Raw genomic sequence first — 57,671 nt, 5'->3', positions numbered from 1 at the left:
GTAATAAAACGGAAGTAACTGAGAGAATCCTCATCAAACTCCATTTTGAAATGATACTTGGCGATATTAATAATCTGCTGGATAAACTTCGTAATATTCATCGTTGTAATGACTTCTTCGTTCATTTCAGCATTCACCAAATGCAGCGCAATAAACGCGGCTTCATCCGGAGGAAGTTCAATGTTCATCCGGCTGTTGATCTGCTCCAGCGTACGCAGTCCCAGCCCGAATTCAACTTTGTATAGCTGCTTGATCTCCCACATCAATGCGTTTTTAATCTCAATCCCCTCATGGTAACGCTCGATGGCAAAATGAATATGATCTGTAAGCGAGACATAAATGTTCTCGTTCAATTTACGCCCCAGATTATCGCGGGCATGGGCAATCATTTCCTCCACAATTTCAACAAGTTCCATTGGAACTTCGCGCAGCAATGTTTTGAAATTATCGGAGGTCTGTTTGTTTTTCAAGGCAAATACTTTCTGAATCCGGGTCTCATCTACTTTATCTCCCGGCTTTTTCTTAAAGGCAATCCCACGTCCCATCACCACAAGCTCTGCCCCGTCGGCCTGATAGATGCTAATGACGTTATTGTTGATAACCTTTGCTATTTTCACTTCAATCCCCCCGGTCACGTTCCACTCTCTAGTCGCAGTGATATATCCAATTATGGGCATACAAAAAAAACCTGGAGCATCACAAAATAAACGAGACGTGGCAGTCTGCTTTTTGAGTGCTCAGGTTTTGCCTACGTGTGATGTAGTAACAATCCCAGAAATGATATATTTGCGTCAAGTATAGCGTGAACTGCGTTAGATGTCAACGCTTTCAAGGAGCAGACATCAGGAAGTTACATGAATTCATGCAACTTCTGATGTTTGGAAGCAGGTATTTTCGAATAAACCCTGAAACTACTTGTCTCCCAGATCTGTTCCGCCGGATGCGATAACATTTTTATACCATTCGAAGCTTTTCTTTTTGATACGAGTCAATTCGCCCTTGCCTTCATTGTCACGATCCACATAGATATAACCGTAACGCTTTCTCATCTCGCCCGAAGATGCACTAACGATGTCGATCGGCCCCCAGCTGGTATAACCAATGATGTTGCAACCATCCTGAATGGCTTCGCCCATCTCCGCCACATGGCGTTTCAGATAATCAATTCGGTACGAATCATCCACTTCACCCTCAGGAGTAACTTCATCGTGTGCACCAAAGCCATTCTCGACCACAAACAGCGGTTTCTGATAACGGTCATGTAGCTGGTTTGCCGTAATCCGGAAACCTTTGGGATCAACCGTCCATCCCCACTCCGATTTGGCCAGGTATGGATTGGCTATGGAGCCAAACACGTTGCCGCTTGTCATATTTTTGTTTACTTCAGGGTCTGTACTGGTTGTCCGACTGGAATAATAGCTAAATCCGATATAGTCTACCGTGTGATTTCGCAAAATGTCTTCATCCTGCGGCTCCATCACAATGTTCAAGTTGTGATCCTTGAAGAAACGTTTGGCATAACCCGGGTACTCCCCGCGTGATTGCACGTCGATGAAGAAATAGGACTCTCTGTCCTTCTCCATGCCCTGGAATACATCTTCCGGGTTACACGTGTAAGGGTAGAAGCTACCTGCTGCGAGCATGCAGCCAATCATGGCATCAGGGATAATCTTATGGCAAGCTTTAACGGCAAGCGCACTTGCAACGAGTTGGTGGTGTGCCGCTTGATATTGAATTTCTTTGATATTGTCGCCTTCGTTAAACGCCAGTCCGGCTCCAAGGAAAGGTAGATGAAGAAGCATATTAATCTCGTTGAACGTCATCCAGTATTTCACTTTATCTTTATAACGGGTAAATACCGTTATAGCGTAGGTTTCAAACAATTCCACCAGCTTGCGGCTTCTCCAGCTTCCATATTGCTCGATCAGATGTACAGGTACATCGAAGTGAGCTAGCGTTACCACCGGCTCGATGCCATGTTTCAAGAGTTCATCGAACAAATCATCGTAAAATTGCAAGCCCGCTTCATTCGGCTCTGCATCTTCACCGGTTGGGAAAATGCGTGCCCAAGCGATCGACACACGTAACGCTTTGAACCCCATTTCGGCAAAAAGAGCGATATCTTGCGGGTATCTATGGTAGAAGTCAATTGCTTCATGTGATGGATAAAACTCACTGGCTAGTGGTGTGAACGCCGGAACGTTCCCTTTCATAATGCTTCTCCGGTTTTCTCCTGTTGGCAGCAGGTCAACAATGCTCAGTCCTTTGCCACCTTCAAGATATGCTCCTTCTGCCTGGTTGGCTGCAATCGCTCCACCCCACAGAAAGTTTTCAGGAAATTTAAATGTTGTCATTCGTATTCTCCTTTCAAATATGTAGTTCAAATGATCCGCCCCTGTAAGGCCTTCCAGGTCTGCGACTAAGAAAATAGAAAAAACCCGAACCAGCCTGTACACACCTAGTGTGTGTCACAAGCCAGCTCAGGTTATGCCCTTATTCGGTAACATTCCCAGAAAACATTATGCGGATTAGGTAAAACATTACCAAGAAACAGGAAATATGTCAACGAGAACGAGTCATTAACATATCCCTTATGGATTATTTACGGCCAATTACAGGTCATTTTTGAATTATACAAACGCTAATTCCCAGATCATCACAAGTTATAAAATGCCGCACAGTTATCACCCAAAATCAGCTTTTGCTCCGCTTCTGGCAAGCTTTGAACATGTGTTTGCAACAGATTAAACACCTCAGCATATGTACCCGCTACGGTGCATACAGGCCAGTCCGAGCCATACATCACTCGCTCTGATCCAAACGCTCGAAGTACCGTATCCAGATAAGGGGCGAAATCTTCCTGTGTCCACTTATTCCAATCTGCTTCGGTGACCATACCAGACAATTTGCAATAGACATTAGAACAGGATGCCATCGCTTCCATTGCATCCTTCCAAGGAGATACAACACCTGCTTTAATATCAGGTTTAGCCAGATGATCAATGACAAAACGCTGCTGTGGAAACTTTTGAACCAACTCAACAGCATACGGAAGTTGCTCCTTCGATACGAGCAAATCATAGGCCAGATTATACTGCTCCAGCAGGGCAATGCCTTGTTGAAAGTCTTCACGCAGCACAAACTTAACATCCGGCTCGTCTTGTATGACATGACGAACTCCCTTCAGCCAAGGGTTAGCCGCAACCTTTTCCAGTTGAGATGAAGCTTCCTCAGAGCACAGATCTACCCAGCCCACAACGCCTTTAATAAATTCGTGCTTGTCCGCAAGTTCGAGTAACCAATTCGTTTCTTCAAGACTTTGCCGGGCCTGCACAGCTACACAGCCTGATACGCCGGATTCCTTGAGGATTGGCTGCAAGTCTTCCGGCAAAAAGGAACGCTGAATCACGCTCATCTCTTCACCGATCCATCCATAATCACGGATGTTATAATTCCAGAAATGTTGATGTGCATCGAGTTTCATGTGATGTGCCCTCCTATGTTATCCACGTTAGTTCTTAGTTTCAAGTGTAATACCAGTCAATTAAATATAAATCAAATGCAGCAGATAAGCACTAGGGCGTGTCTTGAAATCCTACTGAAGTGCATCTTTTACCGCCTTTTCGCCCCCTGCTGCGTCAGTTTCCCTTGACTAGCCCCGGCACGCCTGCAGAAAACTCCCTTCTTGGAACGAAAATTCAGCAAAATCTGCTTTCTTCAGCGTTTTCAGACACACCCTAATTTCCGAATGAATTTTATTCTAATTGTGATGGTATTTCCTTCCTGTATCCTGTGATATATTTACTGTTCAGAAAACGCTTTCAACATTTGAGCACAATCAATCCAATTCAAAAAGGAGATGTTATTGATGCGAAAAAAACGAAAGTCCATCCTCTCATTCACGGTGGCGGCCGCCTTGGTTCTGTCATTGTTCTCCGCCGCTATGGCTTCTGCCGCTACAGACAGCCTCGAATCAGCCAGTAAAGAAGCCCCTGTAACTGTAAGTAAAATGCAAACCTATGTTAACGCGATGCAACCCGGCTGGAACCTCGGCAACTCGCTGGATGCTGTCGGGGATGATGAGACCGCTTGGGGTAATCCACGCATTACGAAAGAACTGATACAATCCATTGCCGATCAAGGATACAAAAGCATCCGTATCCCCGTTACCTGGGAAGCACACATTGGTGACAAACCTGAATACACCATCAATACCGCTTACATAAATCGAGTTCAGGAAGTTGTCGGCTGGGCACTTGATGCAGACCTCTACGTCATGATTAATCTCCACCATGATTCCTGGCGCTGGATCAGTACCATGGAGAAAGACTATGATCATGTTCTTGCGCGCTACAATGCCATATGGACTCAGATTGCAAACAAGTTCAAAGATGCTCCCGATAAGCTGATGTTTGAAAGTGTCAATGAACCCCGCTTCACCGAAGGCGGCACAACCGATGCAGCTACTGGATACCGCATGCTGGATACGTTGAACACTTCTTTTCATCATATCGTAAGATCGTCTGGCGGAAACAACGAGACTCGCCCACTTGTACTGCCTACCATGCATACTTCATCCGCTCAACCCGACCTGGATGCGTTGAATCAGACGATCCAGAAACTAGATGATCCCAATCTCATTGCTACCGTACATTATTACGGCTTCTGGCCTTTCAGCGTGAACATCGCGGGATTCACCAAATTCAACGCCGAAGTGCAAATGGATGTTACCGATACGTTCGACCGCGTATATGACGCCTTCACAGCCAAAGGCATTCCAGTCATCATCGGTGAGTATGGTTTGCTCGGGTTTGATCAGCATACAGGTGTGATTGAACAAGGTGAAAAATTAAAGTTTTTTGAATTCGTTGGACATTACTCGCGTCAAAAAGAAATGACAACCATGCTCTGGGACAATGGACAACACTTTGGACGTACCAGCTTTACCTGGTCGGATCAACAGCTGTTTGATATGATCCGGGCTAGCTGGAATGGCCGTTCCTCCACGGCAGAAACCGATCAAGTTTATCTTAAACAACATGAACTCGTTAAGGATGTGAAAATAGCTCTGCAATTCAATGGAAATCGGTTCTATTCGTTGAAAAACGGCACGACTCCACTGGTTAGAGGGAAAGATTACACGATTCGAAAAGGTGTCCTCACGTTAAAATCCGGTCTTCTCTACCGGTTAACTGCTGAAGATAAGCTCGGCGTAAATGCCACACTTACAGCCGGGTTCAGCGAAGGTGCAGACTGGAAGCTGAATATTATCCAATACAACACACCTGTGCCCATTGATGCGAAGGGTACAACCAGTGCTTTTTCTATTCCAGTCGATTTTAATGGCGATCAACTCGCCACTATGGAGGCAACCTATGAGAACGGAGAAAATGCCGGCCCTCAGAACTGGACATCTTATAAAGAATTTGCCTATACGTTCAGCCCGGATTATGAACGCAACATTATTGAGCTGAAGCCTAACTTTTTTAACGAAACGAAAGATGGCAAAATCCATCTCAAGTTCCACTTTTGGAGTGGTGCTGTGATTGACTATACTATTACAAAGAATGGAACTCAGGTTACAGGTAGCTCCTCCTGATCTGCTCTTTATCCACAAACGTTCTGTCCAGAGCATGTGCTCTGACAGAACGTTTTTTTATTCGTCTTTCTTCTCACTCTCTTAGATACGACAAAAGGTTGCATAACGTACAAGTCAACCTTCATACCTTTACGGTAATGAGGATTGAGGAGGAATTGATATGTTTAAACGTGTAGATCGTCTTGCTATTGAACTGCCTATATCGAATAATCCGGACCCGAATGGCGCCAGTGCGGTACAGGAATTACTCGGTGGAAAATATGGCGAGATGTCAACGCTGAACAATTACATGTATCAGTCGTTTAACTTCAGAGGCAGATCCAAGCTACGTCCCTTCTATGACATCGTCGCCAGTATTACGGCTGAAGAATTCGGTCATGTCGAACTTGTCGCAAACACGATTAATTTGATGCTCGAAGGCTCGACGTCACCTGGCGAACCAGACTCCACACCGCTTCGCATAGCCAAGGATTTACGTATGACTTCACATTTTATAGAATCCGCGCAGACGGCACTGCCCTATGATTCCATGGGAAGACCCTGGAATGGCTCGTATGTCTTTAGTAGTGGTAACCTGATTTTAGATCTGCTGCATAACTTCTTTCTGGAATGTGGAGCAAGAACACATAAGATGAGAGTTTATGAAATGACCGACAACAATACGGCTCGTGAAATGACAGGTTACCTGCTTGTACGGGGCGGTGTGCATATTCTGGCTTATGCCAAAGCGCTGGAGATAGCAACAGGTGTAGATGTAACCAAGCTGATCCCCATCCCCTCTCTCGATAACAAAGCGTTTGAGACCACCCGCAAATGGGAAGCGATCGGTGAACAGCGGCGATTGTACACGTTCAGTGACAAGGATTATCAGCAGATTGCCCAGATTTGGAAAGGAGTACACCCAGACGGCGGCAAACTGGAGGCCTATGCGGGCTTGCCTGGATATGGCGGGCCCATTCCCGAACTTCCCGACCTGCCCGAGGAGTTCGCTCCAGGTATATCCCCAGAGGACTTTCTACAGATTGCAGAACGGCTCAAACGAAACGCTGGATTATAATAATCAAAGAAAAGGGAAACCCATGGGTATATCTCCACCCGGTTTCCCTTATTTTTGTAGTTTCCTCTTATTTTTTTATATTGAACGGATTGAAATTGTTATTTTAAATTCTGCTTAGAATGTTCTCATGCTGATGTAACGGTTACATTGTTTTACGTGACATTTACTTATTGTGGCTCCGTAAACTCTACCGTCAGCACTTTTTTCCCGTTTGCTTGCACAATACCCCTTGATATCGTTCTCACAGAAGCAATCGCTTCGTTACCGCTTGGGATTAGTACAGGAGTAATCAGCGGTAGTCCCGCCTCCTCGAGGGTATCCATATCAAATTCAATGAGTAGTTGCCCGGCAACTACAGCATCCCCACTTTTTACATGGGTTACAAAACCTTTGCCTTTCAATCCAACCGTATTGATACCAATATGAACTAGAAGCTGAACTCCTGTCTCGTGCTCCAAAATGACAGCATGTTTACTCTTATCCATTACATGGGCAACAACACCATCAAACGGAGCATATACTTTGCCTTCGGAAGGTTCAATCGCGATGCCTTCGCCCATATGTTTTTCCGCAAATGCCGGATCAGGTACCTGCTCCAGTTCAACGACTGTACCATGGATCGGGGATGCGATCTCCAGAAGTTTCACTTTTGAGCGAGATGTTGCGCTAACTGATGCGGATGCTGTTGACGCAGTCGTTACCTGTGTCGACGCTGCTTCCGATACTGATGACGCAGAAGCCGCAGTTGTTGTATCAACAGAGGAACTATTGCCGGAAGTCGCCTCAGCGGGTTGATCTTTATAACCGAAGAACCAGGTCAGTGCAAAAGCGATCCCCATTGCCGTTACGTTGGACAAGATGTACAAAGGCAATTGACTATTCAGATACAGAAGTGTTCCCGGAATGACCGTCACAGCCATCCCCGTACCTTGCAGATGAAAGAGCGAAGCGATGAAACCACCAACTGCACCCCCAACCAGACCCATCACAAACGGTTTCATGTAACGCAGGTTCACACCAAAGATCGCTGGTTCCGTGATACCAAGGAATGCGGATAACGATGAAGGAAGCGCAAGTGCTTTGAGCTTCATATTTTTGGTTTTCAAACCCACGGCAAGACATGCCGCTCCCTGTGCAGCCATCGCACATGTAATAATCGCATTAAACGGATTAAAACCCGTTTTCTCCAGTAATTGAATCTCCAGAAAGTTGAAAATATGATGTACACCCGTAACCACGATGATCTGATGGAAGAAACCAATAATAACGCCCGCGATTCCGTAAGGCAGATCGAGTACAGCCGTTGTGCCGTGCAGCACCCATTCTTCAAGCGAGTGAAATACTGGGCCAATGGCGAATAGTCCTAGCGTAATCATAACCGTTAACGTAATAAATGGAGTCAGAATCAGATCCAGTGCCTCAGGCACACGTCTGCGCAGTACCTTTTCAAACTTTGCACCGAGTAAACCTACAAAAAAGGCAGGCAGTACCGAACCCTGATACCCTACGACGGGGATAAACCCGAACATATGCAAGGGTTGCGCCGAGCCATCAGCTACAGCATAAGCATTCGGTAGCGCTGGATTCACCAGCATCAGACCAAGTACAATCCCGAGCACCGGGCTCCCGCCGAATACGCGGAATGCGGACCAGGCGACAAGCGCAGGCAGGAACGCAAAAGCCGTATCCGTTAAAATCTGCGTGAACAACAGAAAGTTTGGCGAAATATCATCAGGCGTTGCACCGAACCATGCCAAAATTTCATTTTGCGTAAGCAGTCCGCGCAGCCCCATGAACAGGCCTGTTGCCACGAGCACAGGAATAATCGGAACGAAGACATCACCAAACGTACGAACTGCCCGCTGAAATGCATTGCCTTCCTTTTTCCCCTGACTCTTTACTTCTTCTTTCGATGTGCCTTCAATCCCCAGCTTCTCAACTTCTTCAAAGATTCGGTTGACGGTACCTGTGCCGAAAATAATTTGATATTGTCCCGAGTTGAAAAAGGCACCCTTCACCTTGTCGATGTTTTCGACTTGTTTCTGATCAATCTGTTCTTTATCCTTCACCATAATGCGAAGACGTGTTGCACAGTGTGCAAAGGAGGCGATATTGTCTTTTCCCCCAACGGCCTGAATGACCTCTTGGGCGATACGTTGATTATCCGACATGCTGTCTCATTCCTCTCTCATTCCATTTCATACTTCCAAATGACCATTTTGAAGTTTGCCTTGCCACCGTGTGCAAAAAAACGAATACCTGCACTGTCCCGACTTGGGAAGATCCGGCTGGTGAAGACTTCCTGCCCATCGTTGACAAATATCTCGACCGAGGATGAATCCACGAACATACGCAATTTGATTACATTGTGCACTTCTATTTCTGAATCCACATCCAAATTACAGGAGCGAATCGTACCATTGGCTTCCGACAGTGCTGCACCAGAAAGACTGCGATCCAGTATTAGTTTGCGATCCAGTCGATGATACTGAACGATCGTTTTCTCCGCATCACTCGCCCGAAACTCAATGCCAACAAGGTTTGCATCGTTCTGACTTATCTCACATTCGAGTTCGTAAGCGATGCCATTAAATCCTGCAAAAGATCGGTTCTCATTGTTAATCGTACTCTGAGCTTGGATACCTTGTTGTCCCCCGCGTAGCTGCGCCATTTCCGGAACCGGCTGCTGAATAAGCTTGCCACCTTGAGTTGATAGTTGACGCGGAATCGTTAAACAATGAGCCCATCCGCTGTCATCTGTGGGATACGCCAGATCAGGAAGTCCCATCCACGCGACTAAAATGCGTCTTCCGTCCGGTGAATCCATCGTCTGCGGCGCATAAAAATCAAAGCCTCGATCCAATTCGTGAAACTCCCCATGTTTGAATTCTCTCGTCTCCAGATTCAGAGGTTCGCCGATGAGATAACCGGATTGATAAATGTTGTGGTATCGTTCTGCTTCCGCCTGAATGCCTTGCGGTGAGAAGATCAATATACCCTGACCCTCCATCTCCAGATAGTCTGGGCATTCCCACATGTAACCAAAAGAAGGCAGTGTTGTCATGATCTCACCAAGAAACTGCCAATGTTTCAAATCTGCCGAGCGATACAGCACCGTGCATCCTGTCTCATCCGTTCGCTGGGCTCCAATGACACAATAATAAACATCATCGTACTGCCACACCTTGGGATCTCGGAAATGCTCGGTATATCCGGCCGGTACATCAGAAATAACAGGATGATCGAATTTGGTGACTACATTCTCCTCATCCATGATCGCCAAACACTGATAGGGGTGTCTGATCCAGTTCTCATCCCGTGTATTGCCTGTGTAGATCAGGTTTAATTTACCGTCTTTTTCAATCGCACTTCCGGAATACGCTCCATGGGAGTCATAAGCACTTCCGGGTTCAATGGCGATGCCAACATTCTCCCAGTTCACCAAATTGTTCGAGCGGGTATGAAACCAATATTTCATGCCATGCTCTGTTCCAAGAGGAAACCACTGATAGAACAGATGATAATAACCTTGATAATAGGAAAAGCCGTTAGGGTCATTGAGCAGACCCGTCACCGGCTGAATATGATAACTTTGTCTCCAGGAGCATGTAGCGATCTGAGCTTCCAGCTTGGCAATCTCTCCAGGCTCAGCTTGCTCAATCCGTCGGTAGAGCTGCTCTCTTGTCATTTTCATACGTCATATCAATCTCCAATCATGATGCAAAAATCAGAAGTCTTGCAGAAGAGGAACCGGTTCCAAACCAAACAAAAAAATAATTCCATACAACAATCGTTGCTTGCCCAAGTCCTCATTCTCAAATTAAAAACAAGAGTGGAACCGGTTCGATGGAATTATCATAAAGGATCAATTTATATTTTGTCAACGCTTTCTCGGAGAATAAGTTCAACATCCAGAATGGTCTGCTTCCTCACACGCTCCCCTTCTACCAGCTGGCTAATGTGGCTCGCGGCAAGCTTGCCTGCTTGTAAATAATCATATTTTACCGTCGTCAGCGTTGGATGAATCATCTCCGTAATATCATACCCACCAAACCCTGTCACTGATAATTGCTTGGGAATTCGAACTTTTTGGAAGGAAGCTGTTTTCATCACACCCATCGCAATATTATCTGTCGCTGCAACGATCACGGTTGGTCTGTTTTGTTGCAGAATCTCCTCGGCTGTAATCACGGCTTCAGACATTTTGAAGCTTGTTTCATAATATCTGACATTACAATCGCTACACTCATCAATCGCGCGTTTAAACCCTTGTTTACGATGAATACCTACAGCCTGATCCTTCTCACTCACACCCATGAACACGATATCTCGGTGCCCCTGATCAACCACATATTTTCCCATGATATAGCCAGCTTGGTCGTCATTATGAATCAGACAATGCAGTGACTCATGTTGCTGTCCCACTAGTAATACCGGAATCCGGATGTCCTCGATAGCTTTCAAGTGTGCCTCCGTTATTTCAGCAGCGAGCAGAATGATCCCGGACACCTTTTGTCTGGCAAAATCATAAATTGCATCGATCTCACGCTGCATATCCTGGCTCGTATTCGCTATGAGCATCTGATATTGAAGCCCTCGCAACTCCTCGTCAATACCGATCAACGTTTGGGAGGTCGCATAAGAATCCAGCCGTGGAACAACTGTGCCAATAATGCTCGTCTTTTTCGCTTTGAGACTCTGTGCGAAGGTATTTGGAACATAATTATATTGTTTAATAATACGCTCAATCTTCTGACGGGTATCCTCGCTGACCGAGCCGCCATTCAAATAACGGGACACGGTACTCTTCGCCACGCCTGCCATTTGAGCGATATCCGAAATATTTTTGTTCATAAAAAACTCCTCTGTCCTCTCCGTTTCTGTGTAAATAATTAGCCTAAGTTATTTATAAATCATTCATTTATGTATTATACCGCGAATCGCGAACCTCAGCGAATACGAGCAAGAATGACACAGAAAAAAAAGCCCGGTTCACGCAGAAGCTCACAGCGCCGTGTGCTACTAAGCAATTGAACCGAACTTGGCAAAGTCGTTTTGTAAACACATAAGTCTAAATACATGAGGCAAGAATGGTCTTCTGTTTTGCTTGCAGACATTCCGTTCAAACCTCGATAATAATCGGTAAAATCATCGGACGCCGCTTCGTTTGTGCATAAATGTAATGACCAATCTCGTCCTTTAGCTTACGTTTCATCACATTCCACTGATTTACACCAGCGCCCGTTAATTCATCCATTCGCTTGACCACCCGTTCATGAATTTCACTCATGAATTGTTCCGAATCCTTCACAAAGACAAAACCTCGGGAGATAATCTCCGGGGAGGCAACCATTTGTTTTTCTGTTTTGCTTAGCGTGGTTACAATAACCAGCATACCATCCGACGACAGTTGCCTGCGATCTCGAAGCACGATATTGCCTACATCACCGATAATCAATCCGTCAACCAAGCTGTTGCCCGAAGGAATTTTGGGACCTAATGAAGCAATGCCTTCTTTGTATTCCACCATATCTCCGTTATTGACGATAAACACATGACTCTGCTCAATGCCGACTGATTCAGCAAGCAATCTGTGCTGATACAACATCCGGAATTCACCGTGAATCGGAACCAGATAATCCGGTTTCATCAGAGTAAGCATCAGCTTCAACTCTTCCTGACTACCGTGACCTGATACATGCATACCTGCTGCTCCGCTGGAGCCATAGATGACTCGTGCACCCAGCACATACAGGTTGTCGATGACATGAGCAAGATTTCTTTCGTTACCGGGTATAGCTCCTGCTGCAATGATGACGGTATCTCCCGATTCAATACTAACTTGAGGATGTTTGCCTGCAGCAAGCCGGGACAAGGCAGCCATCGCCTCCCCCTGGCTTCCGGTACATAACACAACCACCTGCTCGCGCGGAAACTGACCTGAATCAGCGGCCTCAATTAACAATCCGTCGGGAACGTCAAGATACCCGAGTTCACTTGCCACATTTACAACGTTAATCATGCTTCGTCCAAGCAGTGCAAGCTTACGTCCGGTCTGAAAAGCGGCGTTAACGATCTGTTGCACTCTGCTGATATTGGATGCGAAGGTAGAGATAAACACTTTTTGCTTCGCACGAATAAAAGCATCCAGAATATGATCGCCGACAACACGTTCCGAAGGTGTAAACCCTGGTCTTTCAGCATTCGTACTCTCCGAAAGCAGCATATGCACCCCCTGTTTTCCGATTTCGGCCATGCGATGTAAGTCAGGGAAAGGACCATTTACAGGGGACATGTCAAATTTAAAGTCTCCCGTATGCACCACGTTGCCTGCTGGCGTTTGAAAGAAAATCCCCAGACAGTCCGGGATGCTGTGACTCGTTGCAAAAAAAGAAACGTCAATACTTCCCAGCGTGATCTGAGAGTTTGCGTCAATCGTGTGCAGATCGGACTGGCGCAGCAAGTTGTGCTCCCTCAATTTTAGCTCGATCAGTCCACGAGTCAGCCTGGAAGCATAGACTGGAATGTTGATTTGTTTTAAAAGATACGGAATTCCGCCAATATGATCTTCATGACCATGGGTAACAACAAGAGCCTTCACCTTATCCTGATTTTCGAGCAGGTATGTTATATCCGGCACGATAAGATCAATTCCTGGCATCGTTTCATCAGGGAACTTGGAACCACAATCAATCACAATGATGTCTTGATTGTACTGGATCAAATACATATTTTTCCCGATTTCATTCACGCCGCCAAGTGCAGCAATATACAATCTGTTATGAGCAAACTTCAAAATCCCTTCATCCTCCTCAACATAGTGCTTCACTGTATTTCTTCTGTATCCCTAGTATGGAAGGAATCGCCTTGGTTATGCACTAAAGTGGCTATACGTCAAAAAACCACGTGCGGAACTTTCATTCCGACGTGGCTCATTCACAGAATCACCATCTTTTAAAATACCAATATATTACTTTTTTATCCCATAAATGATATAATAATTACAAAATAAGGGGGTGAAAATATAAAAAAGAAATTGTCTCTACTTGGATTGATTGCTGTCTTAACTCTATCTATGTCCTCGCTGATCTCAGCTGCACCTTCTGAACCAGTAGGTCCTCAATGGACTTGCCCGCTTCCGCATAAGGCTTGCCCAGAACCTTATTAATACATTTTTGAATTTAGCTGGCTAGGATTACTAGCCAGCTATTCTATTTCAGCTTTCATCTTGATTTTTGCTGCCATCTTTCAAAAAGGCTTTTACTTCAATCGTATAACCGAGTTTCCTAGTATTTTACCTTGATTGAATTATATTTTGCTCATAGGATTTAACTTCCTTGATCCACTGCTCACGAACAGGAACACCTTGCTGGGAACAATAATAGTCCCACACTGCCCCAAACGGATAGGATTTGAATTCCTCCGTCAAAGCCAGGCGTGTCGTATAATCTCCCTCCAACTCCGCCTGCTTCAACATATCCAACGGTTCAAGCATAGCTCGCAGAAGGGCTTTGATTGTATTGCGTGTACCAACAACCCATGCCGCTACACGGTTGATGCTGGCGTCAAAGAAGTCCAGTCCGATATGTGTTGTGTCCAGCAGCTCATGCCGCACCAATTCACGGGCAATTTCAAGCAATTCATCATCCATAATAACGACATGGTCGCTATCCCAGCGCATCGGGCGGCTGACGTGAAGCAAGATACCGCTCGTGAATAACGCCAAGGAAGACAGTTTTCCCGAAATCACTTCCGTTGGATGAAAATGGCCGGCATCCAGGCAGATTAAAGTATCATTTTGCAAACCATATCCCATATAAAACTCATGTGACCCTACAACGTATGCTTCTGAGCCAAGGCCAAACAGCTTGCTCTCAACCGCATCCAGATTATGCTTTGGATTGAGCGGTTCCGCAAACACTTCGTCCAGTGATTCCTTCAGACGTTTGCGGGGAGACATCCGATCTACTGGGTTATCCTTAAATCCATCGGGTACCCATACATTGGTTACACAGGTTTGACCCAATTGTTCGCCGAAATACGCACCAATTCGCCGTGAAGCTTTACAGTGATCAATCCAGAACTTTCGGATCTCCGGATCAGGATGACTGAGTGTGAACCCGTCACTTGATTTTTCATGGGAGAAACACGTTGGGTTGAAGTCCAGTCCCAGTCCGTGCTCTTTCGCCCAAGTCACCCAATTTTCGTAATGCCTCGGTTCGATCTGATCCAGTTCTACTTGTTCGTCTGTATCCGCATAGATCGCGTGCAAATTGACTTTATGTTTACCGGGAATAAGTGCAAAAGCCTGCTCCAAGTCGGCACGAAGCTCGGCAGGAGTCGTTGCTGCCCCAGGATATTGACCCGTAACGGATATGCCGCCCGTCAGTTCACCTTCCTGGTTCAAAAAACCTTTGACATCGTCTCCTTGCCAGCAATGCACGGATACTTTAATGTTCGCCAGCTTACTCAGCACATCATCTGTATCGATGCCATGTTGTGCATATAAAGCCTTCGCTGCTTCATATGCCTGTTCTACCTGATTTTGCATCCGTCAAACCTCCTTTAACGTGTGAATGCTGCCGGTACACCACCATCAATGGTCAGCATACAACCTGTCGTTTTCTCTGATTTGGATGAAGCAAAGAAGGCGATGCCTTCTGCGATATCTCTCGGATAGATATTCACAAGCAGTGTTGTGCGTTTACGGTAATATTCTTCCAGCTGATCCGGCTCAATACCATATGCTGCCGCACGTTCGTTTCTCCATGACCCGTTCCAAATGGCTGAACCTTGCAGAATAGCATCAGGCAAAATGGTGTTGACACGAATACCATATTCGCCACCTTCCGCTGCTATGCAGCGAGCCAGATGGGCTTCGAGTGCCTTCGCCGAGCTGTAAGCAGAAGCACTTTTACCCGCATATACCGAGTTTTTCGATCCGATGAAGACCATACTTCCGCCGATGGCCTGCTCTTTCATTAATTTGAATGCTTCTCGAGCAACCAGGAAATAACCGGTGCCCAGCACGCTCATATTCAGATTCCATTCCTTCAATGAAGTTTCGTCAAATGGACTGGATGTAGCTAGACCGGCATTGTTAACGATGATATCCACACCACCGTATTGCAGAGCCGTTTCCGCATAGGCCGCCTGTACCGCGTCTTCGTCTGTCACATCCATCTTGAGTGCAAATGCACGATTGGCACCGTATTGATCGTTAATTTCCAGTGCAACCTTCTGTGCGCCTTCCAAATTCAAATCTGCAAGCACAACATGTGCGCCTTCCGAAACGAGTCTGCGTGCTGTTTCACTACCGATACCGCCTGCACCGCCGGTAATAAAGGCTACTTTGCGAGAAAACTCCGTTTCTGCAGGGGCCAGCGACAATTTATATAACTCCAGCGGCCAGTATTCCACATTGTAAGATTCATTCGCACTGAGCGAAACGAATTTACCGAGGCTTGTCGCTCCGCGCATAACTGCAATCGCCCGATGGTACAACGCTCCGCTGACTTGTGACAACGCCCAGCTTTTGCCTGTATTGATCATACCTACGCCAGGAATGAGGATAACGCGAGGAGCTGCTTCGAACATCACATCGCCTTCGTTTTTGTTGTCTTCAAAATATTGCTTGTATTGCTCTTTGTACGCGGCGATCCCTTCCGCAAGCTTCGCTTTCAGTCCGTCAATATCATCCGCATTCGGCGTCCAGTCAATAAACAGAGGCACCACTTTGGTATGTACCAGATGATCTGGACAAGCCGCACCAACCTGTGACAACTGAGGAGAATCTGCTCCACCTGCAAATGCAAGTACATCCTCCTGATCGTCAAAGGACAAAATCATTTTTTTACTATCCGACACGGCCCCGCGAATAACAGGCATCACACGAGCAGCAATCTGACGACGAACTTCAGCAGGAAGTGCTTGGTGTTTTACACCGCCAAAGAGATTAGCTTCATTAACACGTGCCTCGATGAATGCTTCCGCTTCATTAATGATCTTGATCGTCTGCGCGTAACATTCCTCGGAGGTTTCTCCCCAAGTCACCAGACCGTGCTTCTCCATGAGCACTAGCTCGGCATTCGGATTCGCGGATACGCTTTCAGCAATCATTTTGGAGAGTGTAAAACCCGGGCGCACATAAGGAACCCATACAAAACGATCCCCGTATATTTCACGCGCCAACTCTTTCCCGTTATCTGCGCAGCAGAGGCTGATAATCGCATCCGGGTGAGTATGATCCACATGTTTGTACGGAAGAAATGCATGTAACAACGTTTCAATCGAAGCTCGCGGATGTTTCGCATCAATCATGCAATGCCCGAGGTACTCCACCATCTCTTCATCTGACATGGAAGCACGTTCCATCAATGGGCCGATATCCTCCAGCGCCAGTCCGGTAAAATGCCTCGCTTCCATGGAGCCGAGATCCGAGCCGCTCCCCTTCACATACATCACTTCGACATCACGACCACGGAAATCCTTTACTGTTGTTTTGGTAGACGTATTGCCGCCATAAATATTGCATACCCGGCGATCCGTTCCGATCAGATTGGAGCGATAAACTAACTGGTCAAGCCCTGTTGTTTTCTCTGATGCCTGCGCTGCATTCCATAAACTCTGTACCATTTGTTCCCCTCCGATAATGTTTGTTTTCTTCCTAATTCGAGTTTATCATCTTTGTTTTGTTTTGAAAACAAAAACTTTATCAAAGAAAACAGAAATATACAAAGAATGAAAATGACTTCAACTTTAGCTGCATTCCATTCATGAAATCTTTAGCGGACTGTATGCACGTCTTCGGATTATGAACAGGATGCCATAGCAAAAAAAAGAGTACCCGATCACATCTGACTACAGTGATTGGATACTCTTTACTTGTTGACTGACCTGAAACCTACTTACTTGCGCCTTGCAAAGTCTACAAATGTAAACTTGTCAGGTCGATGCCGGGACTCCGTAAACTGGAACTGGCTGGTATCTTCAAGATACACCTGGCTTCTCACAACAACAACATTGTGAAAACCTTCAAGATCCAGCAGTTCCCGATCCTCAACCGTCGGCTCCTCTACCAAAATTTCTTTTTTGGCATACGATATCGACAGTCCAAGTGTCTGTTCAATATACTCATAGATGGAGTCATTACAGATGTCCTCGTTCAACCCTGGAACTAAACGCTGGCTGATGTAATCTTTATCCAGAATAACCTGTTCGCCGTCTACTTTGCGAACACGATTGATCTGCCAGACTTGTTCATTGAGACTAAATCTGGTCTTTTGGCTAAGCGCCTGATCTACCATTTGTTCCTCAAACAGCTTAACAACCGTTTGGGCGCGGTGTCCCATCTTTTGCGCCAGTTCCTTGAAGCTAACCAGACCTGAAACGGGGAAATCTATTTTGCGTATGTCCAGCACAATCGAACCCTTACCTTGAATCTTCTGGATAAAACCTTCTTCATACAGCATTTTCAGTGCTTTCCGTATGGTTTCTCTGGATGTTTGATACCGTTCCGATAAATCCAGTTCTGATTGAAGCAATGTGCCTGCCTCAATGTCTCCATTCCGAATACGCTCAGCAATATCTTCATATATTCGGATAAATTTATTATTCATTTTTCATCACCATAGTTCATTACCCTTTTTTGTCTTATTGGCAACTTATATAAGTTGAACAAAGATATTTAGTGTAATTATTAATCCAACTTATATATAGTAACATTAAAACAATAATAGCATTAAAACGGATTCAAAGGGAATCTGTACTACTGGCAATGACCTGCATCATCTTGTTCAAGCGGAAAATTAACGCAGCAGCTTCAGCTCTGTTTAAAGCTTGTAATGGCCGAAAGCTGCCGTCCTCGTATCCATTAATCATATAGATGCCCGCCAGTTCCTCGACCTCTGCTTTGGCCCAGTCGGAAACATCGACTTGATCGGTAAATGTCTTATGTGAGGTCATCGGCTCACTTCTAATCTGACGAACCACATTGGCGATAATTTTGGAGGCTTGCTCCCGTGTTACCAGAGCATGTGGAGCAAACTTTCCGTTTCCCATGCCTTGTACGACATCGTACTCAACCGCTGTACTGATCTCCGGTGCAAACCAATCTGTATCTTGCACATCTTGAAAACCATGTGCTCTTTTTAACGAGATATCCAGATTCATTAAGCGCACAATAAGAGCTGTAAATTCAGCACGTGTTATGGGGCGGCGTGGTTCGTAGCGCGTTGGGCTCACTCCCTGTATGATGTTGTGCTCCGCAAGCCAAGTAATCTGATCTTTATTAAACGTTTGGCTTATATCTACAAAAGCAACATGGTGATTTTTCGTTTCCCCCTGTTGAATATGGGATACATCCTTATCTTCGTCCTTAACCCTAGGGTCTCCATCCTGATCCTGTTGACGATCCTTTACGTGACTTGTGTTGGTGACATTACCGGCACTTCCACCACTTGACGAAACTGCTGGATATGATGCAGTCACAGCTACTGCCGTTTTCTTCTCACTAGCCTCCCCAGCCTTATTTTCCGTCCACGCTGAAACCTCGTAATGTTGTTGTGCGTTCAACCCGTTCCAGACATAACGCCGTTCTTTGCCACGATAAATTTCCTGACCGTTATACGCAATGACAACCATCTCATTTTTGGTATCTAAAGTCCACGCAAGCAAGATTTGATCAGGCCCTTGCGAAATAGCTGAAATGGATTCAAGTACCGAAGGCAGCGTTTCAAACTCCGGAACCTTCATGCCCTCTCCTTCGCCAGCCTCATTATAAGGAACAATACTAAACTCATCATATTTTGCAGAGCTGATCAATCCGGTAACTTGCATTGAAGTTTCTGATGTTGTTCCGACTACTTCTTCATTTCGATAAATAAGGTAACCTTCTGCACCGGACGCAGGCTCCCAAACCAACGTAGCCCCTGAAACCGAACGATCCTGTACAACTGGAGATGCAGCTAACTTACTAGGCAAAGTCACCGCTTGTAGAGCATATCCGTCATCACTTGTACCCGAAGCGTTGATGGTTCTTATAAAATAACTGTATCGGGTTCCTGGCTTAAGCCCCGTATCTTCATACCTTGTCTCATCGGCATTGATCCGGGCGATTTCCACACCATCCCTTTCGATCAAAAACTGATCCGCACCAGTTGCACGCGCTTCTTCCAATAGAATATGCACCTTATTCTCGGTAGCTTCATAACCTGCTTTTACAGGGACAGCCGGTTTGGTTAAAAGAGAGTAGTTTCTTGTATTGGATGCTGTCTGCTCGCCATTTTCCGTATACACTTCAAGCTGGTATTGCTTACCCGCTTCCAGTCCATCGAGCACATACTCTTGATTCCGTCCCCGATATCGTTCGGCCCCATCCATTACCACAATAAACGTTTCATTAGGATAAGCGAAGTTCCACTCCAGCTTGATATGGTCAGACTCTGGAAAAACATTCATTTCAAGCGAATAAATGCAAGGTAATGTATAAAATGGGGCAACCGAAATCGCGGCACCTTTTCCCGCTGTATTAAATGGAATGACTTTGATCTTGTCGTACAAGCCCGCACTTCCCAGATCCGTTAACTGGACCTCTGTACTATTCGCATCCTCAATTCTTGTGAATTCCTGATCATCTATCAGAACACTATAACCTTCTGCACCTTGTACTCTCGGCCAGACCAGTAACGCATTCTCTTCCCCAATCTCTTGTGCTATTAGAACTTCATCCATCGTTGCCGGCAAGGTCCTGACATCAAGCTTAAACCCGATTTCGCTCTCGCCTGCTAAATTCAATGTGTGAATCGAGTAGGTATAACGTTCTCCAGGTACGAGTTCGAGGTCTTCAAACTGCTTCTGATCTGCGGAAATTCTGGCAATCTCAACCCCATCTCGCTGAATGATAAATTGCTCCACACCTCGAACTGAAATTTCAGATAAATCCAGCTTGACTTGCTTATCTGTGAACTGATCCACGCTCGCAGTCTGTGGCGCTGCTGGTTTCGTTAACGTTTCAATCTCAACAGGTTTGGAGCGCTGCCCCTGCTCATTTACCGCCACAATTTCTAATCGATACACCGTGCCATCTTCCATACTTACGAGATGCGCATAAGGTTCAGAAACACTTGTAATCTCACCTGTATTCTGGTTTCGAATCTCATAGACAACGGCTCCCGTGACTGCTTCCCAGCTTATGCTCTGTGAATAGGTTCCAGGGACCACTTCTATTGTGTCAGCTGTTAGCGGTTGCGTTTGTGTCATCGTTCTGATCGTTAAAGGATCACCTGCACCACTCGCATTCACTGCTCGAATAGCGTAAGTGTACGCTGTGCCCGGTTTCAAATGTTCGTCTACAAACTGAGTTTCGCTTGCATCCAAACGTGTTACTTCTCGCCCATTACGTTCAATAATATATTGATCGGCTCCATGTACACCCGTATGTGTAAAATCCAGAGAAAGTCCTGTCTCGGTGATGTCACGTACATCCACCATCTTTGGTTTTACTGGCAAAGTTAGAAACGATATTTCCGCTGCCTCAGAATGGGAGGACTGCCTGTTGACCGCATATAAACTATATTGATGCCCGAGCCCAGCTTCAAGCCCCGTAATTACGACATCTGTATCCATGCCTCTGTATACTTCCTTATCCTCTTGTAATATGACATATTCAGAAGCTCCCGGTACAGCAGACCATGACAAGCGGGTAGCATGAACTTCAGGTTGCGTTACAATGCCCGTTGGCCGAGAAGGCTTTGATAATCGCACAAGCTCGGCTATTGCACCAGCTCCCGCAGAGTTTACTGCTTGTACCTGCAACGTGTATTCTTGACCCGGTAACAATCCCTGGGCTCTGTACTCCAGTTCAGCAGTTCTGCCTACCTCTGCACCATTTATCATAATAATGTACATCTCTGCTGTCGAAACAACTTGCCAACTTATACCAATCTCCGTTTCTTCCGTTAAACTGACCTGTAATCCTTCCGGCTTGCCAGGAAGAGTTAGGAGAGAACTCGTTGCCGCTTCACTGTACCCCGCGGCATTTCCTGCTTGCACTTCATACGTATACTGACTACTGCTCGACAGGTGGTTCACCGTAAGTTGAGTGTCCGAAATCTCGTACATTTTTCCATGAATGGTCACACGGTATTTGTCTGCTCCAGCCACACCATCCCAGCGTAACATGGCTCCATGTTCCGAGATCTGTTCAATGTGAAGTCCTATTGGGCTTTCAGGAATAGTTAGTCCGGTTACTGAACTACGAGCGCCATGTCCACTTCTGTTCACCGCCCGCACTTCCAGTTGGTACATCGATCCCGGATTCAGATTCGTCAGCGTCCATGCATTTTTGTCAGCAGCAATATCACTGACTTTTTCTCCATTACTCCATATTTCATAAGTTTCTGCTCCTCGGACGGCTTCCCAGTTCAGATGCAGACTTGTATTAGAAGCGTCCGTGACATGAAGACCCGTCACTTGCGCAGGCAACGTTCTCAGTGATGGTAAGCTTGCGTAAGGACCAGGGCCTGTCTCGTTTTCTGCCACAATGGTATAACTGTAATCTGTTCCACTTTCAAGTCCAACATCCTGATAAGAGATTTCTTCTCCCTCGTAGATTACATTCCCATCACGCGCAAGAGCATAATACGTGGCTGATGTTACGGACTCCCACGTCATGGAGATGTCCTGCTCACGAATCTGTACCGCTGTAAACTCACCTGGAGCAGCTGGCAGAGTCAAAAATGCGGCCGCTCGACTTGTACCAGTGCCACTTGCATTCAATGGTGTAACCGATATCGTATGAACTATTCCGGGAGTAAGATTGCTAATGTATGAAAGACTTTCCGGGTCAGAAATCGTTTGTTCAAATATTATTCTTCCGTCAGAATCAGCAGCCGTCACCTGATACGCTGAGGCTCCTTGCACAGTATCGAAATACACTTTAGCGAGAGTCGGCTCTGCATCCACTTTTTGAATGCGTAATTCACCAGGAGATGGCGGTAAGGTTAAGACACTCACAATTCTCGGCTCACTAACACCCGTGTGATTTCTCACCCTCACTTCATAATCATAGCTTTGACCTCCATTTAGGGAGTCATCAACAATACTATTATTTGGATAGTCCAATGTCCAAGATTGTCCGGTTGTTCTATTTTGGATTTCATATTGATAACCTGCTGTATAGGTATCACCTGTTGGTAAATCTGCTGTGAGTGTTACCGAAGTTTCACCTAGATCAGTAACTCGAACTTGAGCCGGTGGATTCGGTTTCCGTTGAATTCGATAGGGAGATGATGTCGTCTGAACCGCATTGCCTGCTCTGTCTGTCGTCTTGGCATGGATGTACCATGTGCCCTCAGATGTTATAGATACATTCTGTTGATCGGACTGAGCATCGAACCAATCGGCTGGTGCTTCTGCCTGACTTGTGATCCGATAGAAACGCTGCGATTCGTCTATTCCCGAATGGCTATCCGTAAATTGAATTGTGGCTGTAACATTATCATCGGTCCATGGTCCTCCATCAGGAGTAAAGCTAATATTCGGTAGAGTCTTATCCACATAAACCGTCCTGCTGACCTCGCTGCTCACATTACCAACTGCGTCCTTGGCCCGAGCATAGATTACAGTGGCTCCATCTGAATTGACCGTACCTTTATTCCCGGTCATATAGGCGTCATTATTCAGTCGATATTCATATGTAATGGCTAGATCATCCACACTTCCAGCAATCGTAAACTGCACAGCCTCTTTACTCCATCCTGCTTCGCTTAGCGAAATCTCCGGTTCTGAAGGAGCCGTTTTGTCAATACGAGTCGTCGCTTGAGCCAAGGTACTCACGTTTCCCACGCGATCAAATGTACGGGCATAGACTACTGTTTCTCCTTCATATTGAATGGTGACTTCGCCTAAATAATCTAACCACGGTCCATGTTCCGTTAATCGGTACTGTGTTTTGCTTGCCCCGCTACCTTCATCCGCACCACTTGTAATGACAAAAGATACATCCTCTCTGGTCCAGTCGGCTTCACTTAAGTGAATCACAGGTTTTTCAGGTGCCGTTTTATCAATTCGGGCAACAGTTGACGTTAACGCACTTACATTCGAAGCCCGATCTATACTCCGTGCGTAAATTTCGGTTACTCCCTCTTCATTCAGGATGAACGGTGTTTTGTAATCAATCCATGGTGTACTCTCGCCAATTCTATATTGCGTTAATGCGATACCACTTGCTTCATCCGTGCCTTCCGTCAAGGTAACGACAACCGATTCTTTTGTCCATTCCGAAGGATTTAAGGCTATCATCGGCGGCTTCGGAGCTGTCCTGTCAATTTTTGTAGTCACATTACTTTCCTGACCCAAGTTGCCGAATGCATCTACGCTTCTTGCCCTGATCGTTATACTTCCCTCGTCTTCCATCGTGAATGGCTCGTTATATTCCTTCCATTCACCTGTAAGCCCGATCTTTACTTCCGTCTTCTGTATACCACTTAATTGATCCACCCCAGCTTCAACCGTAACAAGAACCTCATCTTTCGTCCATGTTGAAGGGCTGATGTTAATGGATGGAGCGGATGGTCCGGTTGTATCTTTAATAATCTGTCCTGCCGAGACTGAGGTTGTCTGAATGTCTTCAGCATTCAAAGCTGCCACATGCAGTTCATAACGTCCATCCTCTAGTCCTGTTAAAGCGGTAGTCATCTCCGTAGAAGTCGTTGTTGATGATTGAAGTACTTGTCCATTCGCATTGCGGATTTCAATTCTGTATCTGGTTCCGACAGGGTTGCCGCTTGTGTTCCAGCTGGCTGTTACATGATTACCGATTTGTGATGCAACTGCCCCGGTAGGTGGATTCGCAAGGGTGTACTTGGAAGATACCGAAGAGTACCCCGTATAAGTACCGCTTGAATTTTTCGCACGCACGGCAAAGGAATAACTTGTATTTGGTGTTAAACCCGTCAACTGTCTATTGTTCAATGTACCTGTATCGTAGGTCTGATTGGTTGTCATGTTTTTCAGTTCATAGGTTACGGAAGCATCATTAACTCTTTTGTCCCAGTTCACGGTCAGGTTATTATTATTCACAAGGGTATACGTCGGAGTTCCGGGTACAACAAAACTTCTGACCAAGAAGTTAACGGTTCCCGCGGAAGATACGCCGCCCTTATCGTCCATAACCCATACTTGTAAGTAGTGAGGCCCATCAGGTAGCGTGTCAGGCAATGTATACATGGTGTTAAAAGGCTGGTTCGAACCAGATGCAGTCAATTGTGTCAGAACGTTCTCAGGGCCTCCATCAATCGACCACTTTACCGTTAACAGATCACCTATGTCGTTATCCCTTGTTGTACCTGAAATCTGTAACTGTTCTCCTTTGTAATACGTTTGACCCGGAGCAGGTGCTGTTAATGTAAAAGAAGGCGGAACGTTTTGCGGGCCAATGCCCACAATTGTTGAAAATTTTCGGGACGTCTGATTGCCTGTTGATTTGGCATCCCACCAGAATTGAGCAGCAGTATCACTTGCATTTACGATCTGTCCGGGTGTATAGGCTGAAGGCGCTGATCCTCCTGTAAGCTGAGCGCTGTCCGGGCTTTGATACTGTCCCATGAATATGCGGTCAGCATTCACGACATTGTATGTGTTGGCATAAAAAGCAGTTACCTGGACGCCACCGCTATAATTTCGCCATCCATTCTGAATAACCTCAAAAGGAGAAGCGTCATTTCCATTCACCATTGTATCCCAATAAAAGGTTCCCCCCAGATTCAGTGCTGCTCCACTTCGATTGATCGCCTCCAGTTCCACCTTCATGTAACCACCTTGGGATGTCGCATTGACGATGGATACTCGCAAAATGTACTCTACATTATCTTTTAACCTGGACATCTCGATCACATTGTTGTTAATTCGATAATAATTCAGCGGCAGAGATTTGAAATTAATTGCGGTGCCGTTATGGTCAATAATCGTAGACACGTTGCCGGTGTCGCCCCCGTAAAATACATTCGTTCCTGGTAATAGTACAATTCGGTATTTCCCATCGCTGTTCATCTCGACTTTCACTTTGGAGGATTGAACGGCCTTCAATGTCGATGTATCAGACACTACCGCGATATTCTCGACTGTTGCAGCCGTTACTGTGGCGGTATGGCTCCAGTCCGACATCCATGCCTGAGGAGATAACAACGCAAACGCAAGCATCACTTTTGACATCTGCTCCGCTTGTTTTTTCAATCGTCTTCTTGAATTTTTCAATACCTGCTCTCCTTTTTGTGAACACAAAAAAAGGAGGCACCCCAACCAAGGAACAATGTCCTGAGTTGGGGTGCCTCCCCTAAAGTGTCAATTTTTTATTGATTATGATTATAGCGATTCGGATACCGAATGTAAATACCTGGAGTGAGAATGCATATAAAATTAAAATATTACTCTCTTTCGAATCTTAGTTTCCCTCTCTGATTTTAAGCAACGCCTCGTCCAATACGCTTACAACTCGATCACACCATTGATCAAATTCGCGATCTTCCTTCTGTAAGTCCGGATGCTCCAGAATGTACTCAATCGTGCTGCGAATTCCCTGATCCGCTCTTGTCGTTGCCACAAAATCCGGAACTAGCCGTTTCAACTTGCTATTGTCAAAAACAACCGTATTGGCTTTATCTCCAAGCAAACCGCCTCGCAGATCCAGATCACTACTGGCCGCTAAAAAGTCAGATGGCACATGAACTGCATGTAACTTGACCCCAAGCACATCAGCAATGATTTCATGAATCTGGTTCCATGTGACTGACTCATCCGAGGTGATATGGACGGCTTCACCGATCGCATGAATATTACCCATTAAGCCGATAAAACCTTTGGCAAAATCAGTATTGTGTGTAATTGTCCATAACGAGGTGCCGTCACCATGAATGATAACCGGTTTGTTTTCGATCATACGTTTCAGAACCTGCCAGCTTCCTTGCTCACCGTGCACACCCAGTGGAACGGATTTATCGCCATAGGTATGACTTGGACGAACAATGGTCACAGGAAAACCTTCGTCCCGATATAATTTCATAAGATAGTCTTCACACGCAATTTTGTTACGGGAGTATTCCCAGAATGGATTCGATAAGGGTGTTCCTTCGGTGATTCTGTAATCCGCTAGTGGCGTCTGATATGCAGATGCCGAACTTATAAAAATGAACTGCTTGGTCTTGCCTTTGAACAGACGATAATCTCTCTCCAGTTGAGCCGGCACAAAAGCAATAAAGTCTGCCACCACATCAAATTGCAAATCGGCAATTAATTCGGCTACCCGGTTTTCGTCATTGATGTCGGCTTGAAGAACGTGAACTTCTGCAGGTAAATCATTATTATGGTTACCTCGATTAATCAAGTACAGTTCACAGCCTTGCTTGGCAAGCATTTCAGTGATTGCAGTACTTATTGTGCCTGTCCCTCCGATAAATAGCGCTTTCATTGCTGCACCTCCAGATCGATTATGCTATCCTGTTCATGATATCACGCAGCCGAAAAAGGAGCAAAATTCGGTTTACCGAATCTTGCTCCCCCCGTATAAGTTCAACATAAGTTCAACTAAACATATGAACCGTAACCATATATTTAGTTAAACCATTAAATAACCTTAATCGTACCGTAGATCATGTACATCCCGCAGTGAAGCTCATATTCCCCTGGAGTGACGTTCTTATCCACGGTGTAGTAGTTGTCTCCCTTTTGCATATACAGATCCATGCCTAACTTCTCTGCTGCGACAGATTTAACATGTGTCACACTTCGGGTCAGGATGAAATTGATTTTCGTAGGCACTCCGGATTTAACCTCAATGACATTAGGCTCAAATCCATCGTTGCTCACGTTCACGTCAATGACTTCGTATCCTTTCAAATCCTCAGGTGTTTCGGCTTGAGCAGTTACTGCCTTGCCCGATCCCGGGGATACGTCTTTACCCATGAAATATACAAAGAATCCTCCAAGTAGTGCGACCACAGCCACACCTAGAGTTAAGAAAGGCCAGACTTTTTTAAACCAGCTATTCATGTGAACACTCCTTATTCCGTTGTCCCATCTTCATTTGTGAGTGGATGGATGTACTCTACAAGCATACCCGATTCTCCGCTTAATGAAAATGACCCCTCTGGGCTATCCGGAATATACAGGCGTGCTTCGACTTCGCCGCACTCGCATCTTGTACAATTCCGGCAAGGCTACACCAATCAGCACGATGACAACACCAAACCATTGTAACAAACTGACATGTTCGTGCAGCACAATTGCGGATAACAACACTGCAACCGGAAGCTCAATCGCACCCAAAATACCTGCCATATCTCCACCGATATGAGGTACTCCGATCGCAAACAGAACCGGTGGGATAAATGCTCCAAAGAATCCAAGTAACAGTCCAAACACGAGCAATTGACTCCAGATCAGACCGTTAAAAAGAAACGTCGGCGGGAACAAAATGCAGAGCAGAATCAATCCGCCTGTAACCATCCACGCACTACGAAATGCCGGATGTGCGGAAGGAACCGCTTTACCGCTGAACAATACAAACAAGGAATAACTTACTGCTGCCATTAAACCGAGAGCAATCCCGATCCCGCTTACATTACTAATGCCCTGTTCCAGGAAACCCGCAGCCAGCAAGGTTCCTCCAAAGAGAATAAGCAGGGTCAGGAACGTAACTTTATCTGGACGCTGACGTTTGCTTATCGCCTGAATCAATACGCTGATCCATGTAAATTGAAAGAGCAGGATGATCGCAAGCGATGCCGGAATGTAACGTAATGATTGATAGTAGACGAGACCCGTAATAACAGTGGGTGTTCCAGCCGCCATCAGCATCAAACGCTGCTTCCAGGTTAGACGTGTAAAGACCTTAGCTGGGCTCGCAGAATTTACATTTGCATTTCCACTCTTCTGTGTTTTGCGTTTAGCTCTGAACCGCGTGTATAAGGCAAGCATCCAGGACAGGATAAAACCGGTAATCAGCTGTGTTCCCACAACCTCCCCAAGTTGATATCCTTGACCATACGCCAGCACAACAATCGTCGACAGAATACCATAACTCATCGCTCCTGCCAGAACAGACAAATAATATTTCATGTTCAATAAACCTCCTGATGAAAATACGCCCCTGATTCGGGTCCATGTAAGGTCACAACCACGTATTAAAATGCAAAAAATCCTAACTCCGAGCAAGGAATATATTGATTCCTTGGCATCGTAGTTAGGAAGTATAGGCTTCCCGTAGAGACCCTCGCCCTGTGTACACTTTCGGCCTGCGAGGTTATACGAAATGAAGTATGCAATTTAAATATCGCTCATGTGTGACGACTTTTCATATATTACATGGGAGGTAAAGTGGTGTCAACCCATTTATTTTTAATTTAAAATATACAACCTCAAAGTCCCGCTCTCAATTGCCCACTCTAATGTCTTCTTTAACTTTCCCACTCCAGCGTCTTTTGCAATCCAGATTTCAATCCTTCGAGATCGAGCCCATCTACCGCAAAAGCTTCCCGAATCAAAGGCGGTGCGATAAACTCATCATATTTGCCAAGATAAGGCGCTTCATCCTCAGCAAGCAACGCAGAAGCATCCTGAGCCATTCGGCACTCACTCATCATCTCGGCTAACAAAGTTCGTTCGTCCACTTTGCCTGATACCACAAAATAATATGGCTCCATCGGCACGACGGAACGCAAAGCCAGCCTTCCAGACAAATTATGTTTCATCAACCGCTCCAGTGTACGGAACGCTTTGCTGCCTACCCAAGGCAACACATACATGGAATCACCGCCTGCCGGAATGACAACCTGCTTGAGCAACCCACTCTCTCGAGCCAGGCGACGTGCACGCTCCAGCCGGTTGACGGCTTGTGGTGACAAATACGGATAGATCACCGAATCGGACAGGACCTCACGCATCTTTTGCACAACCTCAGTATGAATATCCCCACCCGCACCAAGCCAAAGCGTATCCACTTTGCCTTTCGCAGACTTCACGTAGACGGCCTTATGTTTGTGATCCACCTCTTCCACCTTCCACAGTTTACCTGCAAGCGAGAAACAATAACCCGGCGGTGGTACGGTCGTGATTGATCCAATCTCTTCCGATCCGTTCAGTACTTTATGCTCTTCATCGTCCTTAAACACAGCGTAGAAGCGATAGTTATTCACGATCTTTTCCCCCGTGAGTCCGATAATTAACGTCTGTTCCTCCGTCCATTGCAGATGATCTGTGTCGATCAGATAATTCAGGAAAGTTTGATAGTGATCCGGTGTAATCTCTGCAAAAGGTGCCAGGGAGAGGATCGCTGCCGCAAGCTCTCTTGGCCCTGCTTCTCCCATACTTTTCAGCATACTCATCGTTTGGTGATAGAGGACTCCAATGGGCATTTTGCGAGCTTCAAGCGGTTCTACCCATTTGGTTTTAACATACAGCTCAATAACGGCAATGGCGCGCATAAGTGTCCATGGCATACGGGCAGGTAACTGTGCTTCCTCATCCTCTTCCTCCGGGCATACAAAAAGCATCTCCGATGCCATATCATCACGCCTGCCTGAACGACCAAGTCGCTGAACAAAACTCGAAGCACTGTAGGGTGCCCCAAGCTGAACAACACGCTCCAATTCTCCCAGATCAATGCCAAGTTCAAGCGTGACCGTTGCTGCAGCGACAGCCGGACCTGCACCTGTCCGCAATGCCGCTTCAGTTTCTTCTCTGAGCATGGCCGAAATACTTCCATGATGCACATGGAACACATCCCGCTCTTCTCTGCGTGCCGCGACACGGCGCATCTCCAGAATCGTAACTTCTGCATCTGTGCGACTGTTGGTGAAGATGAGTGCTTTTTTACGATGTGTACTCTCATAAATAAAGTCATAGTAGGATTTGCGCGCATGATGGAGCAGCTCGGCCTGCTCCTCGTTCTGTGCATCAGGGAAGGAAAAATGTTCTACCCTCAGCCTAAGCTTGCGCCCGCCCGGGGAAGACACCACATCCACGCCTTGCCGTGTTCCTGCTGCCAGCCAGGCTGTCGCTGCATCATAATCGCTGAGCGTAGCCGACAGTCCGACTCTTCGAGGAACACAACCAGCCATACGTTCGATTCGAGCCAGCTGGCTTAATACCTGAATGCCCCGATCTGCACCCATGAACGCATGTACCTCATCAATAATGATATAGCGCAAATCATGAAAAAGCGCAGGAATCGCATTGGGACGATTCATCAGCAATCCTTCCAACGATTCAGGCGTAATCTGCAGTACTCCTGAAGGATTCTTCATCAGTTTGGTTTTCTCTGCCTGCGGCACATCTCCATGCCAATGCCAGACAGGAATATTACCTTCCGTGAGCAAGTCTTTCAGTCGTTCGAACTGGTCATTAATCAGCGCTTTCAGCGGCCCGATATAGAGAATACCCACCGACTTGGAAGGCTGGTCATATAGTTCTGTCAACGCAGGAAAAAATGCAGCCTCCGTCTTGCCGGAAGCTGTACCCGCTGCAATCAGCATGTGATGCGAAGTATGAAAACAAATGTTACATGCCTCAATCTGGGCAGGTCGCAAGGATTCCCATCTTTTTTTATAAATAAATTCCTGCACAAAAGGAGCCAATCTATAGAACGGGTTTGGATTCTCACTCATAGCTCAAACTCCGCCAGAAAATCATCCAGCTCGTCCTGCTCTTGCGCCGAACCAGACGTTCCCGGGCCCGAATTATTGGCCTGTGTTGCACGCTCACCAAGTAGCTGCTCGTAAGTAACATCGGGATTCTGATGCAGCGTGTGCAGCACATCCATAAAGTCTCGAACCACTTCCCGTGTTGTCAAAAGCTCATCTGCACCCAAACGGTTTACAGCCATTTGCATAAAATCAACTAATTGTTCGTCACTCAAACTCGCTGAGTACGCGAAATGAAGTGCATGAATCTGGCGCAATTTCTGCAGCAAAATCAAAATCTCTTCATGCGACAGCATGGCCAGTTTGATAATTGGACCCGTATAGTTCGCATACGCACTTGCGGCATAACGACCGTCAATAAGTCTGGAACGAAGCGCTTCATAGCTATATAAACCACGGCGTTCATCCTCTACAAACTGAGGGGTTCCCCCGACAAAAATGCCCAGATGCTCCGCCTTCCCCTGCATCGTATCATTAAACATCGTTAGCAGCTTCTCGTAATTGCTTTGGCGTGAGATGCTATTTGTAATTTTATACAGGTTCACCGCTTCATCGATAAAGAGCAGCAGCCCTTTGTAACCGATGCGTGCCGTAAATTCAGACCACAATTTGAAATAGTCATACCAGTTATCATCATCAATAATGACGCCAACCGACAGATCTTTCTTCGCTTCCGTTTTCGTTGCATATTCGCCCCGAAGCCAGCGGAGTGCCGACTGTTTACGGTCATCATCAGCAAGCTTGTACCCGTTCCAGTAACAAGCGAGTACCTTGGCAAAATCAAAACCGTGAACCAGGTTCTGCATCTCCCCCGTCACCAGGTAAATCTGTTTCTCTACCTCCAGCGGCAGCGCAGGATCATCCGGGCGTAAATTTAGGTTGTTCATCGTTGTCTGCTGCAAACCTGCGATCCATTTTTGCAAAATAGGCTCCAATGCCCCGCCATCCGGGCGTGTACGTGTTGACAATCGTGTCATCAGCTCACGATATGTCGCCAGACCTTGTCCTTTCGTGCCCACAAGTCTGCGCTCCGGGGAGAGATCCGCGTCCGCAACCACAAACTCACGATCCATCGCATAGTTGCGAATCATCTGCAAAAGAAAGCTTTTACCGCTGCCATACCGGCCTGTAATCAGCTTAAACGCCGCACCGCCTTCAGCAATGTTATCCAAATCGCGCAGGATCGCCTCCACTTCCGGCTTCCGTCCTACAGCAATCTGTTCGAGACCAATACGCGGCACAACACCTGCCGTTAATGAATTCACAAGTGCGGTGGTCAAGCGCTTAGGAATCTTAAGCTGATTGACCTTCGTTTCGCTTAATTTATGCTCGGTCATATCCATCACCTCTTCACATGTTCAAATAGTTCGATATAATCAGGGACGATTCGGTCACCATCAACCAGCAAATCTCCGATGGTTTCCATCGCCACATCATTCATTTCATCCAGCAAAAGCGCAGGCATCGTTCCCAGTTCTTCCGCAAGTCGCATCACATCGTGATCCGGATCATCACCAAGCAGGGCGTTGATGGCTCTCACATGCCGAGACTCTAGTCGTTCGGCAAACTCCATCCACTCCTCCGGTATATCGGCTTCCGCCGTCTCGTTCCAAAGAAGCTGCTCATTTCTTGGAACTGAATTCTCTGATGGCATAACGGTGTTGTCCTGAATCACTGGTAAATGTTCTCGCTGTTCTGAGAATAGTGACTCAGTGTTAGTCATTTGCCTTGGATAAGGAGATTCAGCTTCATCTGGTACATTAGGTCCATCAACTTGGAATTCAATGGACTCTGCATCTGCTTCAGCCAAATTCGATTCAACATTAACTGATGCAGAAGTTTCATTTTCCTCAATGGTCAGCGCCTTACGCACATATTCGCTGTCCTCCTGCAAAGAAGCCAGTTTTGCCGCATCAATCTGAATGATCGGCGCAGTTACGGCCTCAGCTTGTTCCATGGCAAACGCTCTTTCCAGATAACGCTCAATCACACTGGCAAGCTCAGGCTCCAGCGTTTTACCACGCAGACGGCCCCGGAAGCCTAACAGTTCACGCAGCTTATTTTCCGTACAGCGGTAAATGCCGATTAACCTCCGCACAAATTCACGTTCCAATATGAGAGGAACATGAGTGAACGTAACAAATCTGCCGTAAACGGACTCGTCATATACCGCTTTATGAAACAGCGTGCGTTTAACCGTCTGTTCGGCTTTCGATTCAAGCTCAGGCAACAGCCCTCTTTGTTGTGTCAGCTGCAAATACGAATCCATCACAGCCAGCACTTTGGGCACATATCGTTCCATCCATTCTTTGCCGCCATCCCGGTAAAAGGCATTTAGCGTGATATCATAGTCAAAATACCATTTCAGCATATCCAGCGTTACCTCAGCGACATTATCCTGTAACAACCGTTCTAATTCCTTGTCCATCAATGATGCTGGCAAATAACCATCCGAGAGCATCATCACTTCATGCAGTAATCTATGAAGATTATGGACAAGAACGTAATCAACTACCCACTCTTGCATATATACATTAAGTTGCGGGAGCCGCTCCCGGTAATTCACCCATAGTCTTTTTAACTGTTCATACCCGTTCTCAGGAGTCAGCCAGCCGATCCCGTTAATCAACTCGTAAACATGAACAAACAGGTAAGAAAGGTCGACATCCAGATATCTTTCCTGGCGCACCTCTGTTCTCCAATATAAATACCATTTCAGCTGTGCATCATTCATCACCCCATACGTTGGCCAGTAGCTCATAAACGGAACAGGTGCAGTTTCTTCGCCCGTAACTTCTGCAAGCCGTCTAGCCTCCTCCACAAATCGCTTCTCCGAAGACAATACAGCTCCTTGCGGCGTGTGTGGTTGACGACTCTGGTTCACTAAAGATGAACGATCCGGTATCCGAATCGAGGTCGTTTCTGTTTCTTCACTTAGATCAATCTCCATAAATTCCAGCTGTTCCGAATGATCCCTCATCGAAATGAAACTCACCTCTTTCACCATTAAATACGAACACGTGTATCCATACGCATCATTATAACACTTGTGTAGCTTCTGCGGGTGGCAAAATCACACATTCTTGTAACACAAAAAAAGAAGGCATCACTGCCCTCTTTTCCATCAAGTCTTTGCCCTCTATTTTATAGGAAAACAAATCACAATTTTTGATATTCCGTGCGGAATTATTAACTCTAATCAAACAACTCGAGTACGATTTTTGCCTTCATCCTTTGCCTGAAACAATGCCTGAGTAGCCAGTTCGATTAAATCACCTGAAACGGTGTGCTCATCAGGAAGCAGGACTGCACCGCCGACGCTGACTGTAACTACGCCACCCTGACCTGTGAGCTCCCGCTGGATTTGGAGAGCCAGCACATGCTGCCTTATTTCTTCAGCGAGTTCAGATAAATACTCCGATGTGGTTCCTTTTAATTTCAGCATAAACGTACCACCACGTAGACGGGAAATGAGCGCTCCATGTTGTTCACTCACCACAGTCAGCACCTCGCCAATCCACTGTAAACACAGATCTCCGCCCTGCAAGCCATACGCGGTATTGTAAGAGCGGAAATCATCAATATCAACGATCAGAAGACCAAGACTGCATTTTTCTTGCAAACAATCGCTCCAATCCCCTTCGAGCTGTTGCTTGAATACCGTTTGAACGGGCATATCGGTTAACGGATCCGTAGTCAGGTAACTCTGAAGCTGGCTTGTTGTTTCGTGGAATTCATCCTGCTCTTGAAGAGATGTTCTGCTACGGAGCAGTAACATGACCGAAGGTTTTCCCGCATGAACGACCGAAGCCATTGTAATCTCAAGCAGCAAGGACATGCCTGAAGCTGTTGTAAAATATAACTGATTGTTCATCAAACTGGTGATGTCCTGTTGCAGTTTTTCAAAATCTTGTACTAACACATCCCGTGTTTTGTCAGGTAAAAACTCACCGAAATTTTTCCCGATCAGGCTGCCCGCACTTTCGTATCCAAACAGTTCAGCCGCCATTATATTACAATAAATAATTCGTCCTTCGGTAAGTGTAAAAAAGGCAACCGGCGAAAAATCCATCAGCTGCAAATAACGCTGTTCGTTTCTCTTCAAGATACGGGCATTTTGAAAAGCATGCTCCTCGGCCTGAGCCAGCTGGTTTTCAGTCTGACGACGCACAATGGACTTAAGCAATGGCAGTATGCTGAGCTCTCTCGCTGTCCACGGATATGAGGTTGATTTGACAACCTCCCTCCATTTCTCAAACGATTTCCGCGGAGACATTCGCATGCCATCATCCGTTTTGAGCACGGCTTTGGCTGGATCACCCGCCCATTCAACGACCTGAACCACCTCTGGACGGAACCACAGCATATAGTTATGATGACCCGGTGAGATCGCAACATAAATAACCCCGGAAGCTGTACCTTGATATCGTTTAGCTGTCTCATATTCCAGACTCAGCTTGGACGTATGGTAACTGTGATCCTCTGCTTGTTCGGCCAGCCATCCCGCCAGCTCCCGAATCTGCCCATTTGTCGGCGTCTCACCAAACATCAGTAGCTTATCTTGATAACATATCGCCGCTCCAGATGCATTCATAAGGTCCAGCAATGTCTCTTGCTCTGCCTGTAGTTCTTCTAACACACGCACCGGACTTGTATTGCCGATAAAAATATTAACAAGCCGCGCAGCCGTCTCACGGGATTTGATCTCTGCCTGGTAATCATCGAGCTGCTGACGCTGGAACAATTCATTGGAGAAAAAAGCACCCAGAAAGTTACACAGGTTACGAACACGATGTGGAACATACCTTGCAGAATAATGATGGCATGTAATCAGTCCCCATAATTGATTTTCATGAATCAGCGAGATCGTAACGGTAGCTCCTACGCCCATGTTTTGCAAATATTCAATATGAAGCGGTGATACACTTCGCAGTACCGAAAGACTAAGATTCAGCGGTTTGCCTGTAAGGGGCTGCAACAAAGGTACAATCTCAACAGGCGCATACTCTACGTTGACAATCGTTCGCAGCCAGTTGCGAAGATATAGCTCTCTTGCCTGCTTGGGAATGTCCGAGGCTGGATAATGGTGCCCGAGAAAAGGCTCAAGTTCTGGTTCGCGCGCTTCCGCAATCACTTTTCCATTCCATTGCTCATCAAATTCATAGATCATGACTCTGTCATATCCGAGCATTTCTTTCACTTGTTCAGCAGCGATCTGACTCGCCTCTACGCGGCTGTCTGTACTTTTGATTCTTCCGAAGAAACGGGATATCCATTCAAAATCGTTTGATTCGATGTTTTCTTTTTCATAATAAGGCTCGATCTCGAGGATAAGCAGACCTTCGCTCTCATGCAAAACAGAAGAGAAAACCTTCTCCTCCCCTGTCACCTGAATAATCAAATCCATATAATGCAACTCTGACGTTACCGTTGCGTTGGAACGGTTGTGCAGGAGGCTGCTAACATCATTTTCTGTAATGAGATCACTCAAAGGCATGCCCAAAATATCTGAACTATGGATGCCCAGATGATCAAACGTATTTTGACTACACTGTACGATCGTTGGTGTGCCGCTCGGATCAATCGCCAAAAGCACACCGTGAGGCTGGATAAAACCCGGAATATGAATGGGCTCTTTATCACAGTTATTCAGGTCGATAGGATCATTCGTATATGTCCCTTGCGGGAGTAAGGTGCGGTTAAGCATGCTCATTTCTTGCCTCGACCTAGGTTCAGTCATGAACTTAAAATTCCCCTCTCAGTATGTGTTGTTTCTTTAAAAGCAGAATTTTACGTATTAATCCACTGATCCAGCAACCGGAATGTCTCGGAAGCCGTGAACACGATCATGTCTTGATCTTCAGGTGTGTGAATGGACTGTTGTAACAGTTGCATAAACTCGCTCCATCTGGTGCGTGTCTCCGTGCCGTAAGCGTTGAAATATTGTAGTCCATGATCCGCTTCTATAGGCAAAAATTGCGACAAACGTCTGGTCATAATCTGACCGCCATTGGTCGAACCTTCTATAACGTATAGATATCCGAAAAGTCCTGCAGGTGTGGAGATATCCGGTAACTCCTTATCATTGCACCTTGGAATTTGCTTGATTTGCTCCTCGCTTGCGCCAAGATTCATTAAATCCTGCTCTAATAAACCAGCCTTGCCTCTTATACCGATATCCAATCCTGTTTCTGCCCAAAAAGGCAGCATTACCGCTTGATCCTCCAGCGGTTTCAGGAAACCGTAGAATTTCTCCAAATATGCTCTATATTGTTCAATCGTTATGGTCGAATTCATAATCGCTTTCGCATAGGGGTTCTGCTCTACTTGTCTATGGTAATGTGCTGTCTCACTCTTCAAACGTTCCATAATATTTATAGCCGTCATGTGTAGTTATCCCCTTTCGTATTAGTGCTGAAATCCATTCTTAGAACGATGTCCGAATCTATCATGGTTATAGAAAATTTTACCTCATCCAGAAAAGACTCTATGTAAGTATACTTTTTCTCGTACTAGAAAACTACATGAATTCAATGGGCTTAACAGCTTGGTGTCCACCTTCGTTGTTAGGGTAACTGAGGGGGATTCAATCCTTATATCTATCCAATTTGTGCTTGTTCTGTACTCGTTATTAGCATGAGCAGAGTTAAGCATTCATTAGGCACTAGGCACGGTAATAACCGAAGATGAGCATTTATTTTCAGGGTAAGGAAGTATCATGTGTATAGCTGGTTTTTAGTATTAAAGATGATACACTAACACTATATCCTTATTTTGGGGGAATGAACTTATGGAAATGAAAGCTATAAAGGAACCAAAGGAACTCACGGTGCAAGAGATCATACTCTACCTCAGAGAGGGGATTGCTTTGCCGGACAATACTGTGGATCAACTAATTACGGGCTCGCCGGATCAAGTTGTATCAGGAATCGTCGTTGCTTTTATGCCTACACAACATGTCATTGAACAAGCTATCCAGCTAGGAGCCAATTTGATTATTGCCCATGAATCCCCGTTTTATAACCATCACAGTGCTACCGATTGGCTGGAGAACGACTCCGTTTATACGTATAAAAGAAACTTCATTGATCAAGCCGGCATTGCCATCTTTCGCTGTCATGATATTATTCACCGCTTCGAACCGGATGGCATTACTGATGGGCTCATCCATGAACTCGGGTGGACAACTTACCTGAGCCAGCGTACGACTGAATCAGATATCTTAACATTTCCAGAGGGGATCACTGTGCATGCGATTGCCCAGCAATTGAAGAATTGTTTAGGGATCGACTATGTTCGCCTTGCGGGTAATCCTGAAATCGTTTGCAAACGGGCTGCGGTTCTGGTCGGCTTTCGGGGAAACGGACACGTCACAATCCCCTTGCTTCAGAACGAACAGGTTGACCTGATCATCGCAGGCGAAGGTTTTGAATGGGAAACGCCAGAGTATATCCGTGATGCTGTGCAGCAAGGTAAATCCAAGGCGCTCATTATGGTTGGACATGCCGAAAGTGAGGCACCCGGAATGAACATTTTGGCAGAAAGTCTGGACGAGTCTATTCCAGGGGTTAAAGTTACTTTTGTAAAGGAAGCGCCTGTGTTTAAGGTATTATAGGTTTTTACCACTAAGGATCTCCAGACACGCTATTTTAAGTATTTTATTTTGCTTCATCCAAAAATCTAACCATCATCAGAGAATGTATTTCTTCGATTATGCCGCAAAACTAGCGTTTTGAACCCATTTTCGGTGCAATAGCGTCCCTGGTGATTGTTAGAATAATTAGAAGTTCATAAAGCCCTAAATAAGACTCCTCCTTATCGTTATCATTTCAGTTTATGAGACCAAGCTACCCCATCTTGTGGATAATACATACGAGGACTATGCCTTACGCTTTCTACCTACTTGCCTGTTTGCATGTTTGCATGTTTGCATGTTTGCTAGCCTGCTCTCTAACACCCTCTTTCGCATCTCAATTTATCGATTTCATTACATCTCTTTCTTTCCCTTGCTTATTTCGATCTCCATATTCGACTCTTTCACCTAACCTCACCTATCTGACAATACCTGCTCAACTAACTAATTTGTTTAGGTCAGCTACTGTATCCTCATACATTTTGTCCCTTTCTGGATTTTACCCGGGCTTTAGTGTACGCTAGATGCTGTAAATTTCAGAGTCAGGACATTTGTCCTTGGCGATTATGATTTATTTATCATTTAATAGAAGTCGAAGTCATGCATTAAAGGAGCGTTCGAAGAAGGATGAGAGGAATTATTTTTGCATTGCTGGGCGGAGCCTGTATTACTCTTCAGGGGGTAGCCAACGCCAGAATCAGTACAGACATAGGCACATGGCAAGCCGCCACAATTACTCAATTAACGGGATTTATACTCGCGGCGATCATTTTGATGTTTACGCGTGACGCCAATCTTCAGGGAATTAAACAAGTAAAACCGATGTATCTGGCTGGAGGTGCATTTGGTGCAGTTATTATTTTCAGCGAAGTCACGGCAATTCAACAGATCGGTGTGACCTTTACGATCTCGGCTCTGTTGATTGCACAATTGTTTCTGACCTTTTTAATTGATAGCAATGGATGGTTTGGCGTACTCAAACAAAAAATGAAACTGCCGCAATTTTTGGGCATTGCTTTGATGATCGCCGGTGTCATCATTATGAAGCTATAGTTTTCATTGTAGCTACATACAGCATGTAAACTGTGTTAGACACACAAACTTTTAATTTTTCCATATCAAAAACAACAGAATTAACGCAGAGGTGAGAACCGCATGGAAGAGATTCATCATCCGCAGCAAATCATGGACTATTTGAAACAGTATCAATTGGAGACGGTTTTTCACGAGCACCTGCGTCCACATATGACTATATGTCAATTCGAAAAATGTGAGCTGATCTGCCGCGAAGGCGAGGCTTCCGAATACTTATACGTCCTGGTAGAGGGTAAAATTAAAATTTTCACCACTTCCCCACAAGACAAAACACTCGTGCTCTGTTTCAAAACACCGCTTGAAGTGGTGGGAGACATCGAATATGTACGTGAAAGTAACATCGTTAATACCGTTCAGGCAGTCTCGCCTGTTGTGATGCTTCGTATTCATTATCGGTGGCTTACTGAGCTTGCCAGTGATTACGCACCTCTACTGCAATTTTTGCTGAAAATCATCTCACATAAGTTTTACATTGATTCGAACTTTTCTAATTTTAACCTGATGTATCCGGTGGAGGTACGTTTAGCCAGTTATCTGCTTTCCATCTCGACGGATGAAGGCGGAACCGTTATGCATGAGGAACTCGATGCGTTTAACCTGACGGACATTGCCAATCTGATCGGTACCAGCTATCGCCATTTGAATCGGGTGATTCAGAAGCTATGTGCGGATGGTTACATTGAGCGGCATCAAGGATTAATCCGTATCAAAAATCGCGCAGGCCTTCGGCACATTGCTGGACACAATATTTATGAATAAGGAGATAGGAAACGCATGATCATCACAGGTATTTTGCTTGCACTTCTGGCCGGTTCGCTGGTGAGTCTGCAAACGATATTTAATAGTAAAGTTAATGAACGCACCGGTTCATGGTCGACAACAACAATGGTACTGTTTACGGGATTTATCGCTTCTTTTGTGATTTCATTACTGCTTGAAGGTAAAAATACATTCAGTTTGCAGCATATGCAACCGTGGTATTGGCTAAGCGGTGCAATAGGCGTTGGGGTGGTCTTCTGTCTGGTTCAGGGCATGAAGCTGCTCGGCCCGACCTATGCGATTTCCATCGTGTTAACCTCTCAGTTAAGTTTCGCTTTACTATTTGATTCGATGGGCTGGCTCGGTCTGGAACAAATCCCCTTCTCATGGAATCAGCTGATTGGTGTACTTGTTATTGTAGGTGGCATTGTGCTCTTCAAGTTCGGCGGACTGAAAAAAGAGACATCCGATTCATCGGATAAGTCCGCTCCTAGTGTAGCAAGCAAGTCTTAGACATAGCCAAAAAGAGTGTCTCCCAATCGGAATGGATTGGATAGACACTCTTTTTTAATTCAAACATTTTTAAATCATACGTAAGTAAGTTGATTAGATTTGCTCGAGAACGTCTCGATATCCAATTCAAATATCAGAACTAGTTGCTCTCTTGTTCGCCTACACAAACTCCACGTTGTGATACACTTGCTGCACATCTTCCAAGTCTTCGAGCGCATCGATGAGCTTCTCGAATTGAACTTGGGCGTCTGCAGGCAGTTCAATGTGGTTTTGTGCCAGCATCGTCAGCTCGGCTACGGTGAACTCGTTCACACCAGCGGCCTTGAATGCTTCTTGTACCGCGTGGAATTGATCCGGTTCTGCATATACGATAACCGCTTCATCTTCATCCACGATATCGCGCACATCTACATCTGCTTCCAACATAATTTCCAGAACTTCTTCCGCACTTTTACCTTCAACGCCGATCACGGCTGTCGGATCAAACATGTAAGCAACAGAACCGCTGACACCCATGTTGCCTCCGTTTTTGTTAAACGCCGAGCGCACTTCAGGCGCTGTCCGGTTTACGTTATTCGTGAGCGCATCCACGATGACCATCGCACCGTTCGGCCCGAAGCCTTCGTAACGCAACTCTTCATAGTTCTCATCGCCGCTGCCCTTTGCTTTTTCCATCGCACGGTCGATGATGGCTTTAGGTACGTTATACGTTTTGGCACGCTCCAGAACGACCTTCAGCGCACGGTTCGCTTCTGGATCTGGTTCGCCCTTCTTCGCTGCTACATAGATCTCAACGCCGAATTTGGCGTAGACCCGACTTGTGTTTGCATCTTTTGAAGCTTTCTTTTCCTTAATATTATTCCATTTACGACCCATATCGTTTCCGCTCACTTTCAACATGTAATCTGCTTTCTACTTTGTCATTATATCGTGTTGCGTCTGGTTCAACAAGGTCATCCCTTCAAACTGATCTGTATCGAAGAAGCAAAAAGCACTCCATAAAGGAATGCTTCTTGGGTAAGCCGCAAGTTAAGCGTGGAACTGTCTTCCGTCCAGCACTTCAGGTACATAACCAGCGCGGATCACGAAGTCTCCGAAATGCTCACCTTCGTTGCGCTCTTTGGCATATTGATTAATCATCGGTGTCAATGTGTCGAGAATCTCATTTTCGCCGATATTTTCGCGGTACAATTTGTTCAGACGATGACCTGTAAAACTACCACCGAGATAGAAATTGTACTTGCCTGGTGCTTTCCCGATAAAAGCAATTTCTGCCAGCATCGGTCTCGCGCACCCATTCGGGCAACCTGTCATACGAATGACAATCTCTTCATCCCTCAGACCCGCTTCATCCAGCACAGGCTCGAGTTTATCAATCAAGGATGGTAGATAACGTTCGGATTCAGCCATAGCAAGGCCGCAAGTCGGGAGTGCAACACAAGCCATGGAACTTCTGCGGAGAGCTGAATAATGAGCACCGTCCGTCAGATTATATTGCTGCATCAACGCTTCAATCTTTTTCTTTTTTTGACTGCTGATATTACCGATAATCAGGTTTTGGTTCGCTGTCAGACGAAAATCTCCGGTGTGTATTTGGGCAATTTCACGCAAACCCGTCATGAGCGGATAACCATCTACATCTTTTATCCGTCCATTCTGAATGAACAACGTGTAGTGCCATTTGCCATTACTACCCTTCACCCAGCCATAACGATCTCCATTATGGTCAAAATGATATGCACGTGCCGTTTCCAGACTCCATCCAAGACGGCTCGTTAACTCATCAACAAACCACTCCAGACCGTGGTCATCGATTGTATATTTGAAACGCGCATGTTTACGAACCGCACGATCCCCGTAGTCACGCTGAATCATAACCGTTTTCTCGGCAACATCAATCATCTGCTCCGGCGTGCAGAAACCAATGACTTTGGACACCTGAGGATATGTCTTCGAATCTCCGTGAGACATGCCCATTCCTCCGCCAACAGATACGTTGAACCCTTGCAGTTTGCCGTTCTCTACAATGGCGATAAAACCGAGATCCTGTGAAAATACATCTACATCATTGGATGGCGGTACCGCGATACCAATTTTGAACTTACGCGGCAAGTAGACCTTGCCGTAGATCGGTTCAACCTCTTCGTCCGAATCCTGGGAGTCAATGATCTTCTCCCCATCGAGCCAAAGCTCATGATATGCACGAGTTCGCGGATCGAGATGATTACTCACCTGACAAGCCCATTCATACACTTCAGCATGAACTTCAGACTGATTCGGATTCGGGTTGCACATCACGTTACGGTTAACGTCTCCACATGCAGCCAAGGTGCTGAGCAAAGAATCATTGACTTCACGAATCGTATTTTTGAGATCCCATTTCAAAACTCCGTGCAGTTGAAACGATTGGCGAGTCGTCAGACGGATCGTCTGATTCGCATATTTATGAGCAACACGATCCATCATCAGCCACTGCTCCGGCGTTACGGTACCACCGGAAGCACGAACGCGTAGCATGAACTGGTATGCAGGCTCCAGCTTGGATTTGTTGCGCTCGTTGCGCAGGTCACGGTCATCCTGCATGTAGCTTCCATGATGTTTCATCAGACGGTTATCGTCTTCAGGGATAGAACCGGTAATGCGATCAGCCAATGTCTCCGTGAGACTTCCGCGCAAATAATTGCTCTTGATCTTTATATCTTCCACATCGCTGTTGGTACGCTGCGGATTAAGTAAGTTATTATAAGCCATGCCGCTTTCTCCTCTCGTCTCTGCGGAATATAACTCTTCGGCTCAGCCTCAGATTAATACACATCCCGCTGATAACGTTTCTCCTGTTGCAACCGTGTCATGTATTCCGCAGCCTGCTCAGGCGACAAGCCGCCTTCCTGCTGTAGAATGGTAATCAACGCCGCATGAACATCATGAGCCATTTTTTTCTCATCACCACAGATGTACACGCTCGCTCCCTCCTGGAGCCATTGGTACAATTCCTTGCTATGTTCCAGCATACGGTGCTGTACATACACTTTCTGTTCCGTATCACGAGAGAAGGCAACATCCATTTTCGTCAGAACGCCATCTTTGAGCCAGCGCTGCCACTCCGTTTGGTAAAGGAAGTCTGTAGCGAAGTGCTGGTCGCCGTAGAACAGCCACGTTTTTCCTTCTGCACCCGTTTCTTCTCTTTCGCCAAGGAAGGAACGGAATGGAGCTACCCCTGTTCCAGGTCCAACCATAATGATCGGTGTGTCCGGGTTCTCAGGTAATTTGAAGTTCGGATTATGCTGAATATATACCGGCAAGGTGTCACCTGCCTCGATTCGTTCAGCGAGATGCACCGAGCATACGCCGTAACGTTCTCTTCCACGTGCTTCATACCTTACAGTGCGCACCGTCAGATGAACCTCGTCCGGGAAGGACTTTGAGCTGCTCGCAATGGAATACAGGCGTGCTGGTATCTTACGAAGAACCGACAGGAATTGTCCGGCTGGAATACCTTTCAGGGCATAATCCTGAACGACATCGAGCAGATCGCAGGTGTTCATGACTTTACGAAATTCAGAATCATTGGCAAGCAATGCTGTTAATTCATTCCCTGGACTCAATTTAGCAAGTTGCTCCGCTACCGGTTTAGTTACTGCTGTAATTTCATAATAACGCAGCAATGCTTCATAGACCGATACCTGATCTCCATTCTTGTTCACCGTAACACGTTCGTCTGCATTCCACCCCATAGCTGCAATCAATTCATCTACGAGACGCGGGTGGTTCTCCGGGAAAACACCTAGACTGTCGCCCGGCTCATAATCCAGATTGGAGCCTTCCAAAGACAGCTCAATATGACGTGTCTCACGATCCGATCCGCGGCCATTCAGGTTGAGATTTTCAAGCACCTCAGCCTTGAACGGATTCGTGCGATTAAATTCAGACTCACCGCTGCTAACTGCAGCTGTAATCGCTTCGCTAGTAACCGTACCCGCAACCGCTGGTGTGCTGCTAAGCGAAGCAAGTACATCATTCATCCATGCTGCCGCTGGCTCGTCAAAATCAACATCACAGTCCACTCGCGGAACCAATGCTGTACCGCCCAGTTCCTGTAGTCGTTTATCAAAATCCCTGCCTGTCTGGCAAAAGAATTCGTAAGAAGTATCTCCGAGTGCCAGTACGGAATAACGAAGTCCGTCCAGCTTTGGAGCACGTTTGCTATTTAAAAATTCATGAAACGGGATCGCATTATCCGGCGGTTCGCCTTCTCCATGTGTGCTGACCACAATCAGGAGATTTTCAATTTTCTTCAGTCCGTTCGGTTTGAAATCCCCCATGGATGACAAGGTCACCTGAAGCCCCTGTTCTTCCAGCTTCTTCCCGAGTTTTTTCGACAGACCGATTGAATTTCCTGTCTGTGAACCATACAGCACCGTAACTTCACGGGAAACGGCAGGAGCACTGACTGGCGCTGCTACCGGATTTTGTCCAACTTGCCCAATCAGACTAGTCTGTGCTGTTGCCACACCTGCTTGATACGCTGCGATATACCCACCAAGCCAGAGTCTTTGTCCGTCCGTTAATGTAGGAATAAGTCGATTGAGCAATTCTACCTGCTCTTGATTAAAAGGACTATTTGTCACTTGAAGTTCCACCATCTGCCACCTCACGCATTACTTCGATTTTAATTCCTACTAAAATGATCATATTAATTTCTTCTCTCTAGAACCTAACACACCGGGGGGTGAGGGTCAATTTCAATGATTTTATACCATTTATCAGTTTCTCTGATAAAGGAACAAAACGTGCGAATTACCTGTTTGCAAATACATCAACAACAATCGACAATGAACAGCAAAAAAAGCTTGCTTTAACCTGACTTCAGGTGAAAACAAGCTTCTTTCTATTTTATAAGTTACAGTGATTCATCACTTTTTCCAGACCAGCTTGCTCATCATTGCATAGATCAGCGTAGCAGATTCGGCTCGGCTGGCTTCAGCCGCAGGTTTTACTTCACCGTTGTAACCACCTACGATGCCGAGGTTCACAAGCGCAGCTACACTTTCTCTTGCATACGAGTTGATCTGACCTGCGTCCCGGAAACGAGCAAGATCAGTTGCGGAAGAATTCTGTGCTTCATCATCAATGAGTCCAGCTGTAACAAGTGCTCTTACCGTTAAGGTCATCATCTCCTGACGAGTAATGGTGGACTCTGGCTTGAAACGTCCATCTCCAGCCCCATCCGTAATACCGAGTGATCGTGCTATGTTAACAGCCTTATAATAAGAAGATTGTTCATTCACATCCTTGAATGGTTCAGTAGAACTCCCGTTTAGGCCGAGCGAAGCTACAAGCCACTGTACATATTGCCCACGTGTCATATCCTGTTTGGGATGTAGTTGTCTGGTGTCCTCACTACCTGTTGCATCCACCACGCCCCGAACTGCGAGTGCCTCCATTGCTTTTTGTGCCCATGGCACTCCGGCCAGATCCGAAAAATTCTCATCCATAGATAAGGCAGCATAAGTACCAGTCAAGGATAAAGATTTTGCAGAAAACATAATCTCGCCGCGTTGCGGATCGTAATAACTCTGTGGCAACGGTGTTATTTCCCCGCTTGGTCCAATTTGCACAGCAACCACTTTATCAGCCACGACAACTTTCGATGAGGTATACGGTAATTCAATTGAAATCTCTCTATCAGGCATGAAGGTCTGATGATTAAGGCTAAATTCGACTTGCACACCATGTCCTGCTCCCAAACGATCCGTTATCCCTTGCGAAAGCGGTGTGCGGATCAATCGAATAATTGCCGTACCCTCATTGGTTCCCTCTTTTGGCAGCAAATCAGCGGGCAACTCAACCGTTGCAAACGCTGATACGATACGGAAAACATCGGATGGCTTCTGCTCCAGCAGGGATGAAACTGGCAGGGCCAGCTCGTAAGCAGCCGCTTCCGGAACAGACTTCAAGCGAAATTCAACCAGACGTTGACCTGTACCTGTAAGAGGTGCGGCTTTGACCGCAGCTTCAATCGCTGAAGCATCCACTTTGGACTGTGCATTTCCTTCTGGAGCCGAAGAGGCTTGAAGTTCAACAACAGCGCGGTCCTTTTCTGTAACAGGTTGAGTTGACGACTGCGATTGACCTGAGCCTGAGGTACCATTACTGTTGCCTATCTGACCACCGTTACTGCTTGATGAACCATTTCCATTATTGCCGCCTGAGCTATTCCCTGATCCTCCGCCAGAATTCCCTCCTGAATCATTGCCGCCTGGAGATGTTGTACGTGCAGGCACTTTAATGATCAGAGGCGTTGTTATCGCTTTGCTCCCATCGGAGGTTCGTGTGATGGCAAGTTCAATCCAGACCGTCGTCTCACTCGCTGGTAAAATAATGCTTCCGTCCAGTTGCACTACAGACGGAGCTGTACTTGAATGAATGGATGCCGTAAAACCTTGAGGCAACACTGGAAGTTTAATTTTTGCAGAAGCCGTCGTTGGCTGTTCGAGTGTTGTAATGCCTGAAGCCACGTCAGCAGCCGTCTGGTGAGTTGTTGTGACTTGATAAGGATCAGACAATCCTTTGATGGATTGGCTTGCATCGTCCAGTGCCTCGACTTTGTAATAGTAAACCGTATCTTCACTCAGCTCAGAATCCGTATACTCTGGAAGCGCGCCGGAATAAACTATTTCGTAAGTTCCTTCTTCTCGATTCGAACGATACAGCTTATAGGTTGCCGCACCGTGTAATATATCCCAGCCAAGTGTTACACTTGAAGGCGTGGTGGAAACCGCGTGCAGGCCCCCGCTACCGTAACCAGGTGACGATATATCAGGTTTTACAATCATGATCCAGCTGATCAGCGGGTCTTGGGAAGCAGTATTACGCACCGTGATATCCAGTTTACCGTCTGACACTTGAATACCCTTTTCCGCCCGAACACTTGCAGGGATATAGGTAACCGCCCCGGTATTCGTACCGTTAATTAACAAATCCGCACGGCGTGAAGTATTCGTCCACGGGTCATTGAATCCCGCATACACATCATACTCACCGTTTGGTACATCAAAGCTATAGGTCAAATCCTTGCCTTTAGGCGAGTTGCTGACATTGCCGCCATTCAGATAACGAACGGTTGAGAATATATCACCGCCGTTCGAACCGGAAGGCAGCGCATCGGCACTAACATATCCCCAGGATTGACCATTAGCCGGAACATACATCTGATCTATAATTCCCGGATGCATGAGCGTATCTTGCATATAACCACTCATCAGCTTGTAATCTGCCGTATCATAACCGCCGCTGTTCACAAAGTATAGTGTATTCTCGGGAATGACAAACACACGAACTGCCTGTGTTTTGTTGTTATACTCAGGGGTCGTGATCTGTAGCGTGAGCGGTCCAGGCTTGGCAAAATCCTCCGCTGTCATCGCACGATGATTAATCGTCCAGACGGCTGGCGTTGACACGAGATTATTTCCATCACGCACCTTTACCACGGAAGGAAGCACTGGAACTTCGCCAAGCTTCACCGCTTCAGGCAGTTTATCAGCGATATCTACCTTACCCATGGAATTCAACAGATCGGGTGTCCAGCTGTTATACCACTTGATCGCAATGTCTGACCCTATACCGAATTCGATCGGCAAAAACACGTACTTGGCTGCATCGTTGGCGAAATTGCCTCCGTTCCACATATCTCCTACATAAATAAACTTGCCCTTTTCCGGATCAACCGGGATGACTGAAGTTGACTGTGTACCAAATGCCTTCCCGGGATCAGGATCACTCGGCAGTGTGCGGACAAACGGATTTGTCATCGCCGACCAAGGTCCGAAGATGTGATCCGCGACCGTAACTCTGTTTTCATTAGGAGCCCAGCCCGTTGCACCCGATGTTATAATATAGTATTTGCCCTGATACTTGAACATGGCCGGTGCTTCTCGCTGTCCACCCGGGAATACCCGGACATAGTCTACGCCGTATTCCGCCTGATATACGCTATCGCGAACAGGATTGCCTTTATCATCCTTAAGACCTTGCTTATGCCAGCCTGTGACGTCACTGTAATCCTCGGTGAGCTTGGAAATGTATAACGTCAGATTTTCTTCGCTGGAGTAGATCAGGTAACCCGTGCCGTCATCATCCTTAAATAGCGTCATGTCACGGGCCATACCTCTGTCACTTGGGAAATAGTCCTTCTCGCCTTCAGGAGCCATGTCCATACGGTAACTTTTCTGATATATAAAAGGTCCAGCAGGTGAGTCACTGATTGCATAACCGGCCTTCGCTTTACCGTAATTCGCATTATTGTTGTAAGGGTCCTTGTCTCCATCCATATGAGCCCACATGACATATTTTTTCGTTTTATCATTGTAAATGACCTTTGGCCGTTCGATAATCCGTCCTTTGCGAATATCGGCCCAGATGTCCACACGATCCTCGCGACCTGCATAGAGTTCCTTGATTAACGGGTTTGTGTCAAAATCATCCATCGATTGCAGCATCGTCAATGCCATGCCTTCGTCTGTCCAGTTCATCAGGTCTTTGGAAGAATAGGCACGCACACCCGCAGCAGGCCACCCCCCCGTATGATATTCGCCATACCAGTAATATTTTTCTGTTTTTTCATCGTAAAAGAAACCTGCGCCATGAGCATCAATCGGTTTGCCGTTTTGATCCGGCCACATTTGTCCTGGCGTAATACTTGTGCGCACCGTGGATACACCAAGCGGTGCAGATACAGGAGTGTCCATTCCGTCCACTTTGGCCTGAATTGTATAAAAGTATCCCGTGCCCATCGTCAAACCTGTATCGTCTAACGAAGTAGACTTCCCTGTGTAGACTTGCTGATACGTCCCCGAAGCGCTTGTCGCCTTCAAAACCGTGTAGGAGACTTCCGATCCGGGCAGTGCAGCCCATCCTAAGGAAATGGACGTATCCGTTATAGCAGTAACACCAAATCCTGAAGGAGAATCTACCGTGTACGTCTGCGCTTCCGCTGTACTAAATGCCGATTCACCCGTAGCATTGTACGCCGTCACCCGATAACTGTAATTCTTTCCAGGCTCAAGTGCCTGATCTGTAAAAGACAATAGGTTGCCGTCATATACCTGTTCATAATCTTCCGTTCCTTGCTCTGCGCGAACGACACGATAACCATTCGCCTTACTGACCGTATTCCAGCTCAATTTGACACTTGTCGCTGTCAACGCTGTCGCCTTCAAGTCCCCCGGTGCCTGTGGTGCCTCGGCAGCCGTTTTGGCTTCAAGCGGGGCAGACCACTGTGACTCGGTTAATGCCCCGTAGTCATAGGCAAGTCTGTAATAATAGGTTGTATCCGAGCTTAGTCCTTCATCTACATAACTTGTTGATGACGTCTGACTTACATAAGAGTAGCCGCCTTCCTGCGTGTTCGAGCGATACAGACGGTAACCCGTTGCCCCTTCAATCTCCGGCCAATGCAATGAAATTGAAGATGCCGTCTCTCCATCCTTTGCAAGCACAGCTTCATTCACTCGAGGCGGCTCCGCAATCATTACATCATCAATATGTACGGTCTGCCACTTATTTCGAATGCCAACGGTACCGGTTGCAATAGATGTATCGTTCAGATCAAAAACCAATCGGTCCATCCCATTTTGGACGATATAACCGCGGATGGAGGTCCCCGATACCGACACTTTAAGCGTATACCATGTATTTTTACTGAATGCATACTCCACCGATTTTAGCGTGGTATCTGCGCCATTTACTCTTTTGCTGAAAACGAGTTTGTTGCCGGGCACCTGCATTTGGAAATAGTAGTAGTTGCTCTTGTCTTGAAACCGCGGCAAAATACCGGGAAATCCCTCACCCGCTCCTGTATAAAAACGCATCGACACTGTCTTGTCCGGTACGGGCTCCCCCGTTGTGATAAAACCTTCATCGGTCCCATTTTGAAAAAGAACCTGATTAGCTCCGTCCACCGGATCTGATGTTACTTGCCACTGGCCTGAGATCACATGCCATTCTGGTGAAACGGTATAGTCCCCATCGGAAAAATCGTCTTGAATTAACAATCCGGGAATAAGAGCTCCATCTGCAAGAACCTTGTTCGGGTACATCAACGGTCCTGAAGATAACATCAGTGCAGCGGATAACAGGATTGCAATCGGTTTTCTCAGTTTATCCAATCTACATTCGCTCCTATGCGCCTGAAAATATAAGCAAGTTCCTTACATATTCAGCGTAGTGGTTTAACACGCCCTAGTACACATGAATCAGTCAATTGAGCCTCAGACCATACTTCTTCCGCTGATCACACCTCCTCACTCAATGAAACCGGTTTCATTCAAGAGCAAAAAAAGCCCCGTTTACTCAGGCAGGTGCAATCATGCACGTTACGGAGAACCGAGAACCGTTTCTTTTTTGCCCATGTTGTAAAACAGGTTTCTTAAACATAGAATGTAACCGCTTTCTAGAATTAGAATATCGTTTGCTTTTAAGGCTGTCAACCATTCTTTTGTCCTATTTCATCCTCCTTGTAATGTGACAAAAAACGCGTATTCCACATGCTCTATGCAAGTGAAATACGCGCTTTTTAGAATACTTTGGTCGTCCAGGATTCACAGTTCCATGTGTCTGTCACGACATCACGGTAAAATTCAGGTTCGTGAGAGATCAGCAGTATGCTGCCTTTGTACGCTTGAAGCGCACGTTTCAACTCATCCTTCGCATCCACGTCCAAGTGGTTCGTAGGCTCATCGAGTACCAGCAGGTTGGTTTCATTGTTGATCAGCTTGCAGAGACGTACTTTCGCTTTTTCTCCACCGCTGAGAACTGCAACCTTGCTCTCGATATGTTTGGTCGTAAGTCCGCACTTCGCCAGAGCCGCACGCACTTCAAACTGGGTATAGGAAGGGAACTCCTGCCAGATTTCTTCAATACATGTATTATAATTGGCATCCTTCATCTCTTGTTGGAAGTATCCGATTTCCAAGTGCTCGCCGCGCTGGACATTACCTTCCAAAGGCTGAATTTCACCCAAAATGCTACGCATCAGGGTAGTTTTACCGATACCGTTTGCACCGACCAGAGCGATTTTCTGACCACGCTCCATCCGAAGATCAAGCGGTCTGGACAATGGTTCATTATATCCAATGACCAGGCCTTTGGTTTCAAAAATAAGCTTGCCCGACGTTCTTGCATCACGGAAGTTGAACTGTGGCTTCGGTTTGTCCTTAGCGAGTTCAATCACGTCCATCTTGTCGAGCTTTTTCTGTCTGGACATCGCCATGTTGCGTGTTGCCACGCTCGCTTTGTTACGCGCTACGAAGTCTTTCAAGTCGGCAATCTCTTGCTGTTGACGCTTGTACGCCGATTCCAGTTGTTGCTTCTTCATCTCGTAAACTTCCTGGAAGTGGTTGTAATCGCCCACATAACGTGTCAGATCCTGATTTTCCATGTGGTAAATAAGGTTGATTACGCTATTTAGGAACGGAATATCGTGTGAGATGAGAATAAATGCATTTTCATATTCCTGCAGATAACGTTTCAGCCACTCAATATGCTGTTCATCCAAATAGTTCGTCGGCTCGTCGAGGAGAAGAATATCCGGTTTTTCCAGCAACAGTTTGGCGAGCAATACTTTCGTCCGTTGTCCACCGCTCAGGTCGTTAACGTCCTTATCCAGACCGATGTCGGTCAAACCCAAACCACGCGCAGTTTCGTCGACTTTAGCATCGATCATGTAAAAGTCCTGGTTCGTCAGTGTATCCTGAATGGTACCTACATCCTCCAGTAACTGCTCCAGTTCCTCGGGCGTAACATCGCCCATTTTGCCATACATGTCGTTCATTTCCTGCTCCATGTCGAACAGGTACTGGAAGGCCCCGCGCAGCACATCGCGGATCGATTGTCCTTTGCTCAGCACCGCATGCTGGTCAAGATAACCTACACGCATACGTTTGGACCATTCCACCTTACCCTCATCCGGCTGAAGTTTACCTGTAATGATATTCATGAAGGTTGATTTACCTTCTCCATTCGCCCCGATCAGCCCAATATGCTCACCCTTAAGCAGGCGGAATGACACGTTGTTAAAGATAGCACGGTCACCAAAACCGTGACTTAATTTTTCTACATTTAATATGCTCATTCATGACACCTTTTCTATATAGACTTAATTCTTTGTATATTATAAGCGTTATCTCCCGCACAACTCAACGTCCTATTTTAAAATTAATCTTAAAAGTGATGTTCCATTTGCCTTATCACAGCGTATGCGGTAAAATTTTGCCTTAAACGAAGTACAACCATATTATAGAACGGAGCTCTCAGCGAGAGCATCAGGTGAATGTCATGATTGAAGTAAAACAGTCCAAACTGGGTGATGGCGGTGAGTTTAACCGAGGGGTATTTGCCACGGAGGATATCTCAAAAGGTCAACTGATCCATCAGGCACCCGTTGTACCTTACCCGAATGAAGATCACGAACATATTGAGAAAACGATTCTGGAGGATTACGTCTTCGAATACGGAGCTAATCATACCGCGATCCTGCTAGGATACGGCAGTTTAATTAATCACTCCTATGAACCTAATGCCACGTATGATATTAACTTTGAAAATCACACCTTTGATTTCTACGCGTATAAAGACATCAAAGCTGGCGAGGAAATCCTCATTAACTATAACGGTGAGGAAGACAACATGGACCCGCTATGGTTCCTGGATGATTACGAAGAACGTATGCGTGAAATGCAGGACAAGGAGGAACTAGAGGCCGAGCTCACTCAGGAACCAGAACAGAAGTGACCAGAACAGTGCAGAGGCAATTTTATTCTAAAATGTAATATTGCGCCACCATTAACCGCTCATTGAGTGTAACGCGATTAAACATGGAATCTATGTTACATTCTAATGTTGATATTTGATCATAAGAAACCCGCCTTTGTTGAAAAGGCGGGTTATTACAATCGTGTCCCGTTAGCGCAACGACTTACTCTGTTGTATTTCGTGTTCCTCGATGTAAAGCGGCTTCTAAGAAGGCGGATCGTACCTTATCGCGACTATAAGAGCCAAAATGGTGCCGATAGCTATAGCCCCATAGCCGAAACGAAATATTGAGCCTAATCCGACAGTGCCCGCATGATGTTGGATTTCGCTTCTGCCGCAATCGTTTCATTCCCGTCATCGATCGCTTGCATTAAGATCAGTATAGGTATGTATACAGCGATCAGCCGCGCCAGCAACTTCGTTTCCTCGTCCGCCCCTCCGTACGTTTCGAAAAACACGCCGCGAGCGTAAGGTGGTAAAAAGCTATAAGCAATGCTTAAATCGCAAGCCGGATGACCTACGCTCAGATCACCCCAATCAATGATTCCGGAAACGATCCCGTTCTCATTCACAAGCATATTTTTGAAATGAAGATCTCCATGTAGCACTTTATTCACGGCCTCGACACGGTCCTGTGGCAGACTGCCAATATATGCTTCGATCATACCGAACTCTTCCGGCGACAAGTGTTCAACTACCTTCGACAGAAAACCCTCCATTTTCACTTTGCGCGATGCAATGTCCGTCAAGTTTCGATGATCTTGCTGGACTCCGCACTCCAGCGCCGCCTGCACCGGAAACTCATGTAATCTCCGCAAAAATTTCGCCAGCGTCTCTGCCGATAAAGCCCGGTGTTCTTCTGCCAAACCGATTGGGAAATCTCCTGGCACATGGGCATAGCCGAGAAATGGTGCCGGGTATTCGTCACTTGCTTCGCCATAGAATAACGGTTTCGGATAAGGGATGGTCAAATATGCATCCAGCTTCGGTAGCAGCTTCCCTTCCATACGAATCGCACCAACTGCAAACGTCCTTCTTGGAAACCGGAATACATACTCGTTACCGATGAGAAAAACCGTATTGTCCCAACCCCAGCCCAATCGCTTCACTTGCTTTGATGACAGCTGAGGGAATTGTCTGCCGATCAGCGTCCGCGCTTGCTCTTCGTTAACCTCCCACTCCGCATCCCATACATTTGTTTCTCCCATAAATTGTCTGCCTCCTCGTTTCTTACGTTATTTAGATGTTAACAATACAGCGTACTTTCCAACCATTATCGCACAACGTATCAGCAAATTATTAAAAGAAGCAGCTTTTCTATATATGATAGCTGCTTCTTTTGAATTTCAGATGTTTTCATATGCGATATGATTTAATTTTCAGCCTGCGACTCATATCTCGGATGCAATTTATGCACTGATTCCCTTAAAGAGTCTATTTCTGTTATATCCCCGCGTTTACCCGCTAATTGGTGGATCGGTATGCAAATCTTCGTCTGGTGCAGTATAGGTCCATCTTGTAAAAGCAACCTCAAACCCTGCCCGTTTAGGCGAGCAAAGGAACGGACCTGCTTGCTTGTCCGCAGGATAAGCGAATCTCGCCACCCGAATGGTACGCCATGGATGTTCGTCTGTACGCGCACGAATAACAACGGATTCCTGATGGTAGGATGCACGAATGGTAACGATCCTTCCTCCCCACTCCGGTACAGGTGACAGTGACCAATCCGAGAATTGATCTGTGACAACAGCCCCTACATGCACCACGCCATCATTGACTTCAACACCGGCTTTGATCCACTGATGCTCTCCGTGCCACAACATCAATCCTGCCTGATCATACAATTCTGTGAAAGAACTTAGATCAAACGATACTTCAACAGCCTCCAAACCGTCCCACGGTGCAAGCAATGCATGTCCATTCCGATGACAGAAGCCATAGAACGTCTGTTCCCAAAAATCACTACCCTCCTGTGCCTGTACAATCAATCTTTCTCCGTCATGTTGAGTATGAGCAGGCTCGGTTGTCCACTTGCCTTCGTTAAGCTGAACAAAATTTGATGACATCGTCAATTTCATCCTTTCTTCAATAATGAATGTATGTTTCGTTTATTTCCTATTCGACATTTCCTGTAGAATTACCTCGTGTGATTTATTTTTCGACAAGGTGGTATAATGGCATAAGAAGCACAGTAAATCTTTTTTCATTTAGAACGAACTTATATAAAAAGGAGTGCAGACCATGCGTATGCAAATTACAGATCTGGCAGCGAAACGTTTAACAGCAAGTTTGAATGACCAACCCGGTTATTTCAAAGTATTTTATGATATGGAAGGCTGCGGATGTAATGGTGTTGTCGTGCTACTGATTGTGGATGAACTGGCAGCTCTGGATGAGCAGATTGAAACCAATTTCGTTCCCTTCTACGTTGACCCTAAGCACCAGCTTAACCTGGAATCCATCATGAAATTGGATGCCCAAGAGAATTATCCTGCCTTTACGCTCAGCAGTGACTCTGGAGCAATCAGCAATAACCTTCGCCTTCGTGATGCACGTGCTGCCGCTGTAGGGACACCTAATGCGGTTAACGCTTGCACACTATCATAAACAGCAGGTAAGCAGAGCTTCCTTATGCTTGGATGAAGCAGCAACCTCGAAAAAGGCATGTTTTTGGGGGACGAAGATTCATCTAACCTCTCTCAATCCAAAGGCTACTGCTTACTGTATCTATTCAAAGGTTTTCCTAGCTTACTCTGGCACTTCATGCTTGGCTCGAATTCTAACGATCATGAGGAACCTTATTTCGCCCCAAATCAATGGTTTGGAAACCTAACGATCACCAGTAACGTTATTTAGGCAGAAAACGGCTCTTTAGACTGAAAAAAGGACCATCTCTCCAAAATAAGCTCTCTGGTGATCGTTACAATTTCAAAACACGAAAAAAACGGCAAATAACGTCTCTGGTGATCGTTAGATTTTTTTGCATAAGCCAGCACTACTGTTTTCCTCATTTACACTGGCTATTCTTTCGTCATCTTCTCTGTCTGTTAACCCGACCTGAACTCCTGCTCCCAAGTTTTTCATTCTCATCTCCCAACTCGCTCTGGCTTACAATTTGTCCCTCACTTCTACTTCTGCTTTTACTTGTTGTACCGGTTATACTTCTTATACTGCTTTTACTTCTGCTTTTACTTCTTATACTGGTTATACTTCTACTACTTCTACTACTTCTACTACTTCTTCTTTCACTCTACTTCTTCTACTAATTATACTTCTAATTCATCTTCTTTCACTTCTTCTCTTATTTCGCTCCTATCATCATCCCCTTGGCCAGTACCTCATTATGAGAAAAAAATTCTAGCAAACTTTGTTTACAAGTCGGAAACATTTGGAGAACCTATGGATATAATCCTCCGGTATACTTGGTTTATAGATTAATATATTCCAAGGAGGAACTCCCATCATGTCATCATTTACTCGCAAATCCATCATATCGACACTTCTCGTTGG

General features: G+C 46.0%; 35 protein-coding genes and 1 riboswitch (2 of these 36 cut by a window edge). Of the genes, 9 read left to right on the top strand and 26 right to left on the bottom strand.

Features of this window, described 5'->3' with window-relative positions:
- The 3 genes from licT to AC1VYS_RS13410 all read right to left on the bottom strand — a co-directional run.
- A protein-coding gene (gene licT / locus AC1VYS_RS13420) for a BglG family transcription antiterminator LicT (protein ID WP_482914665.1) crosses the window boundary here: on the bottom strand, positions 1 to 617 show its 5' portion. 214 nt of this gene lie to the left of the window's left edge; 617 of the gene's 831 nt are visible here — the first part of the coding sequence; the start codon lies at positions 615 to 617; the stop codon falls past the left edge of the window.
- 294 nt (positions 618 to 911) lie between these two features.
- Entirely contained in the window at positions 912 to 2,354 is a 1,443-nt protein-coding gene (locus AC1VYS_RS13415) for a 6-phospho-beta-glucosidase (protein WP_482914664.1), read from the bottom strand.
- 302 nt (positions 2,355 to 2,656) lie between these two features.
- Positions 2,657 to 3,484 (bottom strand): amidohydrolase family protein, encoded by an 828-nt coding sequence (locus tag AC1VYS_RS13410; protein ID WP_482914663.1) that lies wholly within the window; start codon positions 3,482 to 3,484, stop codon positions 2,657 to 2,659.
- A 381-nt stretch (positions 3,485 to 3,865) separates the two neighbouring features.
- Here AC1VYS_RS13410 and AC1VYS_RS13405 point away from each other — a divergent pair, with 381 nt between their 5' ends.
- Positions 3,866 to 5,599, top strand: coding sequence for a cellulase family glycosylhydrolase (locus tag AC1VYS_RS13405; protein WP_482914662.1), 1,734 nt, complete (start codon positions 3,866 to 3,868; stop codon positions 5,597 to 5,599).
- A 160-nt stretch (positions 5,600 to 5,759) separates the two neighbouring features.
- Positions 5,760 to 6,656 carry a manganese catalase family protein gene (locus tag AC1VYS_RS13400; RefSeq protein WP_482914661.1) on the top strand — a complete coding sequence of 299 codons (897 nt, stop codon included), beginning with the start codon at positions 5,760 to 5,762 and terminating at the stop codon, positions 6,654 to 6,656.
- A gap of 167 nt (positions 6,657 to 6,823) precedes the next feature.
- Here the strand turns inward: AC1VYS_RS13400 and AC1VYS_RS13395 are convergent, their stop codons facing one another.
- From AC1VYS_RS13395 to AC1VYS_RS13320, 16 genes are all read right to left on the bottom strand, one after another.
- On the bottom strand, positions 6,824 to 8,827 hold the full coding sequence (locus AC1VYS_RS13395; RefSeq protein WP_482914660.1) for a sucrose-specific PTS transporter subunit IIBC: 2,004 nt from the start codon (positions 8,825 to 8,827) through the stop codon (positions 6,824 to 6,826).
- Between the two features lie 17 nt (positions 8,828 to 8,844).
- The gene (locus tag AC1VYS_RS13390; RefSeq protein WP_482914659.1) at positions 8,845 to 10,350 is read right to left on the bottom strand and encodes a glycoside hydrolase family 32 protein; all 1,506 of its coding nucleotides are present in this window, start codon (positions 10,348 to 10,350) and stop codon (positions 8,845 to 8,847) included.
- Positions 10,351 to 10,526: 176 nt separating this feature from the next.
- Positions 10,527 to 11,510, bottom strand: a complete 984-nt coding sequence (locus AC1VYS_RS13385; protein ID WP_482914658.1) for a LacI family DNA-binding transcriptional regulator — start codon at positions 11,508 to 11,510, stop codon at positions 10,527 to 10,529.
- Between the two features lie 268 nt (positions 11,511 to 11,778).
- Positions 11,779 to 13,452 (bottom strand): ribonuclease J, encoded by a 1,674-nt coding sequence (locus AC1VYS_RS13380; RefSeq protein WP_482914657.1) that lies wholly within the window; start codon positions 13,450 to 13,452, stop codon positions 11,779 to 11,781.
- Positions 13,453 to 13,950: 498 nt separating this feature from the next.
- The gene (rhaA, locus tag AC1VYS_RS13375; RefSeq protein WP_482914656.1) at positions 13,951 to 15,207 is read right to left on the bottom strand and encodes an L-rhamnose isomerase; all 1,257 of its coding nucleotides are present in this window, start codon (positions 15,205 to 15,207) and stop codon (positions 13,951 to 13,953) included.
- Positions 15,208 to 15,221: 14 nt separating this feature from the next.
- Positions 15,222 to 17,291, bottom strand: a complete 2,070-nt coding sequence (locus AC1VYS_RS13370) for a bifunctional aldolase/short-chain dehydrogenase (protein WP_482914655.1) — start codon at positions 17,289 to 17,291, stop codon at positions 15,222 to 15,224.
- Between the two features lie 272 nt (positions 17,292 to 17,563).
- Positions 17,564 to 18,274: a trehalose operon repressor gene (gene treR, locus AC1VYS_RS13365; RefSeq protein ID WP_482914654.1), complete on the bottom strand. Its 711-nt coding sequence runs from the start codon at positions 18,272 to 18,274 to the stop codon at positions 17,564 to 17,566.
- A gap of 133 nt (positions 18,275 to 18,407) precedes the next feature.
- The gene (locus AC1VYS_RS13360) at positions 18,408 to 25,910 is read right to left on the bottom strand and encodes a fibronectin type III domain-containing protein (protein WP_482914653.1); all 7,503 of its coding nucleotides are present in this window, start codon (positions 25,908 to 25,910) and stop codon (positions 18,408 to 18,410) included.
- A gap of 187 nt (positions 25,911 to 26,097) precedes the next feature.
- Positions 26,098 to 27,120, bottom strand: a complete 1,023-nt coding sequence (locus AC1VYS_RS13355) for an SDR family oxidoreductase (RefSeq protein ID WP_482914652.1) — start codon at positions 27,118 to 27,120, stop codon at positions 26,098 to 26,100.
- Between the two features lie 155 nt (positions 27,121 to 27,275).
- Positions 27,276 to 27,701 carry a cupredoxin domain-containing protein gene (locus tag AC1VYS_RS13350; protein ID WP_482914651.1) on the bottom strand — a complete coding sequence of 142 codons (426 nt, stop codon included), beginning with the start codon at positions 27,699 to 27,701 and terminating at the stop codon, positions 27,276 to 27,278.
- A 102-nt stretch (positions 27,702 to 27,803) separates the two neighbouring features.
- The gene (locus AC1VYS_RS13345; protein WP_482914650.1) at positions 27,804 to 28,769 is read right to left on the bottom strand and encodes an EamA family transporter; all 966 of its coding nucleotides are present in this window, start codon (positions 28,767 to 28,769) and stop codon (positions 27,804 to 27,806) included.
- Positions 28,770 to 28,870: 101 nt separating this feature from the next.
- Positions 28,871 to 28,981: riboswitch (purine riboswitch) on the bottom strand.
- A gap of 126 nt (positions 28,982 to 29,107) precedes the next feature.
- Positions 29,108 to 31,315 carry a DEAD/DEAH box helicase gene (locus AC1VYS_RS13340; RefSeq protein WP_482914649.1) on the bottom strand — a complete coding sequence of 736 codons (2,208 nt, stop codon included), beginning with the start codon at positions 31,313 to 31,315 and terminating at the stop codon, positions 29,108 to 29,110.
- Complete coding sequence (locus AC1VYS_RS13335) at positions 31,312 to 32,688, bottom strand: ATP-binding protein (protein WP_482914648.1); 1,377 nt, start codon at positions 32,686 to 32,688, stop codon at positions 31,312 to 31,314. Before AC1VYS_RS13335 ends, AC1VYS_RS13340 begins: the two co-directional genes overlap by 4 nt.
- A 5-nt stretch (positions 32,689 to 32,693) precedes the next feature.
- Positions 32,694 to 34,331 (bottom strand): TerB N-terminal domain-containing protein, encoded by a 1,638-nt coding sequence (locus tag AC1VYS_RS13330; RefSeq protein ID WP_482914647.1) that lies wholly within the window; start codon positions 34,329 to 34,331, stop codon positions 32,694 to 32,696.
- Positions 34,332 to 34,550: 219 nt separating this feature from the next.
- On the bottom strand, positions 34,551 to 37,091 hold the full coding sequence (locus AC1VYS_RS13325) for a diguanylate cyclase domain-containing protein (protein WP_482914646.1): 2,541 nt from the start codon (positions 37,089 to 37,091) through the stop codon (positions 34,551 to 34,553).
- 50 nt (positions 37,092 to 37,141) lie between these two features.
- A complete protein-coding gene (locus AC1VYS_RS13320; protein ID WP_482914645.1) occupies positions 37,142 to 37,738 on the bottom strand; it encodes a biliverdin-producing heme oxygenase in 597 nt (198 codons plus the stop codon).
- 403 nt (positions 37,739 to 38,141) lie between these two features.
- Between AC1VYS_RS13320 and AC1VYS_RS13315 the strand changes: the two genes are divergently transcribed.
- The 4 genes from AC1VYS_RS13315 (at position 38,142) to AC1VYS_RS13300 (ending at position 41,351) form a co-directional block, all read left to right on the top strand.
- Entirely contained in the window at positions 38,142 to 38,966 is an 825-nt protein-coding gene (locus AC1VYS_RS13315; RefSeq protein WP_482914644.1) for a Nif3-like dinuclear metal center hexameric protein, read from the top strand.
- A gap of 645 nt (positions 38,967 to 39,611) precedes the next feature.
- Positions 39,612 to 40,037, top strand: coding sequence for a DMT family transporter (locus tag AC1VYS_RS13310; protein WP_482914643.1), 426 nt, complete (start codon positions 39,612 to 39,614; stop codon positions 40,035 to 40,037).
- Positions 40,038 to 40,139: 102 nt separating this feature from the next.
- Positions 40,140 to 40,838, top strand: a complete 699-nt coding sequence (locus tag AC1VYS_RS13305; RefSeq protein WP_482914642.1) for a Crp/Fnr family transcriptional regulator — start codon at positions 40,140 to 40,142, stop codon at positions 40,836 to 40,838.
- Between the two features lie 18 nt (positions 40,839 to 40,856).
- Entirely contained in the window at positions 40,857 to 41,351 is a 495-nt protein-coding gene (locus AC1VYS_RS13300; protein WP_482914987.1) for a DMT family transporter, read from the top strand.
- Positions 41,352 to 41,510: 159 nt separating this feature from the next.
- Here the strand turns inward: AC1VYS_RS13300 and AC1VYS_RS13295 are convergent, their stop codons facing one another.
- The 5 genes from AC1VYS_RS13295 to AC1VYS_RS13275 form a co-directional block, all read right to left on the bottom strand.
- On the bottom strand, positions 41,511 to 42,227 hold the full coding sequence (locus AC1VYS_RS13295) for a YebC/PmpR family DNA-binding transcriptional regulator (RefSeq protein WP_482914641.1): 717 nt from the start codon (positions 42,225 to 42,227) through the stop codon (positions 41,511 to 41,513).
- Between the two features lie 153 nt (positions 42,228 to 42,380).
- Positions 42,381 to 44,102 carry an assimilatory sulfite reductase (NADPH) hemoprotein subunit gene (cysI, locus tag AC1VYS_RS13290; protein WP_482914640.1) on the bottom strand — a complete coding sequence of 574 codons (1,722 nt, stop codon included), beginning with the start codon at positions 44,100 to 44,102 and terminating at the stop codon, positions 42,381 to 42,383.
- 53 nt (positions 44,103 to 44,155) lie between these two features.
- Positions 44,156 to 45,991: an assimilatory sulfite reductase (NADPH) flavoprotein subunit gene (locus AC1VYS_RS13285; RefSeq protein WP_482914639.1), complete on the bottom strand. Its 1,836-nt coding sequence runs from the start codon at positions 45,989 to 45,991 to the stop codon at positions 44,156 to 44,158.
- 273 nt (positions 45,992 to 46,264) lie between these two features.
- On the bottom strand, positions 46,265 to 51,517 hold the full coding sequence (locus tag AC1VYS_RS13280) for an S-layer homology domain-containing protein (protein ID WP_482914638.1): 5,253 nt from the start codon (positions 51,515 to 51,517) through the stop codon (positions 46,265 to 46,267).
- Between the two features lie 407 nt (positions 51,518 to 51,924).
- Complete coding sequence (locus AC1VYS_RS13275; RefSeq protein WP_482914637.1) at positions 51,925 to 53,481, bottom strand: ABC-F family ATP-binding cassette domain-containing protein; 1,557 nt, start codon at positions 53,479 to 53,481, stop codon at positions 51,925 to 51,927.
- Positions 53,482 to 53,684: 203 nt separating this feature from the next.
- Here AC1VYS_RS13275 and AC1VYS_RS13270 point away from each other — a divergent pair, with 203 nt between their 5' ends.
- A complete protein-coding gene (locus AC1VYS_RS13270) occupies positions 53,685 to 54,140 on the top strand; it encodes an SET domain-containing protein (RefSeq protein ID WP_482914636.1) in 456 nt (151 codons plus the stop codon).
- Between the two features lie 314 nt (positions 54,141 to 54,454).
- Here AC1VYS_RS13270 and AC1VYS_RS13265 read toward each other — a convergent pair whose 3' ends face one another.
- The gene (locus tag AC1VYS_RS13265; RefSeq protein ID WP_482914635.1) at positions 54,455 to 55,369 is read right to left on the bottom strand and encodes a phosphotransferase; all 915 of its coding nucleotides are present in this window, start codon (positions 55,367 to 55,369) and stop codon (positions 54,455 to 54,457) included.
- Between the two features lie 249 nt (positions 55,370 to 55,618).
- On the bottom strand, positions 55,619 to 56,227 hold the full coding sequence (locus AC1VYS_RS13260; RefSeq protein ID WP_482914634.1) for a DUF1349 domain-containing protein: 609 nt from the start codon (positions 56,225 to 56,227) through the stop codon (positions 55,619 to 55,621).
- 175 nt (positions 56,228 to 56,402) lie between these two features.
- Here AC1VYS_RS13260 and AC1VYS_RS13255 point away from each other — a divergent pair, with 175 nt between their 5' ends.
- Positions 56,403 to 56,768 (top strand): iron-sulfur cluster biosynthesis family protein, encoded by a 366-nt coding sequence (locus AC1VYS_RS13255; RefSeq protein ID WP_482914633.1) that lies wholly within the window; start codon positions 56,403 to 56,405, stop codon positions 56,766 to 56,768.
- Between the two features lie 856 nt (positions 56,769 to 57,624).
- On the top strand, positions 57,625 to 57,671 hold the 5' portion of the coding sequence (locus AC1VYS_RS13250) for a M15 family metallopeptidase (RefSeq protein WP_482914632.1). The gene runs 730 nt beyond the window's last position; only the first 47 of its 777 coding nucleotides appear in the window; it begins with the start codon at positions 57,625 to 57,627; its stop codon lies off the right edge, out of view.

Source organism: Paenibacillus sp. G34 (genome assembly GCF_056856875.1).
This window is presented reverse-complemented; position numbering and strand designations above follow the sequence as displayed.

Bases quoted from the DNA above. Each gene is read 5' to 3' on its own strand.
- AC1VYS_RS13415 (WP_482914664.1), bottom strand. From the start codon at position 2,354: ATGACAACATTTAAATTTCCTGAAAACTTTCTGTGGGGTGGAGCGATT.
- AC1VYS_RS13410 (WP_482914663.1), bottom strand. From the start codon at position 3,484: ATGAAACTCGATGCACATCAACATTTCTGGAATTATAACATCCGTGAT.
- AC1VYS_RS13400 (WP_482914661.1), top strand. From the start codon at position 5,760: ATGTTTAAACGTGTAGATCGTCTTGCTATTGAACTGCCTATATCGAAT.
- AC1VYS_RS13395 (WP_482914660.1), bottom strand. From the start codon at position 8,827: ATGTCGGATAATCAACGTATCGCCCAAGAGGTCATTCAGGCCGTTGGG.
- AC1VYS_RS13390 (WP_482914659.1), bottom strand. From the start codon at position 10,350: ATGAAAATGACAAGAGAGCAGCTCTACCGACGGATTGAGCAAGCTGAG.
- AC1VYS_RS13385 (WP_482914658.1), bottom strand. From the start codon at position 11,510: ATGAACAAAAATATTTCGGATATCGCTCAAATGGCAGGCGTGGCGAAG.
- rhaA (WP_482914656.1), bottom strand. From the start codon at position 15,207: ATGCAAAATCAGGTAGAACAGGCATATGAAGCAGCGAAGGCTTTATAT.
- AC1VYS_RS13370 (WP_482914655.1), bottom strand. From the start codon at position 17,291: ATGGTACAGAGTTTATGGAATGCAGCGCAGGCATCAGAGAAAACAACA.
- treR (WP_482914654.1), bottom strand. From the start codon at position 18,274: ATGAATAATAAATTTATCCGAATATATGAAGATATTGCTGAGCGTATT.
- AC1VYS_RS13355 (WP_482914652.1), bottom strand. From the start codon at position 27,120: ATGAAAGCGCTATTTATCGGAGGGACAGGCACAATAAGTACTGCAATC.
- AC1VYS_RS13350 (WP_482914651.1), bottom strand. From the start codon at position 27,701: ATGAATAGCTGGTTTAAAAAAGTCTGGCCTTTCTTAACTCTAGGTGTG.
- AC1VYS_RS13345 (WP_482914650.1), bottom strand. From the start codon at position 28,769: ATGAAATATTATTTGTCTGTTCTGGCAGGAGCGATGAGTTATGGTATT.
- AC1VYS_RS13340 (WP_482914649.1), bottom strand. From the start codon at position 31,315: ATGAGTGAGAATCCAAACCCGTTCTATAGATTGGCTCCTTTTGTGCAG.
- AC1VYS_RS13335 (WP_482914648.1), bottom strand. From the start codon at position 32,688: ATGACCGAGCATAAATTAAGCGAAACGAAGGTCAATCAGCTTAAGATT.
- AC1VYS_RS13330 (WP_482914647.1), bottom strand. From the start codon at position 34,331: ATGAGGGATCATTCGGAACAGCTGGAATTTATGGAGATTGATCTAAGT.
- AC1VYS_RS13325 (WP_482914646.1), bottom strand. From the start codon at position 37,091: ATGACTGAACCTAGGTCGAGGCAAGAAATGAGCATGCTTAACCGCACC.
- AC1VYS_RS13320 (WP_482914645.1), bottom strand. From the start codon at position 37,738: ATGACGGCTATAAATATTATGGAACGTTTGAAGAGTGAGACAGCACAT.
- AC1VYS_RS13315 (WP_482914644.1), top strand. From the start codon at position 38,142: ATGGAAATGAAAGCTATAAAGGAACCAAAGGAACTCACGGTGCAAGAG.
- AC1VYS_RS13310 (WP_482914643.1), top strand. From the start codon at position 39,612: ATGAGAGGAATTATTTTTGCATTGCTGGGCGGAGCCTGTATTACTCTT.
- AC1VYS_RS13305 (WP_482914642.1), top strand. From the start codon at position 40,140: ATGGAAGAGATTCATCATCCGCAGCAAATCATGGACTATTTGAAACAG.
- AC1VYS_RS13295 (WP_482914641.1), bottom strand. From the start codon at position 42,227: ATGGGTCGTAAATGGAATAATATTAAGGAAAAGAAAGCTTCAAAAGAT.
- cysI (WP_482914640.1), bottom strand. From the start codon at position 44,102: ATGGCTTATAATAACTTACTTAATCCGCAGCGTACCAACAGCGATGTG.
- AC1VYS_RS13275 (WP_482914637.1), bottom strand. From the start codon at position 53,481: ATGAGCATATTAAATGTAGAAAAATTAAGTCACGGTTTTGGTGACCGT.
- AC1VYS_RS13270 (WP_482914636.1), top strand. From the start codon at position 53,685: ATGATTGAAGTAAAACAGTCCAAACTGGGTGATGGCGGTGAGTTTAAC.
- AC1VYS_RS13265 (WP_482914635.1), bottom strand. From the start codon at position 55,369: ATGGGAGAAACAAATGTATGGGATGCGGAGTGGGAGGTTAACGAAGAG.
- AC1VYS_RS13260 (WP_482914634.1), bottom strand. From the start codon at position 56,227: ATGTCATCAAATTTTGTTCAGCTTAACGAAGGCAAGTGGACAACCGAG.
- AC1VYS_RS13255 (WP_482914633.1), top strand. From the start codon at position 56,403: ATGCGTATGCAAATTACAGATCTGGCAGCGAAACGTTTAACAGCAAGT.